Origin of the sequence: Pseudomonas abietaniphila (genome assembly GCF_900100795.1) — a bacterium.
GTDB lineage: Bacteria > Pseudomonadota > Gammaproteobacteria > Pseudomonadales > Pseudomonadaceae > Aquipseudomonas > Aquipseudomonas abietaniphila.
Genome location: NZ_FNCO01000016.1, coordinates 1 through 57,671, shown reverse-complemented (window position 1 = coordinate 57,671; position 57,671 = coordinate 1). Strand labels below are relative to the sequence as shown.

At 59.7% G+C, this 57,671-nt stretch carries 52 protein-coding genes and 2 pseudogenes (1 of these 54 running past the window's edge); 26 read left to right on the top strand and 28 right to left on the bottom strand.

The features are described from left to right. Both BLS87_RS25545 and BLS87_RS25540 read left to right on the top strand, forming a co-directional pair. A protein-coding gene (locus BLS87_RS25545; RefSeq protein ID WP_074756956.1) for a DMT family transporter crosses the window boundary here: on the top strand, positions 1 to 122 show its end. 235 nt of this gene lie to the left of the window's left edge; the window shows 122 of its 357 coding nt (coding positions 236–357); its start codon lies off the left edge, out of view; the stop codon is at positions 120 to 122. Then, positions 122 to 946 carry a glycosyltransferase family 2 protein gene (locus tag BLS87_RS25540; protein ID WP_074756954.1) on the top strand — a complete coding sequence of 275 codons (825 nt, stop codon included), beginning with the start codon at positions 122 to 124 and terminating at the stop codon, positions 944 to 946. The genes BLS87_RS25545 and BLS87_RS25540 overlap by 1 nt, the downstream gene beginning before the upstream one ends. 187 nt (positions 947 to 1,133) lie before the next feature. Here BLS87_RS25540 and BLS87_RS25535 read toward each other — a convergent pair whose 3' ends face one another. The 5 genes from BLS87_RS25535 to BLS87_RS25515 all read right to left on the bottom strand — a co-directional run bounded on the left by BLS87_RS25535 (position 1,134) and on the right by BLS87_RS25515 (position 7,034). Beyond that, complete coding sequence (locus BLS87_RS25535) at positions 1,134 to 2,015, bottom strand: LysR family transcriptional regulator (protein ID WP_074756952.1); 882 nt, start codon at positions 2,013 to 2,015, stop codon at positions 1,134 to 1,136. Between the two features lie 58 nt (positions 2,016 to 2,073). Further along, a complete protein-coding gene (locus tag BLS87_RS25530) occupies positions 2,074 to 2,826 on the bottom strand; it encodes a maleate cis-trans isomerase family protein (protein ID WP_074756950.1) in 753 nt (250 codons plus the stop codon). 22 nt (positions 2,827 to 2,848) lie between these two features. Beyond that, positions 2,849 to 4,168, bottom strand: coding sequence for an MFS transporter (locus BLS87_RS25525; RefSeq protein ID WP_208605199.1), 1,320 nt, complete (start codon positions 4,166 to 4,168; stop codon positions 2,849 to 2,851). A gap of 267 nt (positions 4,169 to 4,435) precedes the next feature. Then, positions 4,436 to 5,821, bottom strand: coding sequence for an MFS transporter (locus tag BLS87_RS25520; RefSeq protein ID WP_074756948.1), 1,386 nt, complete (start codon positions 5,819 to 5,821; stop codon positions 4,436 to 4,438). Positions 5,822 to 6,092: 271 nt separating this feature from the next. Continuing rightward, complete coding sequence (locus BLS87_RS25515; protein ID WP_074756946.1) at positions 6,093 to 7,034, bottom strand: LysR family transcriptional regulator; 942 nt, start codon at positions 7,032 to 7,034, stop codon at positions 6,093 to 6,095. Between the two features lie 122 nt (positions 7,035 to 7,156). Here BLS87_RS25515 and BLS87_RS25510 point away from each other — a divergent pair, with 122 nt between their 5' ends. Both BLS87_RS25510 and BLS87_RS25505 read left to right on the top strand, forming a co-directional pair. After that, a complete protein-coding gene (locus BLS87_RS25510) occupies positions 7,157 to 8,338 on the top strand; it encodes a fumarylacetoacetate hydrolase family protein (RefSeq protein WP_074756944.1) in 1,182 nt (393 codons plus the stop codon). Positions 8,339 to 8,428: 90 nt separating this feature from the next. Beyond that, positions 8,429 to 10,213: an IlvD/Edd family dehydratase gene (locus BLS87_RS25505; protein ID WP_074756942.1), complete on the top strand. Its 1,785-nt coding sequence runs from the start codon at positions 8,429 to 8,431 to the stop codon at positions 10,211 to 10,213. 134 nt (positions 10,214 to 10,347) lie between these two features. On the opposite strand, the gene BLS87_RS25500 is transcribed toward BLS87_RS25505, so the two are convergent. Continuing rightward, on the bottom strand, positions 10,348 to 11,253 hold the full coding sequence (locus tag BLS87_RS25500; RefSeq protein ID WP_074756940.1) for a LysR family transcriptional regulator: 906 nt from the start codon (positions 11,251 to 11,253) through the stop codon (positions 10,348 to 10,350). Between the two features lie 108 nt (positions 11,254 to 11,361). Here BLS87_RS25500 and BLS87_RS25495 point away from each other — a divergent pair, with 108 nt between their 5' ends. The 6 genes from BLS87_RS25495 (at position 11,362) to BLS87_RS25470 (ending at position 19,009) form a co-directional block, all read left to right on the top strand. Continuing rightward, on the top strand, positions 11,362 to 12,369 hold the full coding sequence (locus BLS87_RS25495; protein ID WP_074756938.1) for a zinc-binding alcohol dehydrogenase family protein: 1,008 nt from the start codon (positions 11,362 to 11,364) through the stop codon (positions 12,367 to 12,369). A 106-nt stretch (positions 12,370 to 12,475) separates the two neighbouring features. After that, positions 12,476 to 13,129 (top strand): oxygen-insensitive NAD(P)H nitroreductase, encoded by a 654-nt coding sequence (gene nfsB, locus BLS87_RS25490; protein WP_074756936.1) that lies wholly within the window; start codon positions 12,476 to 12,478, stop codon positions 13,127 to 13,129. 610 nt (positions 13,130 to 13,739) lie between these two features. Further along, entirely contained in the window at positions 13,740 to 13,982 is a 243-nt protein-coding gene (locus tag BLS87_RS25485) for an exodeoxyribonuclease VII small subunit (RefSeq protein WP_062384761.1), read from the top strand. After that, entirely contained in the window at positions 13,979 to 14,866 is an 888-nt protein-coding gene (ispA, locus tag BLS87_RS25480; protein WP_074756934.1) for a (2E,6E)-farnesyl diphosphate synthase, read from the top strand. Before BLS87_RS25485 ends, ispA begins: the two co-directional genes overlap by 4 nt. A gap of 223 nt (positions 14,867 to 15,089) precedes the next feature. Then, entirely contained in the window at positions 15,090 to 16,991 is a 1,902-nt protein-coding gene (gene dxs, locus BLS87_RS25475; RefSeq protein WP_074756932.1) for a 1-deoxy-D-xylulose-5-phosphate synthase, read from the top strand. A gap of 134 nt (positions 16,992 to 17,125) precedes the next feature. Then, positions 17,126 to 19,009 carry a TonB-dependent receptor domain-containing protein gene (locus BLS87_RS25470; RefSeq protein WP_074756930.1) on the top strand — a complete coding sequence of 628 codons (1,884 nt, stop codon included), beginning with the start codon at positions 17,126 to 17,128 and terminating at the stop codon, positions 19,007 to 19,009. A 207-nt stretch (positions 19,010 to 19,216) separates the two neighbouring features. Here BLS87_RS25470 and BLS87_RS25465 read toward each other — a convergent pair whose 3' ends face one another. The 12 genes from BLS87_RS25465 to nrdR form a co-directional block, all read right to left on the bottom strand. Beyond that, entirely contained in the window at positions 19,217 to 20,014 is a 798-nt protein-coding gene (locus BLS87_RS25465) for a cobalamin-binding protein (protein ID WP_074756928.1), read from the bottom strand. Continuing rightward, the gene (locus BLS87_RS25460) at positions 20,014 to 20,439 is read right to left on the bottom strand and encodes an MFS transporter (protein WP_074756926.1); all 426 of its coding nucleotides are present in this window, start codon (positions 20,437 to 20,439) and stop codon (positions 20,014 to 20,016) included. The genes BLS87_RS25465 and BLS87_RS25460 overlap by 1 nt, the downstream gene beginning before the upstream one ends. Then, the gene (gene ribA, locus BLS87_RS25455; protein ID WP_074756924.1) at positions 20,436 to 21,053 is read right to left on the bottom strand and encodes a GTP cyclohydrolase II; all 618 of its coding nucleotides are present in this window, start codon (positions 21,051 to 21,053) and stop codon (positions 20,436 to 20,438) included. Before ribA ends, BLS87_RS25460 begins: the two co-directional genes overlap by 4 nt. Before the next feature lie 111 nt (positions 21,054 to 21,164). Next, entirely contained in the window at positions 21,165 to 21,959 is a 795-nt protein-coding gene (locus BLS87_RS25450; RefSeq protein ID WP_074756922.1) for a type 2 periplasmic-binding domain-containing protein, read from the bottom strand. A 10-nt stretch (positions 21,960 to 21,969) separates the two neighbouring features. Further along, a complete protein-coding gene (locus tag BLS87_RS25445) occupies positions 21,970 to 22,479 on the bottom strand; it encodes a phosphatidylglycerophosphatase A family protein (protein WP_062384742.1) in 510 nt (169 codons plus the stop codon). Beyond that, positions 22,476 to 23,441, bottom strand: coding sequence for a thiamine-phosphate kinase (gene thiL / locus BLS87_RS25440; protein WP_074756920.1), 966 nt, complete (start codon positions 23,439 to 23,441; stop codon positions 22,476 to 22,478). The genes BLS87_RS25445 and thiL overlap by 4 nt, the downstream gene beginning before the upstream one ends. A gap of 40 nt (positions 23,442 to 23,481) precedes the next feature. After that, on the bottom strand, positions 23,482 to 23,982 hold the full coding sequence (gene nusB, locus BLS87_RS25435) for a transcription antitermination factor NusB (RefSeq protein ID WP_074756918.1): 501 nt from the start codon (positions 23,980 to 23,982) through the stop codon (positions 23,482 to 23,484). Continuing rightward, positions 23,979 to 24,455 (bottom strand): 6,7-dimethyl-8-ribityllumazine synthase, encoded by a 477-nt coding sequence (ribH, locus tag BLS87_RS25430; RefSeq protein ID WP_074756916.1) that lies wholly within the window; start codon positions 24,453 to 24,455, stop codon positions 23,979 to 23,981. Before ribH ends, nusB begins: the two co-directional genes overlap by 4 nt. Before the next feature lie 146 nt (positions 24,456 to 24,601). After that, on the bottom strand, positions 24,602 to 25,693 hold the full coding sequence (gene ribBA / locus BLS87_RS25425; RefSeq protein WP_074756914.1) for a bifunctional 3,4-dihydroxy-2-butanone-4-phosphate synthase/GTP cyclohydrolase II: 1,092 nt from the start codon (positions 25,691 to 25,693) through the stop codon (positions 24,602 to 24,604). Between the two features lie 17 nt (positions 25,694 to 25,710). After that, a complete protein-coding gene (locus BLS87_RS25420; protein WP_074756912.1) occupies positions 25,711 to 26,382 on the bottom strand; it encodes a riboflavin synthase in 672 nt (223 codons plus the stop codon). Positions 26,383 to 26,428: 46 nt separating this feature from the next. Further along, on the bottom strand, positions 26,429 to 27,568 hold the full coding sequence (gene ribD / locus BLS87_RS25415) for a bifunctional diaminohydroxyphosphoribosylaminopyrimidine deaminase/5-amino-6-(5-phosphoribosylamino)uracil reductase RibD (RefSeq protein ID WP_074756910.1): 1,140 nt from the start codon (positions 27,566 to 27,568) through the stop codon (positions 26,429 to 26,431). Between the two features lie 2 nt (positions 27,569 to 27,570). Then, positions 27,571 to 28,035 carry a transcriptional regulator NrdR gene (gene nrdR / locus BLS87_RS25410; RefSeq protein ID WP_167362104.1) on the bottom strand — a complete coding sequence of 155 codons (465 nt, stop codon included), beginning with the start codon at positions 28,033 to 28,035 and terminating at the stop codon, positions 27,571 to 27,573. A 173-nt stretch (positions 28,036 to 28,208) separates the two neighbouring features. On the opposite strand from nrdR, the gene BLS87_RS25405 reads away from it, so the two are divergent. The 3 genes from BLS87_RS25405 (at position 28,209) to trxA (ending at position 30,403) form a co-directional block, all read left to right on the top strand. Next, entirely contained in the window at positions 28,209 to 28,661 is a 453-nt protein-coding gene (locus BLS87_RS25405) for a YbaY family lipoprotein (protein WP_074756906.1), read from the top strand. After that, positions 28,658 to 29,311 carry a class I SAM-dependent methyltransferase gene (locus tag BLS87_RS25400; protein ID WP_074756904.1) on the top strand — a complete coding sequence of 218 codons (654 nt, stop codon included), beginning with the start codon at positions 28,658 to 28,660 and terminating at the stop codon, positions 29,309 to 29,311. The genes BLS87_RS25405 and BLS87_RS25400 overlap by 4 nt, the downstream gene beginning before the upstream one ends. Before the next feature lie 219 nt (positions 29,312 to 29,530). Continuing rightward, a complete protein-coding gene (gene trxA / locus BLS87_RS25395) occupies positions 29,531 to 30,403 on the top strand; it encodes a thioredoxin (RefSeq protein ID WP_074756902.1) in 873 nt (290 codons plus the stop codon). Positions 30,404 to 30,458: 55 nt separating this feature from the next. Here the strand turns inward: trxA and BLS87_RS25390 are convergent, their stop codons facing one another. Next, positions 30,459 to 30,812, bottom strand: coding sequence for a hypothetical protein (locus BLS87_RS25390; protein WP_074756900.1), 354 nt, complete (start codon positions 30,810 to 30,812; stop codon positions 30,459 to 30,461). A 336-nt stretch (positions 30,813 to 31,148) separates the two neighbouring features. Between BLS87_RS25390 and BLS87_RS25385 the strand changes: the two genes are divergently transcribed. From BLS87_RS25385 to BLS87_RS25365, 5 genes are all read left to right on the top strand, one after another. Continuing rightward, on the top strand, positions 31,149 to 31,718 hold the full coding sequence (locus BLS87_RS25385) for a DUF2796 domain-containing protein (RefSeq protein ID WP_074756898.1): 570 nt from the start codon (positions 31,149 to 31,151) through the stop codon (positions 31,716 to 31,718). Between the two features lie 64 nt (positions 31,719 to 31,782). Beyond that, positions 31,783 to 32,493: an ABC transporter ATP-binding protein gene (locus BLS87_RS25380; protein ID WP_074756896.1), complete on the top strand. Its 711-nt coding sequence runs from the start codon at positions 31,783 to 31,785 to the stop codon at positions 32,491 to 32,493. A 1-nt stretch (position 32,494) separates the two neighbouring features. Continuing rightward, a complete protein-coding gene (locus tag BLS87_RS25375; protein ID WP_074756894.1) occupies positions 32,495 to 33,760 on the top strand; it encodes an ABC transporter permease in 1,266 nt (421 codons plus the stop codon). A 10-nt stretch (positions 33,761 to 33,770) separates the two neighbouring features. Beyond that, the gene (locus BLS87_RS25370; RefSeq protein ID WP_074756892.1) at positions 33,771 to 34,295 is read left to right on the top strand and encodes a DUF3299 domain-containing protein; all 525 of its coding nucleotides are present in this window, start codon (positions 33,771 to 33,773) and stop codon (positions 34,293 to 34,295) included. Positions 34,296 to 34,535: 240 nt separating this feature from the next. Continuing rightward, positions 34,536 to 35,222, top strand: coding sequence for an OmpW/AlkL family protein (locus tag BLS87_RS25365; protein WP_074756890.1), 687 nt, complete (start codon positions 34,536 to 34,538; stop codon positions 35,220 to 35,222). A gap of 111 nt (positions 35,223 to 35,333) precedes the next feature. Here BLS87_RS25365 and BLS87_RS25360 read toward each other — a convergent pair whose 3' ends face one another. Then, the gene (locus tag BLS87_RS25360; protein ID WP_074756888.1) at positions 35,334 to 36,263 is read right to left on the bottom strand and encodes an NAD-dependent epimerase/dehydratase family protein; all 930 of its coding nucleotides are present in this window, start codon (positions 36,261 to 36,263) and stop codon (positions 35,334 to 35,336) included. Next, positions 36,256 to 37,140 (bottom strand): sugar nucleotide-binding protein, encoded by an 885-nt coding sequence (locus BLS87_RS25355; RefSeq protein ID WP_074756886.1) that lies wholly within the window; start codon positions 37,138 to 37,140, stop codon positions 36,256 to 36,258. The genes BLS87_RS25360 and BLS87_RS25355 overlap by 8 nt, the downstream gene beginning before the upstream one ends. Positions 37,141 to 37,398: 258 nt before the next feature. On the opposite strand from BLS87_RS25355, the gene BLS87_RS25350 reads away from it, so the two are divergent. Next, on the top strand, positions 37,399 to 41,715 hold the full coding sequence (locus BLS87_RS25350) for a DEAD/DEAH box helicase (protein ID WP_074756884.1): 4,317 nt from the start codon (positions 37,399 to 37,401) through the stop codon (positions 41,713 to 41,715). 169 nt (positions 41,716 to 41,884) lie between these two features. Here BLS87_RS25350 and BLS87_RS25345 read toward each other — a convergent pair whose 3' ends face one another. Then, the gene (locus BLS87_RS25345; RefSeq protein ID WP_074757108.1) at positions 41,885 to 44,014 is read right to left on the bottom strand and encodes a mechanosensitive ion channel family protein; all 2,130 of its coding nucleotides are present in this window, start codon (positions 44,012 to 44,014) and stop codon (positions 41,885 to 41,887) included. A gap of 217 nt (positions 44,015 to 44,231) precedes the next feature. Between BLS87_RS25345 and BLS87_RS25340 the strand changes: the two genes are divergently transcribed. From BLS87_RS25340 to BLS87_RS25300, 7 genes and pseudogenes are all read left to right on the top strand, one after another. Next, entirely contained in the window at positions 44,232 to 44,801 is a 570-nt protein-coding gene (locus BLS87_RS25340; protein ID WP_074756882.1) for a TetR/AcrR family transcriptional regulator, read from the top strand. Positions 44,802 to 44,863: 62 nt separating this feature from the next. Next, on the top strand, positions 44,864 to 45,343 hold the full coding sequence (locus BLS87_RS25335; protein WP_074756880.1) for a nuclear transport factor 2 family protein: 480 nt from the start codon (positions 44,864 to 44,866) through the stop codon (positions 45,341 to 45,343). Between the two features lie 572 nt (positions 45,344 to 45,915). Continuing rightward, positions 45,916 to 46,128, top strand: a complete 213-nt coding sequence (locus tag BLS87_RS25330; protein ID WP_062384669.1) for a hypothetical protein — start codon at positions 45,916 to 45,918, stop codon at positions 46,126 to 46,128. 391 nt (positions 46,129 to 46,519) lie between these two features. After that, entirely contained in the window at positions 46,520 to 47,107 is a 588-nt protein-coding gene (locus BLS87_RS25325) for a hypothetical protein (RefSeq protein ID WP_238591778.1), read from the top strand. A 143-nt stretch (positions 47,108 to 47,250) separates the two neighbouring features. Further along, positions 47,251 to 47,897: pseudogene (locus BLS87_RS25320) on the top strand (histidine phosphatase family protein). Between the two features lie 87 nt (positions 47,898 to 47,984). Then, a pseudogene (locus tag BLS87_RS34765) lies at positions 47,985 to 48,462 on the top strand (hypothetical protein). A 1,018-nt stretch (positions 48,463 to 49,480) separates the two neighbouring features. Beyond that, positions 49,481 to 50,353, top strand: a complete 873-nt coding sequence (locus BLS87_RS25300) for a phage integrase family protein (protein ID WP_143024483.1) — start codon at positions 49,481 to 49,483, stop codon at positions 50,351 to 50,353. A gap of 1,150 nt (positions 50,354 to 51,503) precedes the next feature. On the opposite strand, the gene BLS87_RS34760 is transcribed toward BLS87_RS25300, so the two are convergent. From BLS87_RS34760 to BLS87_RS25265, 6 genes are all read right to left on the bottom strand, one after another. Beyond that, positions 51,504 to 51,839, bottom strand: a complete 336-nt coding sequence (locus BLS87_RS34760) for a ubiquitination-like system serine protease family protein (protein WP_074756876.1) — start codon at positions 51,837 to 51,839, stop codon at positions 51,504 to 51,506. Beyond that, entirely contained in the window at positions 51,829 to 53,220 is a 1,392-nt protein-coding gene (locus BLS87_RS25285) for a ThiF family adenylyltransferase (RefSeq protein WP_062384654.1), read from the bottom strand. Before BLS87_RS25285 ends, BLS87_RS34760 begins: the two co-directional genes overlap by 11 nt. Continuing rightward, complete coding sequence (locus BLS87_RS25280; protein ID WP_062384650.1) at positions 53,217 to 54,314, bottom strand: multiubiquitin domain-containing protein; 1,098 nt, start codon at positions 54,312 to 54,314, stop codon at positions 53,217 to 53,219. The genes BLS87_RS25285 and BLS87_RS25280 overlap by 4 nt, the downstream gene beginning before the upstream one ends. 431 nt (positions 54,315 to 54,745) lie before the next feature. Further along, positions 54,746 to 55,306, bottom strand: a complete 561-nt coding sequence (locus BLS87_RS25275; RefSeq protein ID WP_062384647.1) for a winged helix-turn-helix transcriptional regulator — start codon at positions 55,304 to 55,306, stop codon at positions 54,746 to 54,748. Between the two features lie 9 nt (positions 55,307 to 55,315). Next, entirely contained in the window at positions 55,316 to 56,425 is a 1,110-nt protein-coding gene (locus BLS87_RS25270; RefSeq protein WP_062384644.1) for a hypothetical protein, read from the bottom strand. 265 nt (positions 56,426 to 56,690) lie between these two features. After that, positions 56,691 to 57,143, bottom strand: a complete 453-nt coding sequence (locus BLS87_RS25265) for a hypothetical protein (RefSeq protein WP_062384640.1) — start codon at positions 57,141 to 57,143, stop codon at positions 56,691 to 56,693. Between the last annotated feature and the right edge of the window lie 528 nt (positions 57,144 to 57,671).

Here is a 57,671-nt window from a genome sequence, read left to right as displayed (position 1 = left end):
CCGTGGCTGCGGTGGCCTGTTCTTCAATCCTGATTTTTCGTGAAACCTTCTACTGGACGACAGCGGCCGGCATCTTGCTGGTGATCGCGGGCGTCGCCCTGATCACTGCGCGGGTGGCCTGATGACTGACACAACCTTCTCTCCCGGACGACCGACACTGACCAAACTGTCCCGGCAGGTCCCTTACTTCGAGACGCCCTTGTGGCTGGGCCGCACGCACTCCTATTGCGTGGTCATTCCGGTGATCAACGAAGGCGAGCGCATTGTCAGCCTGCTTGCGCGCATGGCTGCGCTGTCGATCTATCAGTTGGCGGACATCATCATCGTCGACGGCGGCAGCTCCGACGGTTCACTCGCCCACGACATGCTCATGGTGACAGGCGTGCGTGGCCTGCTGGTGAAGACGTCGCCGGGCAAACTCAGCGCGCAGCTGCGATGCGCCTATGCCTTCGCCCTCGATCAGGGCTACGAGGGCATCGTCACCATCGACGGCAACGACAAGGACGATCCGAAGGCGATTCCGCACTTCATCGAGGCGCTGCAACAGGGCGTGGATTTTGTTCAGGCCTCGCGTTTTCTCGCGGGTGGCGTGGCGGAAAACACGCCGAAATCCCGCGACATCGCGATCCGGTTCATACACGCCCCGATGCTCAGTCTGGCCTCGGGTTTCGACTGGACCGACACCACACAGGGCTTTCGCGCCTACAGCCGCAAGATGCTGCTCGACCCGCGCATCGCTCTGTTTCGCGATGTGTTCATGACCTATGAACTGCTGGCGTATCTCTCGTACAGGGCGCCAAGGCTGCGTTATCGCTGCCTAGAACTGCCGACGGTCAGGCGGTATCCACAGGGCGACGTGCCGACCAAGATCAGCGGCGTAAAAGGTAATCTGGCGGTGTTGGCGGTGTTGGTGCGGGCGTGCTGCGGCGGGTATGACCCGAAGTGATGGCGAGGCCTGCCCCGCCTTGCAGGAGCCAGCTCGCTGGCGAACGCGATCCGTCAATCACCATTAGTGTGTCTGTTTCACCGTGTTCGCCAGCAAGCCGGCTCCTACAGGAATTGCGGTGTGTCACGACCTATTCGATTCAGACACGCCGCGATCGCGGGCAAGCGCGCTCCGACAATGAGGTGCATCAACCCGCGAGCAGATGGTCCAGAAACAGCTGCGCGGCCGTGGACAAACCCGCCCTGGACCTTACGCAAACGCTGAGTTCGCGACTGGCCCAGTCTTCGTTCAAGGGCACGGCAGTCGCGCCGTCCATTTTGTAAATCTCCACGCTGCCCGCCGGCATGATGCCGATGCCAACGCCCGCCTGAACCATCAGGCACAACGCGTCATAGCTGGAGACTTCCATACGGATTTTCAGCGAGCGGCCCATGTCATTGGCGGCTTTGATCAGCTGAAAATTGAGGTGCGTGCCGCTGCGCAGGGTGACGTATTCGTGGTCGAGCGTTTCGTTGAAGGTGAGCGACGTGCGCCCGGCCAAGGGATGATCGTTGGGCACCAGCAACACCAGTCGGTCGGTGCGAAACGGGAACACTTCGATGTCAGCGCCATGGGGCAGACGCGTAAAGATGCCGATGTCGGCGCGGTTTTCCGCCACGGCCTTGGTGATCGCCAGGCTTTGCTGCTCTTGCAGGCTGACGTTGATCAGCGGGTAGAGCGCCATGAACGACTTGATCAGCCCCGGCATGAACTGCGTGATCGCCGAAATGTTCGCCAGCACGTGCACCGACCCGCGACGCCCGTGGGAGTAATCGCGCATCTGCACGACGATTTCATTGAGGTTGTTCAGCGCGCTGCGAGCCATGAACAGCAACGACAGGCCGGCATCGGTCGGCGTGATGCCTTTGTTGGTGCGGTTGAGCAGTTTTGAATCGAGCAGCTCTTCCAGCTCGCTGAGCCGCTTGCTCACCGCGGCCGCCGCGATGTGTTCACGCTTGGCGGCGGCAGCGATGGTGCCTTCTTCGACAACGCTGACGAAGAGGCGCAACGAGACGGGATCGAGCTTCATGTGAGGTACCGGGCGTGCTGGCCAGAATGGCCGCCATAGTACCCCGTCATTCATCGACTCAGAACTGACCAGACAGCAGATGCCCGGCGTTTGGCACCTGAGCGGTGAGGCCCAGTGTTTTCAGCATCTGGTAAACCGTCGCCACCGACGCCGACAGCACCGGCTTGTCGAGACGATCCTGTACGACCTGGATCGCGGGCAGCGAAGGCATCTGCACGCAGCACGACAGCACCACCCCATCGGCCTGACCGATGTTCAACTTATCGGCGTGGGCCACCAGATTCATCGGGTCCAGACGACCGACTTCGAGGTTGTCGGACACTTCCAGGCTGATGGAGTCGACCACTTCGATACCCGCCGCTTCGATGTAGTCGATGACCTGTTGGGTCAGGGGCTTCATGTACGGGGTGATGATCGAAATTTTCTTGTAGTTGAGCATGTTCAGGCTGTCGATCAACGCACCCGCAGAACTCAGCACTGGAGCGTTCGACTTGTTGGAAACCACGGTCTTGCCCAGACGGTCCTGCGAGACTTTGTGGTAACCCGCGCCCTGGCACATGATCGCCACCAGGCAGGCGTAGGCCATGACGTCCACGCGTGCATCGCTCAGTTCCAGCGCGCAACGGTCGCTGTCGATGTCCATCTTCTTCAGCTCTTCGGGGCTCACGTGCATCATGCGCATGCGCGACGAATGGAACGTGAAGTGCTCTTCCGGAAACAGCGAGTAACGCGAGGTCAGCATCGCCGGAATTTCGGTTTCCATGGTGGTGTTGGAGCTTGGAACGATTTGGCCGATTCGAAAGTTTTTCATGGGGCTGTCCTCTAGATGCAGATCAGTTGCCGCTGGTGAGTTGAACGCCTTTGGTTTCCTGCAGCGTGAACACCATGACGGCGGCAATGGCGTAGGAAACGGAGGCAAGAGAAATCGTGGCGGTGAAGCCGATAAGCGGGATCAGCACGGGGACCAGCTTGATCCCGACAATGGCGCCCACCCGGCCGAAGTTGAAACAGAAGCCCGACGCGGTGGAGCGGATGCTGGTGGGGAACAGTTCCGAATACCACGCGCCGAAGCCGCTGAAGTAACCGGTGAAGAAGCCCAGAAGTGCAGCCAGAGAGCCCAGCATGATGATGTTCTGGGTGGTGAACATCAGCTTGCCGTCTGTCAGCGGCATCAGGGTCGCGGAGTAGGAAAACACCGGCACCATGATCGCCATGCCGCCAAAGAAGATCGCAAATGACAGGCGGCGTCCGACGGCTTCTGCCAGATAGCCGTAGGCCAGATAACCGATGGTGGCACCAATGCCGATCCAGATGACAAACACCGGCGCCTGATCGATGCGCACGTTCAGAATGTTCTGCAGATAGGCCGGCATGAAGGTGGTGATGATCCAGTAGCCGTACATGCCGAGCACCGAAATGCTCAGGCCCAGCAGGGTCACTTTTCGGTACTGCGGGCTGAAGATTTCCATCAGCCGCCCCTTGTCGGTGTTGCGACGCATGAACTCGCGGTTCGCCAGCCAGACAGGCGACTCTTTGACGAACAGCCAGATGAACACGAGGGTGAAGTAGGCCGGGATCGACGCGTAGATGAACAGCGTGCGCCAGGACTCAGGGTTGCTGCTGTCGAGGAAGCTCCAGGCAAAAATCGCGGCGAGCAAACCGCCACCCGACCAGCCGGTTTGCATCACGGCGAAGGCTTTGGCGCGACCGGCAGGCGGCCAGATTTCCGACACCAGCGCAGCCGCGGCAGACCACAGCCCACCGACCGCAATCCCGACGCAGAAACGGAACAGGTTCAGTTGCCACAGGCTGTCGGCAAACCCGCAGAGCAAAGTGCCGGTGCCATAGACGAACACCGACAGCATCATGGTCTTCTTGCGGCCGATCTTGTCGGAGATGTTCCCGAGGAAGAAGCCGCCGATACCGGTTGCCAGCAGAAACCAGGCCACGGTCGATACGACATCGCCCAGGCCGACAGAAAAGGTTTTGGCGATGGCCAGCAGGACGAAGCCGAAGACGGTGGCATCCAGCGCGTCGAACAGCCAAGCGGCCCAAGAGCCGCCCAAAGTAGCGTAACGCTGGCCGGTGCTCAGCTGAGCACTGCCATCCAGAGGCGCAGAAACGGGCGCGGGCCCGGCAGCAAGGGTTTTCATGGGGAAACCTCGTGGGACTCAACTTATTATTTTTGGAAACCCGGTCGACGGCATGACGCGCAGTCGGCGAACGGTTGGTCATTGCGACCGATGTTAGGAGTCAGAGGCGGGGGCGTATATCAGGCATTGGCGAGCTTGCCATCGCGGATGGCGATGGCAGATGTCGAGAAAATGTCGGTGCTTAACGTTCTCGCCAACCGGTGGCAAGTGCTGTGGGAGCGAGCAAGCTCGCTCCCACAGGAGTCTGTGTTGTCCGGCCTTTCCCGGTCAGGCTTGTGAGAGTTGTCCTGCAGGCACTGCCGTGTCGACCTTGTGATTGCCCAGCATCGCTTTGGGAATCGACAGAATCAGCCCCGCGCTGACAAACAGGCACGCCCCCAGCACGTAGGTGCCGTTATTGATGTTGCCAGTCAGGTTCTCGGCCATAGCGGTGATCATCGAGCCGGTGAAACCGGACAAGTTGCCGATGGCGTTGATCATGCCGATGCCCGCCGCTGCCGCAACGCCAGACAACACCGTGCCCGGCAACGTCCAGTAGATCGGCATCAGGCTCAACACGCCCGAGGCGGAAACGCTGAGGAAGATGATCGACAGCACCACGTTGTTGGCGAAATACGCACTGAGGATCAGGCCAATGCCGCCGATGATCGCCGGGATCGCTGCGTGCAGACGACGCTCGCCGGTCTTGTTCGAATGCCGCGCATTGAGGGTCATGGCGATAACCGCAATGCCGTACGGAATGGCGGTCAGCAGACCGATGTCCAGCGGGTTCGAAATACCTGCGCTTTTGATGATCGACGGCATCCAGAACGCCAGGCCATAGAACCCGGTGTTGAACGTCAGCAGGATCAGCACCAACAGCCACACGCGGCCATTGAAGAATACCTCGCGCAGGTTCGACGCCTTGCCTTTGCTGTCGGTCTCCAGATTGGCCTTGAGCATGGCTTTCTCTTCGGGCGACAGCCATTTGGCCGAATCAACGTTGTTGGCCATGAACGCCAGCACCACGAACGCCATGATGACCGAGGGGATGCCTTCGATGATCAGCAACCATTGCCAGCAGGCCATGCCCTGCACGCCTTGCATTCGGGTCATCAGCCAGCCGGAAATCACGCCGCCCAGCGTCAGGCTGATCGGCATCGCCATCAGGAAACCCGACAGGACACGGCTTTGACGGCGGGTCGGAAACCAGTAATTGAGGTAAAGGATCACGCCTGGAAAGAACCCTGCCTCACAGATGCCGAGCAAGAAGCGCAGCACGTAGAACATGGTTTCCGATTCGATGTGAAAGAACTTCGCCAGCGGTACGGTGAACGCCACGGCCATGGAGACGATGGCCCAAGTGAGCATGATCCGGGCAATCCACATACGCGCGCCGAAGCGATGCAGCAACAGATTGCTCGGCACTTCGAAGAGGAAGTAACCCCAGAAGAACATGCTCGCGCCCAAGGCGTAGATGGTGTTGCTGAATTGCAGGTCGTTGAGCATATCCAGCTTGGCGAAGCCGATGTTCACGCGGTCCAGGTACGCGGCCATGTAGCACAGCAGCAGGACAGGGAGGATGCGCAAGATCACTTTGCGGTAGGTGCGGTCTTCAAAACTGGCTTGCCCGGCACCCGAAGGTTCGGGCAGGCGTTGGGAAACGGTTTCCATGGTGGGACCTCCAGGCACGTGGACGGGCCTGTATTGTTGTTATGGAGGGTCGAAGCACGGAACGATGTTACCGATAACAGGTAGGCCTGACTACCGTAAATACGGGGCGGGACAATGACTTGTTCCCATTGATCGATAACGCAGGGTTATCGAAGGTCACCCTGCGGGAGCGAATTCATTCGCGAGAAATCCTTCTCCCAATGCAAATGTGCGCTTGAAACCGCATCGCGAATAAATTCGCTTCCACAGATGATTTCGGCAGTCAGGCACATCAATTGCGCGCCACCTGCGCATTCGCCAGCAGGATCTCGGCAAATTCCGACGCAGCCCCCAGCAACGGCTCGCCGCGACGGGTCAGGATGCCGTAATCCTGCGGTGCGAGTTTCAGCGAGGTGTTGAGCACTTTCAGCAGTCCGGTGTCCAGATGCGGCTGCGCCATGGAGGCCGGCAACATGGCGATCATCGGCCCGGACTGCAGCACCTGGAGGAAGGTCTGCATTGAGATCGTGTCGATGGTGTTCTTCGGCGTTGCGATGCCGGCCTGCGCAAACGCCTGTTCCATCCGCGCGCGAATGGGCGTGCCGACCGGGTAAAGAATCCACGGCCACTTGCCCAGTTCCTGCAACGGTGTTTCCTGCAACTCCGTCAGCGGATGACGGCTGTTGACCACCATGCAGAACGGCTCGGGCGCCAGCGCCTGGAAGTCATACACCTGTTGCTGGTTTTCGTCGGTGTAACGCGCCACGGCCAGGTCGAGCTTCTTGTCGTCGAGCATTTCCATGAGGTGATCGCTGGTCTGCTCGACCACCTCGATGGACAGCAACGGCCAGCGTTTCTTCAGTTGAACGATCGCGTCGGGCAACACCACCGCGGTCGCCGCGAAAATCGCACCCACCTTCAGAAAACCATGTCCGCCTTCACGCAGGCTGCTGATCTGGTCAACAAACTTGTTCGCATCGTTGAGCGCAATCTGCGCATAACGCACCACGTGTTCGCCCAACGCAGTCGGCGGCATGTTGCGCGGAAGGCGTTCAAACAGATCGAAGCCGAGCAGGCGTTCGATCTCGCGCAGCATCTTGCTGACCGCCGGCTGGCTGAGGTTCATGTGCTGGGCAGCGGCGTGCATGTTGCGGGTCCGCGCCAAGGTATCGATCAGCACCAGGTGCTTGAACTTCAGCCAGTTGCAGACCGTGGAAAAGGAAATGTCGGACATGGAAACAGCCTCGATTCGCGATAACCCAGTGTTATCGATAATTGAGCAGATGTCATTGGAGTTTATCGGCCGCGCTGATTAGGGTCGGTACGAAAAGCACAAAAATATCCGAGGACTGCCCCATGCCTATTCAGCTCACCCCAGAAAACACACTGCCTGCCGACGGCCTGACCGGCACTTTGATCGGCCGCGCCTGGGTGCCCGGCAACGTCAGCGGGCCTTCGCCCGTTGTGCTGCGCAGCGACGGGGTGTTCGATCTGTCGGCACAATTCGCCACGTTGAGCGAGTTGCTGGAGTCCGAGTCGCCGCTCAAAGCGGTGCGTGAAACCCAGGGCACCTTGATCGCCAGCGTTGAGGCACTGCTGGCCAACTCGACCTCAAACCCTGACACCAATAAGCCGTTCCTGCTAGCGCCCGCCGACCTGCAGGTCATCAAAGCCGCCGGCGTGACCTTCGCCGCAAGCATGATCGAGCGGGTGATCGAAGAGCAGGCCGCAGGCGATCCGGCCAAGGCAGAGAGCGTGCGGGCCATCGTGCACAACGCCATCGGCGACAACCTGCGCAGCATCAAGCCGGGTTCCGAGCAGGCGAGCAAGCTCAAAGCGCTGCTGATCGAACAGAAAATGTGGTCGCAGTACCTGGAAGTCGGCATCGGCCCGGACGCCGAAATTTTCACCAAGGCGCCTGTGCTCGCCGCTGTCGGCAGCGGCAGCCAGATCGGCATCCACCCGAAATCGGAATGGAACAACCCGGAACCGGAAGTGGTGCTGGCGGTGAACAGCCGTGGGCAGATTCACGGCGCGACGCTGGGCAACGACGTCAACCTGCGTGACTTTGAGGGTCGCAGTGCGCTGCTGCTGAGCAAGGCGAAAGACAACAACGCCTCGTGCGCCATCGGTCCGTTCATCCGCCTGTTCGACGAGACGTTCTCGATGGACGACGTGCGCAACTGCGTGGTCGATCTGCAGGTGAAAGGCAATGACGGCTATGTGATGAAAGGCTCCAGCTCGATGTCGCAGATCAGCCGTGACCCGGAAGACATCGCCGCGCAAACGCTGAACGCCAACCATCAATACCCCGACGGCTTCCTGCTGTACCTGGGCACCCTCTTCGCCCCGACCGAAGACCGCGATCATGTAGGCGGTGGTTTCACGCACAAGCTCGGGGATCAGGTCAGCATCAGCAGCCGTCTGCTCGGCGGGTTGCACAACGAGGTGACCCACAGCAGCCGGGCGACGCCCTGGACGTTTGGGGTGGGCGCGCTGATTCGCAACCTCGCGGCGCGTGATTTGCTGTCGCGCTGAAGCCCTGCCGGTTTACAAAACGGTTTTTCAGGCTCAATGTTACCGATAACAGATTCTGGCAATACCCTAATTCCAAGAGAGACCCGAACCATGTCCGATACGCCCAAACGCCCTCTGCGCAGCCAGCAATGGTTCGACGATCCCGATCACGCCGACATGACCGCGCTCTACGTCGAGCGTTACATGAACTACGGCCTGACCCGTGAAGAGCTGCAATCCGGCCGCCCGATCATCGGCATCGCCCAAACCGGCAGCGATCTTGCGCCGTGCAATCGTCATCACCTGGAACTGGCGCAGCGGGTCAAGGCAGGCATTCGTGATGCGGGCGGGATTCCGATGGAATTTCCGGTGCATCCCATGGCCGAGCAAACCCGTCGTCCTACCGCCGCGTTGGATCGAAACCTCGCTTACTTGGGCCTCGTTGAAATCCTCCACGGCTACCCGCTCGACGGCGTGGTCCTGACCACCGGCTGCGACAAAACCACACCGGCGTGCCTGATGGCTGCCGCGACGACGGACCTGCCCGCCATCGTGTTGTCGGGCGGGCCCATGCTCGACGGTCGCCACAAAGGGGAGCTGATCGGCTCTGGCACCGTGCTCTGGCATGCGCGCAATCTGCTGTCGGCGGGCGAGATCAACTACGAAGGCTTCATGGAAATGACCACCGCGGCCTCACCGTCGGTCGGTCACTGCAACACCATGGGCACGGCGCTTTCGATGAATGCCCTGGCCGAAGCGTTGGGCATGTCGTTACCGGGTTGCGCAAGCATTCCGGCGGCATACCGCGAGCGCGGCCAAATGGCCTACATGACCGGCAAACGCATCTGCGACCTGGTCCGCGAAGACGTACGTCCTTCGCAGATCATGACCCGCGAGGCCTTTGAAAACGCGATTGCCGTGGCGTCGGCGTTGGGCGCGTCCAGCAACTGCCCGCCTCACCTGATTGCCATCGCGCGGCACATGGGCGTCGAACTGAGCCTGGACGACTGGCAGCGCATCGGCGAAGACGTGCCGTTACTGGTCAACTGCATGCCCGCCGGCAAGTACCTGGGCGAAGGCTTCCACCGCGCAGGCGGCGTACCGGCGGTGATGCACGAACTGCAGAAAGCCGGAAAGCTGCATGAAGACTGCGGTTCGGTGTCCGGCAAAACCATCGGCGACATCGTGCGTAATGCGGTCGCTCAGGACGTGGATGTGATTCGCCCTTACGAAGACCCGCTCAAGCACCGCGCGGGCTTCATCGTACTCAGCGGCAACTTCTTCGACAGCGCGATCATGAAGATGTCGGTGGTCGGCGAAGCGTTCCGCAAAACCTACCTGTCCGAGCCGGGCGCCGAGAACAGCTTCGAAGCGCGGGCAATTGTCTTCGAAGGCCCCGAGGACTATCACGCGCGCATCAACGACCCGTCGCTGGACATTGACGAGCGCTGCATTCTGGTGATTCGCGGCGCAGGCACGGTCGGCTATCCGGGCAGCGCAGAAGTGGTGAACATGGCGCCACCGGCCGAGCTGATCAAACGCGGCATCGATTCGTTGCCGTGCCTGGGCGATGGTCGTCAGAGCGGCACGTCTGCGAGCCCGTCGATCCTCAACATGTCGCCGGAAGCGGCGGTCGGCGGTGGTCTCGCACTGCTGAAAACCAACGACCGTCTGCGCGTGGACCTGAACAATCGCAGCGTCAACGTGCTGGTCAGCGATGAGGAAATGGCCGAGCGTCGCGCGCAGTTCGAACCGACAATGCCCGCCTCGCAAACGCCGTGGCAAGAGCTCTATCGCCAACTGGTCGGGCAGTTATCCACAGGCGGCTGCCTGGAACCTGCCACGCTGCATCTGCGCGTGATCGCACGCAGTGGTGAGCCGAGGCATTCGCATTGATCGGCAGTCGTTATCTCTGACGTAAAGCAATTGTAGGCGTGAGCTTGCTCGCGATAGCGGTGTGTCTGGCGGCATCAAGCTGAATGACGTACCTCAATCGCGGGCAAGCGCGCTCCTACAGGTCATCAGGGGGCTCACAAAAGCTTCGGCAAGCCCTTCTCCATGTCGACGAACCGGCTCTTGAGCATCGAATGCAGTTGCTGCACCGCAGGCGAAAACTGTTTGCGGTGCGGATACACCAGATTCAACGGCGCGGGTTCGCCCGGATAATCCGGCAACAGCAACTCCAGCCGCCCTGCCAGCACGTCATCGCGCACGTCCACCCACGATTTATACGCGATGCCCTCGCCCGCCACTGCCCAGCGGCGGACCAGATCGGCATCGTCCGTGAGCAACGGTCCCGACACGGTAAATAGGCGCGCGCCCACCGGCCACTTGTCATAGACGCGGCCGTTGAGGATGTACAGCAGACAGTCGTGACGCAGCAGATCGTCCGCTGTCAGCAGCCGCCCTTTACGGGCCAGATAGTCAGGCGACGCCACCAGTACTCGGCGGTTGTAAGGTGCGAGCGGCAACGCAATGTAGTTCGCGTCTTCGATGACACCACTGCGAATGGCCACGTCCACGGGATCGCGGAACATGTCAGCCACCTGGTCCGAGACGAACAATCGCAGGTTCAGCGCAGGATGCTGTCGGCGGAAGTCGGTCATCCAGCCCAGCAACACATTGCGCCCCAGATCCGACGGCGCGGCCACCTGAAGCGTGCCGCTCAACGCCGCGCTCTCACGCCGCAGTTTTTCACGCCCTTCGCTCAAGGTGTCGAGCACCGCCTGTGCGGTCGGCAAATACTGCTCACCTTCGGCGGTCAGGCGCAGGCTGCGGGTCGAGCGCGCGAAGAGCCGGACATCCAGCTCACGCTCCAGTCGCTTGATCGCTGCGGCCACCTGCCCTGGCAGCAGATCGACCTCACGCGCCGCGTTGGAAAAACTGCCCAGCGCGGCGGTGCGGACGAAGAGCGCCAAGTCATCAATGCGGATCATTTTCACTCCAGCTGTGAAAGTGTTGACGCATTGTGCGGGTTTTTCTTGTCGGTAGAGAAGAACAAGATACGTCCAACTTCATATCCCTTGCCTTCAAGAGAGAACGCCATGAAAGCCATCGCCTTTACCCAGCACGGTCTGCCCATCGAAGATCCGAAATCGCTGATGGACATGGACCTGCCAAAACCCGCGCCCGGCCCACGGGACCTGCTGGTTGAAGTCCGCGCCATTTCGGTGAACCCGGTGGACACCAAGATTCGCGCAGGCTCTGCCGCCACCGAACCGAAAGTCGTGGGCTGGGACGCGGTGGGGATCGTTCGTGAAACCGGGCCGGAGGTCACGCTGTTCAAGGCCGGTGACGAGGTGTTCTACGCCGGCTCCATCGCCCGCCCAGGCAACTACAGCGAATTTCATCTGGTGGACGAGCGCATCGTCGGCCGCAAACCGACGTCCATCGACAACGCCCATGCCGCCGCGCTGCCGCTGACCTCGATCACCGCCTGGGAACTGCTGTTCGACCGTTTGGGCGTGCAGGAAGGTGGGGGTGAAGGCGACAGCCTGTTGATCATCGGCGCAGGCGGTGGCGTGGGTTCGATTCTGGTTCAACTGGCTCGGCAGCTGACGAAGCTGACCGTCATCGGCACCGCGTCTCGCCCGGAAACCCGCGAATGGGTCAAAGACCTCGGTGCGCATCACGTGATTGATCACAGTCAGCCGCTGGTGGAGCAACTGGAAAAAATTGGCGTCGGCCAGGTCAGCCATGTGGCCAGCCTGACCCACACAGACAGTTATTTCCCGCAGCTGATCGAAGCCCTGCGCCCACAAGGTCGGCTGGCGCTGATCGACGACCCGAAAACCCTCGACGTCGTCCCCATGAAACGCAAGGCGCTGTCGCTGCACTGGGAACTGATGTTCACCCGCTCGCTGTACGAGACGCCGGACATGATCGCCCAGCACGAACTGCTCAATCGCGTGTCGGCGCTGATCGACCAGGGCGTGTTGAAGACCACGCTCGGCGAACACTTTGGCGTCATCAACGCTGAGAACCTGCGCCGCGCCCACGCCGTGATCGAGAGCGGCAAGGCCCGCGGCAAGATCGTCCTCGAAGGGTTTTAACCGTTCGCAATGGTTCGACCGGCCCGGCGTGTGTGAAGATCGCGCCGCGCCGGCCTCGACGCCTTTCAACTCCAGGCTGCCCTCTTTTTTTGACTCGGAAGACACCATGCAACTCACCGCACTCGCCAAATCCCGCTACACCACCAAGGCCTACGACAACAGCCGCAAAATCCCGCAGGAAACCGTCGACACCCTGCTCGATCAACTGCGCCACAGCCCGTCTTCGGTGAACTCGCAGCCGTGGCATTTCGTTATCGCGTCTGACGAACAAGGCAAAGCGCGTGTGGCCAAGGGCGCCGAAGGCGGCTTTGCGTACAACGAATCCAAGATCCTCAACGCTTCTCACGTGATCGTGCTGTGCACCCGCACCGAGATGACGGAAGCCCACCTGCAGGCCGTGCTGGGGCAGGAAGAGCTCGACGGTCGTTTCCCGACGGCCGACGCCAAGGCCGGTCAGGACAACAGCCGCCGAGGCTACGTGAATCTGCACAAGCACGACCAAAAAGACCTGCAGCACTGGATGGAAAAGCAGACCTATCTGGCGCTGGGCACGCTGCTGCTAGGTGCCGCATCGCTGGGTCTGGACGCAACGCCGATGGAAGGCTTCGACTTCAAGAAGCTCGACGCCGAACTGGGCCTGCGCGAGAAGGGCTATACCAGTCTGGTCGTCGTTGCGCTGGGTTATCGCAGTGAAACCGACTTCAACGCCAAGCTGCCGAAGTCGCGCCTGCCGGCTGAGACGGTGTTCACGTTCCTGTAATTACCGCCCCTGTAGATCCTTTCTGTAAGAGCGCGCTTGCCCGCGAAAAATGGATCGATCCACAAAGATGTATTGCGCGTACATCACCTTCGCGGGCAAGCGCGCTCCTACACCTGCCTGCACGACACAACCTGCACGACTTGCCAGCGACCGCCTGTAGGAGCGCGCTTGCCCGCGAAAAATACATCTCCCCAAAAAGATGTATCGCCTGAACCTCACCTTCACGGGCAAGCGCGCTCCTACACATGCCTGCCCGAACACAACCTGCACGACTTGCCAGCGACCGCCTGTAGGAGCGCGCTTGCCCGTGAAAAATACATCCGCCCACAAAGATGTATTGCGCGTACATCACCTTCGCGGGCAAGCGCGCTCCTACACATGCCTGCCCGAACACAACCTGCACGACTTGCCAGCGCCCCCCTGTAGGAGCGCGCTTGCCCGCGAAAAATGGATCGGTGCACAAAGATGTATTGTGCGTACGTCACCTTCGCGGGCAAGCGCGCGCCTCGAATACCGACTGGTTATACGCACCAGTCAGCACCTCTCATTTGCCCCAATGCCCTCGCTCTGCTAGTGTCGCGCCGGTTTAACGTCTACCGGGATAGCCGCCATGGCCCGCAAGAAAGCTGCACTGGATTTCGAACAGTCCCTCACGGATTTGCAAACGCTGGTCGAGCGTCTGGAGAACGGCGAGCTGTCGCTGGAAGATTCGTTGACCGCCTTTGAGCAGGGCATCCGCCTGACGCGCGAGTGCCAGAGTGCGCTGGCCCAGGCCGAGCAGAAGGTCCAGGTGTTGCTGGAACGCGATGGCGAACTGGCAGAGGAACCCTTCGACGCGGAACAGCCAGAATGATTGCCGACTATCAGGCCCTGAGCCAGGCTCGCGTCAATGCGGCGCTGGACAGCCTGTTCGACGCCCCGGCTCCAGAATTGACCCGCCTTTACGCCGCCATGCGCTACAGCGTGACCAACGGCGGCAAACGTGTCCGTCCCTTGCTGGTTTACGCGGCCTGTGAAGCTTTGGGGGGCCGTGCTGAAACGGCCAACGGCGCGGCCTGCGCGGTCGAGCTGATTCACGCCTACTCGCTGGTGCATGACGATCTGCCTGCCATGGACGACGACGACCTGCGTCGCGGCCTGCCGACCACCCACAAAGCCTTTGACGAGGCCTGCGCCATCCTCGCCGGTGACGGCCTGCAAAGCCTGGCGTTCAGTGTACTGACCGACAGCAAGCTGACCCCGCAGGACGCCGATACCCGCCTGAAAATGGTCGCCACCCTCGCCCACGCCGCAGGCCCTGCGGGCATGGTCGGTGGACAGGCTATCGATCTGGGCTCGGTCGGCCTGAAGCTTGACCAGAAGGCGCTGGAATTCATGCATCGGCACAAGACCGGCGCGCTGATCGAGGCCAGTGTCAGACTCGGCGCCCTGGCCAGCGGTCATGCCACCCAGGACCAACTGAACGCGCTGCAGATTTACGCCCGCGCCATCGGTCTGGCCTTTCAGGTCCAGGACGACATTCTCGACGTCGAAAGCGATACCGCAACGCTTGGCAAACGCCAGGGTGCGGACATCGCACGTGACAAGCCGACCTACCCTGCACTGCTGGGGCTGGAAGAAGCCAAGCTGTACGCGCTGGAGTTGCGTGATCAGGCGCTGGTCGCGCTGCGACCTTTCGACGCGGCCGCCGAGCCGTTGCGTGCACTGGCGCGTTATATCGTCGAGCGCCGCAACTGATACCTCACCTCTCCTGCGTCGCGTCTGCCGCCAGCAGCACGCGTGCCTGCGATCCATGAACATCCCGCACTTTTTCGGGGCCCGATGGACTTTTCGCGGGCAAGCGCGCTCCTACAACGGTATGCACCATTCGACGTCCTGAGCATCCCGTTGCTGTCTTGCGTGCGCAGCTCGCGATGCATCAGGTAAACTGCCGCCTCTTTTACTTATAACGATTCGCCTGATGCCCACGACGTTCAAAGAGATTCCCCGCGAGCGCCCGTCCACGCCCCTGCTCGACAAGGCAGCGACGCCGGACGGCCTGCGCCGGTTAGGTGAAGCAGAGCTTGAAGCCCTGGCTGATGAACTGCGCCTGGAGCTGCTCTATACCGTTGGCCAGACCGGAGGACATTTCGGTGCCGGCCTTGGCGTCATCGAGCTGACCGTTGCCCTGCATTACGTCTTCGATACCCCCGACGACCGGCTGGTCTGGGACGTCGGTCATCAGGCGTATCCGCACAAGATCCTCACCGGTCGTCGCGAGAAGATGTCGACCCTGCGCCAGAAAGGCGGTGTGGCCGCTTTCCCGCGTCGCAGCGAGAGCGAGTACGACACCTTCGGCGTCGGCCACTCCAGCACCTCCATCAGTGCTGCGCTGGGCATGGCCATCGCCTCCCGCCTGCAGGGCAGCGAGCGCAAGTCCATCGCCGTCATCGGGGATGGCGCGCTGACCGCAGGCATGGCCTTCGAGGCGTTGAACCACGCCCCTGAAGTCAACGCCGACATGCTGGTGATCCTCAACGACAACGACATGTCGATCTCGCGCAACGTCGGCGGGCTGTCGAACTACCTGGCGAAGATTCTTTCCAGCCGCACCTACGCCAGCATGCGCGAAGGCAGCAAGAAAGTGCTGTCGCGCCTGCCCGGTGCCTGGGAAATCGCCCGCCGCACCGAGGAATACGCCAAAGGCATGCTGGTCCCCGGCACGCTGTTCGAAGAGCTGGGCTGGAACTACATCGGTCCTATCGACGGCCATGACCTGCCGACGTTGATCGCGACCCTGCGCAACATGCGCGACCTCAAGGGTCCGCAGTTCCTGCACGTGGTCACCAAAAAGGGCAAAGGCTTCGCCCCGGCAGAAGTCGACCCGATCGGCTATCACGCCATCACCAAGCTCGACCCGCTCAACGCTCCTGCTGCTGTGCCGAAAAAGGCCAGCGGGCCGAAGTACTCCGGTGTGTTCGGTCAGTGGCTGTGCGACATGGCCGACGCCGACGAGCGCCTGGTTGGCATTACGCCAGCCATGAAAGAAGGCTCTGATCTGGTGGCCTTCAGCGAGCGTTACCCTGAGCGCTACTTCGACGTCGCCATCGCCGAACAACACGCGGTGACGCTGGCGGCGGGCATGGCCTGCGAAGGCAGCAAGCCGGTGGTGGCGATTTATTCGACCTTCCTGCAGCGCGGTTACGATCAACTGATTCACGACGTCGCGGTTCAGAACCTCGATGTGCTGTTCGCCATCGACCGCGCAGGTCTGGTGGGTGAAGACGGCCCGACGCATGCCGGCAGTTTCGATCTGTCGTACCTGCGCTGCATCCCGGGCATGCTGGTGATGACACCGAGCGACGAGAACGAACTGCGCAAGATGCTGACCACCGGCCACCTGTTCAACGGTCCGGCTGCCGTGCGTTATCCACGCGGCACGGGGCCGAATGCGGTGATCGAAAGCGCGCTGGAGCCACTGGAAATCGGCAAGGGCATCGTCCGTCGCCAGGGCAGCAAGGTCGCGATGCTGGTGTTCGGCGTGCAACTGGCCGAGGCCATGGTTGTCGCTGAAAAGCTCGACGCGACCCTGGTCGACATGCGTTTCGTCAAACCGCTGGATGAGTCACTGGTGCGCGTCATGGCGGCCAGTCACGACCTGCTGGTGACCGTCGAAGAGAACGCCATCATGGGCGGCGCAGGCGCGGCCGTCAGCGAGTTCCTGGCACGGGAAAACATTCTCAAGTCCGTGCTGCACCTGGGCTTGCCGGACGTTTACGTCGAACACGCCAAACCCGCGCAGATGCTCGCGGAGTGCGGTCTGGATGCGGACGGGATTGAAGCGTCGATCGCCGATCGTTTGCAAAAAATCCACAACGCCTGACAGCCCTCTGATCATTCCCACGCTCTGCGTGGGAATGCATCCCATGACGCTCCGCGTCATTCTGCGCTAGACGCAGAGCGTCCGGAGCAGCGTTACCGCGCAGAGCGTGGGAACGATCACTGAAACGAACGAACATGAACCTGCACCGCCTCGCCTTTACCCTATCGCTGCTTCCCGTTACCCCAGCTTTCGCCGACCTGCCAGACCGCGAAAACGCGTTGAAACTGCCCGATGTCCTGATCAGCGCCAATCGCCAGGTCGAGCAGCGCGACGACAGCACGGCGGCCAACACCGTGTTCACCCGCGAAGACATCGAGCGCCTGCAACCGACCAGCGTCACCGACCTGCTCAGCCGCGTGCCGGGTGTCCAGGTGGCGCCGAGCGGTGGACGCGGCAGTCTGCCGGGCATCTACATCCGCGGCACCAAGGCGGCGCAAAACCTGGTGCTGGTCGATGGCCAGCGCATCGCAAATGCCACCTCTGGCGACAGCGCGCTGCAGTTTCTCGATGTCGAGCAGATCGAACGCGTGGAAGTGCTGCGCGGTTCGCGTTCGGTCATCTACGGGGCCGACGCAATTGGCGGCGTGATCCAGATTTTCACCCGCCGAGGCGCCGAGCAGGGACTGCAAGCGCGGCTGCACACCGGCTTGGGCAACCGCAACACACGCCAGAACAGCCTTGGCCTGTCGGGTGGCGACGAACAGACGCATTTCAATCTCAGCACCAGCCTCGACGAAACGGCAGGGATCGATAGCACGGGCCCGTCGTTTGCCAGTGATGGCGACCACGACGCCTACCGCAACAAGTCCATGAGCCTGAACCTCAGCCATTGGCTGAATGACGACGTGGAAGTGGGCTTCAACGCGCTGGATAACAAGGGCAAAAACGAGTTCGACAACCCGTTCGGCCTGTTCGACCCGGTCACGTTCAACAGCGTGGGTCAGCAGCAATACAGCGACTTCGAGGTCAGCAGTCTGGGCACTTACCTGGACGCCCGAATCAACTCGACCTGGAAAACCCGTCTGGAACTGGGGCACAGCGAGAACCGCGAGAAAACCTTCGACAAGCTCAGCGACGATCGATACGTGTTCAACACCTACCGGGACTCGGTCAACTGGCAGAACGACCTGACCCTTGATGAGCACAACAGCCTGATGCTCGGTGCCGACGGTTACGAGGACCGGGTCGCCAGCAGCACGCCCTTCGACGAAGACAGCCGCTGGAACCGCGCCGCGTTCATCCAGCACCGCTACAAAGGCGACGGATTCTCCACCGAGCTCGGTTTGCGCCATGATCAGAATCAGCAGTTCGGCAGCGAGAATACCTGGAGCGGCACGCTGACCGTGCCCCTCAACGACGCCAACGACGTGCTGCTGTCCTACAGCGAAGGTTTCCGCGCGCCGACGTTCAACGATCTGTATTACCCCGGCTTCAGCAACCCGAATCTCAAGCCCGAGCACTCGAAAAGCTACGAACTGCAATGGCGAAGCCGCCTGAGCGACACCAGCAGGCTGGAAGCCTCGCTGTATCGCACGGACCTGAAGGACGCGATCGCGCTGGACGCAGACTTCAGCCCGCAGAACATCGCTTCGGCCCGGATCAATGGCTTCGAGGCATCGTTCGAGCAGCAACTGTTCGGCTGGACCGGCAAACTGGGCGCGTCGATCATCGACCCTCGAGATCGCGACACGGGGCACACGCTCAATCGCCGCGCGCGCCGAACCGCCAATCTGGACCTGGACCGCCAGTTCAATCGCTTGGGCATCGGCGCCAGCTGGCAGGCGGTCAGCGACAGCTACAACGACGAAGCCAACACCCAGCACATCGGCGGATACGCACTGTTCGGACTGCGCAGCAGCTGGAAAGCGAGCGACGAGGTGAAGCTGGAGTTCAAGCTGGATAACGCCCTGGACAAGCGCTACAGCCGCTCACTGTACAGCTTTGATGGCAGTAACTATGGCTACCGCGAAGAGGGCCGGACCTGGCTGTTTGGCGTGACCTGGACGCCTGATCTATAGGCCGTCATGTGTAGGTATGTAGGCGATTATGTGTAGGAGCGTGGCTTGTCCCGCGATCTGACGCGAAGCGGCAGCAAATCCTGCTCGCTCGTTGTGCCTGATACAACAGAGGCATTCGATTCACTGCCGGTCCCAGGCAGATCGTCCAAATGCGGCCCAGCGACAAGCTGCGCTCCCAAGGCCTCCGACCAGAACCAAAGCCACTATTCAGCGATCCGGCGATAGCCGTTCACACAACTTCTCGACGGCCTCCAGCATCTGTCCGCTGGCGCGCTCCAGGCCTTTGTCCGGCACGGCAAACAGTTGCTGCGTTTTTACCGCTTTGAGCTGTGGCCAGGCATTCCAGCGACTCAACAAGCGAGCATCGCTCGTCAGGATCACTTCCGGGTCACGCTGCAAAACCGCCTCCAGGCTGACCTGCGGCGCGGGCTGTTTGAGGTCTGCGAACACGTTCCGGGCGCCACACACACTCAGCGCATCGCTGATGATCTGCCCACCTCCCACCGTGTACAGCGGCTGGTCCCAGACCTGATAGAACACGCTGACAGGCACTGCGCGGTGAAAGCGCTGACGCAGCGCAGAGAGTCGTCCACGAAACGCGTCCGCGACCTGCCGCCCCCGCTCGGCACGTCCCAGACGCACGCCAACTTGCTCGATCTGATCGGCCAGTTCATCGAGCGTGTGCGGCTCCGCGACGAAGGTCGGGATATTCAGCCGCTGCAGTTGATCGCGCTGAGCAATGCTCACACTGCCCGGCCACAGCAATAACAGGTCGGGGCGCAGCGACAGCAACTGCTCCATCTGCAATTGCCCATAGCGGCCCACCGACGGCAAAGCGGCGACTGGCGCAGGACGTTCGCCACCGTCGAGCACGCCCACCAGCAAATCGGCAGCGTCCAGTTCAATCACGATTTCAGTCAGCGAGGGCGCCAGACTGATAACACGCTCAGCCGCGTTGACGCGCCAGGCCGTCAGCAACAGCAGGCAGACTAAGAGCCGGCGCATCAGGCCAACTGGCGAGGAATGCGATAGAGGTAAAGCAGAATAACGCTGGACAGCGCCAACAGGGCGAGGGGCACAGCCTCAAGATAAGCGAACACCGCCAGCGCGCCGATCCAGGCCGGTAACCCGGCCGCCAGGAATGCCATGCGTCGATCGGCCGCGAGTCGCAGCCAGGCGCCGGGCTCTTGCGGGGTATCCAGTGCTTTCTGCGTCGCAATCAGCGAGCGCTTGTACACACCGAAGGGTTTTAGGCTGACAAACATCGACGCCACGCCTGCGATGAACAACGGCATGGCGAACACCGACGGAGTCACCGGCTCTTCACCTCCGCCGAAAAACACACAGACAACGAGCAGCGGCCCCAGCGTCAAAGCCAGTTGCCGCCACCACGCCAGCGCCAGACGACGGCGCACGTTGCCGCGTGTCACGCCGGATCGACCTCGCTCTGATGCTCATTGCCCATCATGTGACCGAGCTTGCCGGCCTTGGTCGCCAGATACAGCTTGTTGTGCGGGTTCTGACCGGTGTGCAGCGGCACGCGTTCGGCCACTTTGATCCCCATGTCGGTCAGGGCTTTGACCTTGCGTGGGTTGTTCGTCATCAGGCGCAACGACTTAACGCCCAAGTGCTCCAGCATCGGCAGGCAGATGGCGTAATCGCGCTGGTCAGCGGCGAACCCGAGACGCTCGTTGGCTTCGACGGTGTCTGCACCGCCGTCCTGCAATTCGTAAGCACGGATCTTATTCATTAAGCCAATGCCGCGGCCTTCCTGGCGCAGGTACAACAACACGCCACGGCCTTCGGCCGCAATGGCGCGTAAGGCCGCCTCGAGCTGAGAGCCGCAATCGCAACGCTGGCTGAACAGTGCATCGCCGGTCAGGCATTCGGAATGCACTCGACCGAGCACCGGCTCGCCGTCCGATACATCGCCAAGGCTCAGAACAACATGCTCACGACCGTTTTCTTCTTCAAGAAAGCCGTTCATTTTGAAAGTGGCAAAAGGGGTAGGCAGCTTGGAAGCCGCGACAAATACGACGGGCACCGTGTGCTCCTGATCAGTATGGGGGCTGGAAATTCGCAAGGCGGCATTGTAACAGCAGGTTCCAGCAGACGCTTAGGCTGAATTGTCGGCCATTCAGATCAGGAAGTTTGATCATTGCCTCGCCCCGGTCTTGCGAGCAGCATCGTCAGCGTCGAACGGATACGGCTGTTTCCAGCGTGCAAAAATCGGTCGTAGCTTGCCGGAATGCACCAGTTGCGCCATGCGCTGATCGAACACATCGCGCAAGAAGCGTCCTCGTGCATTGTCGGCAAAGCTCAGGAACAACGGTATCGACATCAGGTACGTCGTACGAAAACGCTGCGGCTCGCTGGCCTGTCTGAGGATGAAATCCACCTCAGGCCTGGCATCGATGTACAGGTCCGCGCGCGCGTGATCGAGCATTGGAAGAATGTGATCGCGCCTGGCGACTTCGTTGAAGTGCACGACGTTGGGCAGGTAATGCTGGTATTCGTAACCGCGAACCCACGCCAGCCGGTAACTGCCCAACGTCTTCAGCGCCGGCACCGGGTTGGACGCCAGGCCCAGTGCGTAAATTTCGTCGGTATCGTAGTGCCACTTCGGATAGAGCGTGCCCTCGACCTCATGCTCGTAGGCGCCGACCCACGCATCGGCTTCGCCACGCTGCACAAGGCCTACCGCCCGTGTGTAAGGTTCTGTACGCAAAGCCACCTTGATGCCGGCAGGCTCGAATATCTCCCGCATCAGGTCCCAACCCAACCCACTGCCGTCTGTTTCGGTGTAGCCGTTCCACTGCTCGCTGACCAGCACAATATCCGAAGGTTTTTCGGATGAGGTTCCCGCATAGGCGTCGCTCGCTTGGACCCAGACGCCGGTCATCATCAGCAGCGACAGGCCAAGCAGCCATTTCATCCTTACGCGGCCCATGAGTGGTTTCCTATAACACGCCCCACACCCAGACTAGACCCTGCATCGCCAACCACGCAAAAACCCCGGCCAAAACATCGTCGAGCATGATGCCGACGCCGCCGTGTACGTGTTTGTCGATCCAGTGGATGGGCCACGGTTTGAGAATGTCGAAGAACCGGAATACCAGAAAACCCACCAGCAGCCAGACCCAGCCTTCAGGCACCAGCCACAGGGTTATCCACATGCCGACCATTTCGTCCCAGACGATGCCTTCATGGTCGTGCACACGCAGATCGTCGGCGACCTTGCCGCACAGCCAGAAGCCGAACAGCATGGTCAGCCCCAGCATCAGCCAGTAGCCCCAATCAGGCAGCATCTGCCACAACGGAATGAACGGCACGGCGACCATGGAGCCCCAGGTACCGGGCGCTTTGGGCAACGTGCCGGAGCCGAAGCCGAACGCCAGAAAATGCCAAGGGTTGGTCCATACCGACGGAGGAACGTTTTCCGCCGGGACCTGATTAGGATGGTCTGTCACGGTGTCTCCCGAAAATGTTGGTAGCCCCGCGTCAACGGAGTGATGTCCTGTCCTTGATCATCGATAAGCGCCACGCCCTGCCCTTCGACCACGCGACCCACCACTGAAACCGGCCAGCCCGCCGACACAAGGCTATCGAGCTCCGATGGCGGTAAGGTGAACGCAAGCACGTAGTCATCGCCGCCCGCCAGCGCAGCCTGTCGCGCTTGCTCAAGACCGAAGAACGACAGCAGCGCGCCGGACATCGGCAGGCGCTCGCGCTCCACTTGCAAGCGTACGCCCGATGCGAGCGCGATATGCCCACAATCGGCGAGCAGGCCGTCGGAGATATCCAGCGCCGCCGTAGCCTTCCCGCGCAACGCCCGCCCCAACCCGAGTTGCGGCTGTGGCGACCAGTAACGCGCCAGCAGAACCTGTGTGGTAGACGCCTCGGTGCTGCGCTGGTTCAACACCAGCGGCAGCGCACCGGCGCCGTCGCCCAACGGCCCCCCGACACACAACAGGTCACCAGGCCTCGCGCCACTGCGGGTCAAGGCCTGCCCCGTCGGTACCGAGCCGAACACGGTCACGGTCAGGCTCAATGGCCCTCGCGTGGTGTCGCCACCGATCAACCGCATCGAGCAGCCCTGGGCCATCTCGTTCAAACCACGGGCAAACGCCTCCAGCCAGTCGGCAGAAACGTCCGGCAAGGTCAGGGCAAGGGTAAACGCGAGAGGGCTGGCGCCCATGGCCGCCAGATCACTGGCAGAGACACCGAGGGCACGCTGGCCCAGCAGGAAGGGGTCGCAGACGCCGGGGAAATGCACCCCGGCGACCAGCGTGTCAGTGGAAATCGCCAACTGTTCGCCTGGCGCCACCGACAACAGGGCGCAGTCGTCGCCGATCCCCAACGCAACGCCTTCGCCGGGCTGCGCACAAGGCGCAGCGGCGAAGTAATTACGGATCAGCTCGAACTCGCCCATGGCGTAGAAACACTTGAGAGTCTGGAGAAACCCAGACGCCTCAGCGCTTGTGAGCCTTCACTTCGACTTCGCGCAGACGCGGAGCCAGCTTGTCGAGCACACCGTTGACGAACTTGTGGCCGTCGGTCGAACCGTAAACTTTCGCCAGCTCGATGCCTTCGTTGATGACCACGCGGTATGGCACGTCGATACGCTCAAGCATTTCCCACGTAGACAGGCGCAGAACCGCCAGCTCAACCGGGTCCAGCTCGTCGATGGTGATGTCCAGGCACGGCGTCAGTGCAGCGTCGATCTCGACCTTCTTGGCCGGAACACCGTGCAGGATGTCGCGGAAGTACGCCGCGTCGACATCACTGAAGTCGTTATCGACGCGGAACTGGGCTTCGATCTCGTTCAGCGACTGCTTGGCCATGTGCCACTGGTAGAGCGCCTGCATGGCAAGCGTGCGCGCAGCGCGGCGCTTTTCGCTCTTCGAGGGTTTGCCAGCGTCGGCCGGGCGAGGGTCGCGCGGGTTGAACTGATCGCTTTCGTCGTTAATCACTTGGCCTCCAACTGCGCCAACAGGCTGACCATCTCGATGGCGGACAGGGCAGCTTCGGCACCTTTGTTACCGGCCTTGGTGCCGGAACGTTCGATGGCTTGCTCGATGGAATCAACGGTCAGTACGCCAAAGGCAACCGGCACGCCGAACTCCATGGAGACCTGAGCCAGGCCTTTGGTGCATTCGCCGGCCACGTATTCGAAATGCGGCGTACCGCCACGAATCACGGCGCCCAGCGCGATGATCGCGGAGAACTCGCTGCGCTGAGCGACTTTCTGCACCACCAGCGGGATTTCGAAAGCACCCGGCGCGCGGATGATGGTGATGTCGCTTTCGCTCACGCCATGGCGAACCAGGGCATCAACGGCACCGCTCACCAGGCTTTCCACGACGAAGCTGTTGAAGCGGCCAACCACCAGGGCGTAGCGGCCTTGGGGGGCGATGAAGGTACCTTCGATGGTCTTCAGGGTCATTCGGCTGAGTCTCGTGTTCTCGTATTAAAGAGCAAGCAAGCGCGCATCAGGGGCGCGCTTTCAGGATTTTAGGCCACGAATCGGCGACCGCAGGAACAAAAACCGTGAACGCTTCAAGGCGTTCACGGCCAGTGACCTGCCGGTCTTTATTCGGAGGGCACGTATTCTACAACTTCCAGATCGAAACCGGATATCGCGTTGAACTTCATTGGCGAACTCATCAGGCGCATTTTACGTACGCCCAGGTCGCGAAGGATCTGCGAACCGGCCCCGACCGTGCTGTAAGTGGTCGGCGTTTTGACCGCTGCACCGCCGGCGGTTTCACGCACATGGGCCAGCACAGCATCGCCGTCGAGCGGGTGACCCAGCAACAGCACCACACCGCTGCCGGCCTCTGCAACGGCCGTCATGGCGGCGCGCAGGCTCCAGCGGCCGGGCTGTTTGACCATCAGCAGGTCACGCAGCGGGTCCATGTTGTGCACACGAACCAGCGTCGGCTCTTCAGCGCAGACCTTGCCCAGCGTCAGCGCCAGGTGAACGTCGCCCTCGACCGAATCACGGTAGGTCACCAGGTTGAACTGGCCCAGTTCACTGTCCAGCGGCTGCTCGGCAATCCGCTGAACGGTACGTTCGTGGATCATCCGGTAATGGATCAGGTCGGCGATGGTGCCGATCTTGATGTTGTGCTCAGCGGCAAAGGCTTCGAGTTCGGCACGACGGGACATGGTGCCGTCGTCGTTCATCACTTCGCAGATCACGCCGGTCGGCTCGAAACCGGCCATGCGCGCCAGGTCGCAAGCCGCTTCGGTATGACCGGCGCGGGACAGCACGCCACCGGCCTGAGCCATCAGCGGGAAAATGTGGCCCGGGCTTACGATATCGTCGGCCTTGGCGTCCTTGGCGGAAGCGGCCTGCACGGTACGCGCGCGGTCAGCAGCAGAGATGCCCGTGGTCACGCCTTCGGCGGCCTCAATGGAAACGGTGAACTTGGTGCCGAAGCCCGACCCGTTACGTGGCGCCATCAACGGCAGCTTCAGGGTTTCGCAGCGCTCGCGGGTCATCGGCATGCAGATCAGGCCACGGGCGTAACGCGCCATGAAGTTGATGTGCTCGGCCTTGACGCATTCGGAGGCCATGATCAGATCGCCTTCGTTCTCGCGATCTTCGTCATCCATGAGGATGACCATCTTGCCTTGGCGAATGTCTTCAACCAGCTCTTCGATATTATTGAGCGCCACGCGGCACCCCCTTCAATTCAGGATTTGAGGTAGCCGTTGGCGGCCAGAAAGCTTTCAGTGATGGTGCCGCCCTGGGCGGGCGTCGGGTCGGCGGCCTTGTCACCGAGCAGCAAGCGCTCCAGGTAACGCGCCAGCAGATCGACTTCCAGATTGATCTTACGGCCAGGACGGTAGTCGCCCATGATCGTTTCAGAGAGCGTGTGCGGCACGATGGTCAGCTCGAACTCGGCGCCATTCACCGCGTTTACGGTCAGGCTGGTGCCGTCGACGGTGATGGAGCCCTTGTGCGAGATGTACTTGGCCAGCTCACGGGGCGCGCGCATGCGGAACTGGATCGCACGGGCATTCTCTTCGCGGGACAGCACTTCGCCGACCCCGTCGACGTGGCCGCTGACCAGATGGCCGCCCAGACGCGTGGTCGGGGTCAGGGCCTTTTCAAGGTTGACGCGACTGCCGGTCTTCAAGTCCACGAACGCCGTGACGTCCAGGGTTTCACGACTGACATCGGCCCAGAAGCCGTCGCCTGGCAGTTCTACGGCGGTCAGGCAGACGCCGTTGACGGCGATGCTGTCGCCCAGCTTGACGTCGGAGAGGTCGAGTTTGCCGGTCTCTACATAAACGCGGACGTCGCCGCCTTTAGGAGTAATGGCGCGGATGCTGCCGATGGATTCGATAATGCCGGTAAACATGGGTCCTCCGGGAGAACAGGGCCAGCGTTGATACGATGGCCGAAAATTATACGCTCGCGCTCGGCGTTGGTATTGCGATGACTCGCCAGTCATTGCCCACAGCACGCATTTCGATGATCTTGAGCTCGAGCGCTTCGCTCATCTGCGCCAACGGCAGGTCCAGCAAAGGACGCGCTGACGACCCCATGAACTTGCCGGCGACGAAAATCTGGAATTCGTCGACCAGCCCCAGGCGAGTGAACGCACCGGCCAGCTTGGGACCCGCTTCTACCAGCACGTCGTTGACGCCACGGGACGCGAGTTCTACCAGCAACTTGCGCAGATCGACATGCCCGCCGCTGCTGGGCAATGCCAGCATCTCGTGGCCTTCTTCGTGGTATCGCTCACGCGCCGACGCCGCGGCACAGGTCACCACAAGCGCACTGCCCGCCTTGAAGAACGGCGCATCCAGCGGCACGCGCAAGCGCCCGTCGACCAACACGCGCAGCGGCGGCCGGGTCACGGCAAGCGCCGTCAATTCGGCATTGAGGCCCAGCTCGTCAGGGCGTACGGTGAGGCGCGCGTTGTCGGCCAGCACAGTGTCGGCGCCGGTCAGCACCACACTCGACTGAGCACGCAGACGCTGCACCGCAGAACGAGCCTCAGGCCCGGTGATCCACTGGCTTTCGCCGCTGGCCATCGCGGTACGACCGTCCAGGCTCATCGCCAACTTCACCCGCACATACGGCAGGCCGTGCTCCATGCGCTTGAGAAAACCTTTGTTGAGCCCCCGCGCTTCGCCTTCCAGCACACCGCTCTGAACGGCGATACCGGCGCTCATCAAACGCAGCAAGCCGCGTCCGCCGACGTCGGGATTGGGGTCTTGCATCGCCGCGACCACGCGCGCCACACCGGCATTGACCAGTGCGTCGGCGCAGGGCGGCGTGCGCCCGTGATGGCTGCAAGGCTCGAGGGTGACGTAAGCGGTTGCGCCTTTGGCCTTGTCGCCCGCCTGACGCAGTGCGTGGACTTCGGCGTGGGGCTCGCCTGCACGGACATGCCAGCCCTCGCCGACCACTTCACCATCACGCACGATCACACAACCCACTCGAGGATTAGGGTGCGTCGAGTAGACGCCCTTGCGCGCCAGTTCCAGCGCTCGCGCCATATAAGCGGCGTCGAGCACGCTTTGCTCTGTGGGGGACATGCTCACTCTTTAACCGGCTCGCGGGCCAGTCGGTCGATTTCTTCGCGGAATTCGTTGAGGTCCTGGAACCGCCGGTACACCGAAGCAAAGCGGATATACGCCACTTCGTCGAGTTTCTGCAGTTCGGCCATGACCAGCTCGCCGACGATCAGGGATTTGACCTCGCGCTCACCGGTCGCCCGCAGCTTGCTCTTGATGTGAGCCAGGGCCGCTTCAAGACGCTCGACGCTGACCGGGCGTTTCTCCAGCGCGCGTTGCATGCCGGCGCGCAGCTTTTCTTCATCGAAGGGCTGGCGACTGCCGTCCTGCTTGATCAGCCGAGGCAGGACCAGTTCGGCGGTTTCGAACGTGGTGAAACGTTCGCCGCACGCGACGCATTCACGACGGCGACGAACCTGATCGCCTTCGGCGACAAGGCGCGAGTCAATGACTTTGGTGTCGTTGGCACCGCAAAAGGGACAGTGCATGGTGGCAGGCAACAAAAAAAGGGAGGGCCATGGTAGCGCATCCCACCGGCAAGACAAGTCTCGGGGTTTGAGGTATATAGACGCGCATCCGGTGCAGCGAAAGCTGTCACCCTCGGCGATACTGCGTGAAGTCCCGCGTGTCCCCATCGATTCCGTTTTTGCTGGAGCTGTTCATGACGCTACGTTCGCTCGCTGTAATCAGCCTGCTCGGCCTGCTCGCCGCCTGTAGCACTGCTGAGCCGCCCAAACCCGCTGCGCCCGCCAAGCCGGCGCCGAATGCGATCAAACTGCCGGAAGGCCCCGGCCCGCTTCTGCCGTATCAACGCGAATTGAGCGGCCAGTTGCTGGGCGTACCCGCCGGCGCCGAGGTTGAGCTGGCGTTGCTGGTGATCGATGACCGCAACCGCCCGCAAAAGCTGCTGAGCAGCACCAAGCTCACCGGCAACAACCAGTCGTTGCCGTTTCAGCTGCGCTTCAACCCGGAAGCGTTTCCGCAAGGTGCGCGGGTCGAGTTGCGCGGCCGCGCCAGTCAGTCGGGTCAGTTGATCCTGCACCTGCCGTCGGTGCTGATTGCCAGGCCTGACACTCAAGCGTTGGGCCAGCTGCAATTCGTCACCGCGCCATGACACCGCCGCCGCATCTGCAAGCGGCGCTGAACGAACGACTGGGCGACGCCCGATTGGTCGCTGAGCCGTTGCCCGGCACGAACCTGAAGCTATGGCTGATCGACGCCGACAATATGGACCGTGCGTTCAGCCCTGAAGAGACCCGGCGCATCCTTGAAGAGCCGCCCTACTGGAGCTTCTGCTGGGCCAGCGGTCTGGCGCTGGCGCGTTTCCTGACCGAACACCCGCAGTGGGTCGAGGGCAAGCGGGTACTGGATTTCGGCGCGGGTTCGGGCGTCGCGGGCATCGCCGCCATGAAGGCTGGCGCGCTGGAAGTGGTGGCGTGCGATCTCGATCCCATCGCGCTCGCCTCGTGCAAGGCCAACGCCGACCTTAACGGCGTGACGCTCGGCTACTCCGCAGACTTCTTTGCCGAAGCCGACCGGTTCGATCTGATTCTCGTGGCCGACGTGCTGTACGACCGGGCCAACCTGCCTTTGCTGGATCAGTTTCTCAGCCGGGGCAAAGCCGCACTGGTGGCCGACTCGCGGGTCAGGGATTTTCAGCATCCGCTGTATGAGCGACTGGGGATTCTGGAGGCCCTGACCTTGCCGGATCTGGCCGAGCCGTGGGAGTTTCGCAGGGTGAGTCTGTATCACGCAGCACGATAACGCCCCCCTTGTAGGAGCGTGGCTTGCCCCGCGACCGGCTGCGAAGCAGTCGTAAATCCGGTGTACGCGGTGCAGCAGAAAAACTGCATTGACAGGGTTTACGACGACTCCGTCGCCGGTCGCGGGACAAGCGACGCTCCTACAAGACATCACCGTCCTTTCAACAACACCCGGCCGCCCTTTATAGTTGGCCCCATTAAGCCTTTTTCGAGACTTGCGATGAGCCAGGACACGCCGTACATCTTCGATGCGACCACTGCCACTTTCGATCAGTTGGTCATCGAGAATTCCTTTCACAAACCCGTGCTGGTGGATTTCTGGGCCGAGTGGTGCGCGCCGTGCAAGGTGCTGATGCCGTTGCTGGCGCAGATTGCAGAGAGCTACCAGGGCGAACTGTTGCTGGCGAAAGTCGACTGTGACGCAGAGCAGGACATCGTTGCCCGCTTCGGTATTCGCAGCCTGCCGACCGTCGTACTGTTCAAGGACGGTCAGCCGGTAGACGGTTTCGCCGGCGCCCAGCCTGAATCACAAATCCGCGCGCTGCTCGAACCGCATGTCCAAATGCCGCCTCCGGCCGCGGCTGACCCGCTGCAAACCGCTCAGGAAATGTTCGCCGCGAGCCATTTCGCGGAAGCGGAAGCGGTGCTCCAGACCATCCTCACCGAGGACAACACCAACGCCGCCGCGCTGATTCTGTACGCGCGCTGCCTGGCTGAACGTGGCGAGCTGAGCGAAGCCCGCGCTGTACTGGACGCGGTTAAAGGCGACGATCACAAAGCCGCACTGGCAGGCGCGAAAGCTCAGTTGACCTTCCTCGGGGAAGCCAAGGCACTGCCGGATGCAGCGGACCTGAAGAGCCGTCTGGCGCAAAATCCGCAGGACGATGAAGCCGCGCATCAGCTGGCGATCCATCAGTTGTCCCGCCAGCAGTACGACGCCGCACTGGAAGGCTTGCTCAAACTGTTTATCCGCAACCGCAACTACAACGAAGGCCAACCGCACAAGACCCTGCTGCAGGTGTTCGACCTGCTGGGCAACGACCACCCGCTGGTGACCACCTATCGCCGCAAGTTGTTTGCTGCGCTTTACTGAAGTGACTCCGGCCCTGTAGGGCTTTAGCCAGGATTGCGTCGGGAGATCCCAGGCATCACTCCACCCAGTGATACTCCGGCGCATCGCCATGGCTTTCGACTTTGACGTTGGCACTGTGGCGCATGCGCACCATCAGGCGCTTGCCCGCTGCCGTGCTGCCCGCCAGCCCTTCCAGCTGTCCAAGCAGGTCAGGCCCGCTCATGTGGCCGGCCTTGCGCAGCAGCTCCTGCGCAATCTCCCAGACTGCGTCATTACGGCTGGGCCCCGGTTTGGCCGATGACTCGCTGAGCGGTTTGTTCTCCTGTACCGGCACGCCCAGTTGCGTACCCAGCCGGGCCCAGTCGCTTTCGTCCATCTCCACGGTCAGATCCACCGGCATGTCGCCGACGGTTCCACGGATTCGCAACATGATGTGTGTCCTCTGGTTGACTGAGCGGCATGGTCCCACAGGTACTCCCGAGCTGCACGCGGCCCCCTGATACAACACTACCCCTGTAGGAGCGTGGCTTGTGTCTGGGCCGCATTCGGACGATCTGGCGCGTAGCGGCAGTGAATCCGACGACGGTGCAGTGTCAGTAGAAGACGCGTTGTGGATTTCACGACCGGTTCGCGGCCGATCGTCCGAATGCGGCCCAGATACAAGCCACGCTCCTACAGTTCCTGAACAAAAAAGTTAAGAACGCCCGCAACTTATTGTTATAAGATCACATAACAAATTTCCAATCCCGCCCTGGAGCCTTCTCTTATGCGTCGTCTGTTACTCGCCTTGCCCTTCGCGCTGCTGCCGCTGACCCTCGCCCACGCTGCCGATGAACATGATCACGATCATGAACACGGCAGCCTCGGCGCGCATGTGCACGGTGTGGCGCGACTGGACATGGCGCTGGATGGCCGGACGCTGGAACTGGAGCTGGACACCCCGGCCATGAACATCGTCGGCTTCGAACACGCCGCCACGTCCGCTGCCGACAAAACAACGTTGGCGCTGGCGCGGGAAACCCTGCTCAAACCCCACGGGCTGTTCAGTATTCCGGAAGCAGCAGGCTGCACAGTGACCAAGCAGAAGCTGGAAAGCCCCTTGTTCGGCGACAAGGACGATGACCACGACGACGGGGATGCGGACGAGCACGAACACAGCGAAATCCACGGTCATTACCAGTTCACCTGCAATGTGCCTGCTGTGCTCAACAAGCTGGACCTGACCCAGCTGTTCAAAAGCTTCCCGGCGACCCAAACCATTCAGGTGCAACTGGTGACACCGAAACGCCAGATGGGCGCTGAAGTGCGTCCGAGCAACCCAGTGGTCAAGTTTTAACCCACTTTGCTTCACACACGACCGGGGCCTCCCGGTCGTTCACCTTTGAAATGCGATAGAGGCCATGACTCAAGCACTTATCGAGCTGTCCGGACTTGGCTTTGCCTGGCCGGGACACCCTCCTCTGCTGGACATCCCGGCGTTTCGCCTGGAGCCGGGCGAAACCCTGTTTCTCAAAGGCCCCAGCGGCAGCGGCAAAACCACGTTGCTCGGTCTTCTGGGCGGTGTGCAAAAACCCGATCGGGGCAGCATTCGCCTGCTGGGCCAGGAGCTGACAGAACTGTCCGCCGGCGCCCGCGACCGGTTTCGCGTCGATCACACCGGCTACATCTTCCAGCAGTTCAACCTGCTGCCGTTTCTGTCGGTGCGCGAGAACGTGGAGTTGCCCTGTCATTTCTCCAGACTGCGCGCAGAACGAGCGACACAGCGTCATGGCAGCGTTGATCTAGCTGCGACGGCGCTGCTCGCGCATTTGGGCCTCAAAGATCCACATTTGTTGAGCCGTCGCGCCGACGCGTTGTCCATCGGCCAACAGCAACGGGTCGCCGCCGCTCGCGCATTGATCGGCCAGCCCGAACTGGTGATCGCTGACGAACCCACATCGGCGCTCGATGCCGACGCTCGTGAGGCCTTCATTCAGCTGCTGTTCGCCGAATGCCGCGAGGCCGGTGCCAGCCTGCTGTTTGTCAGTCACGATCAGAGCCTGGCGCCGCTGTTCGACCGCAACCTGTCGCTGGCCGAGCTCAATCGCGCCACCGTCGCCACCGAGGTTTGAGATGTATCTTCTGCGCCTGGCGCTGGCCAGCCTTGCCAACCGCCGCTTTACCGCGTTTCTCACGGCGTTCGCCATTGCCCTGTCGGTCTGCCTGCTACTGGCAGTCGAACGCGTACGCACCGAAGCCCGTGCCAGCTTTGCGAGCACCATCAGCGGCACCGACCTGATCGTCGGCGCACGCTCAGGCTCGGTGAACCTGTTGCTGTATTCGGTTTTCCGCATCGGCAACGCCACCAACAACATTCGCTGGGACAGCTTCGAACACTTCGCCAACAGCAAGCAGGTGAAGTGGGCGATCCCGATTTCATTGGGCGACAGCCATCGCGGCTATCGGGTGATGGGCACCAACGAATCGTATTTCGAGCATTACCAGTACGGCCGCCAGCAGCACCTTGAACTGGCCGAAGGTCGCCCGTTCGCCACCGACCCATTTGAAGTGGTGCTGGGCGCCGAAGTGGCCGACGCCCTGCATTACAAACTGGGCGACAAGCTAGTGCTCGCTCACGGCGTGGCGGTAGTAAGCCTGGTCAAGCACGACGACAAGCCGTTCACCGTGGTCGGCATTCTCAAACGCACCGGCACGCCGGTGGACCGCACGTTGCACATCAGTCTGGGCGGCATGGAAGCGATCCACATTGACTGGCATAACGGCGTGCCGGCCCAGGGCGCCGGGCGTATCACGGCTGATCAGGCGCGCAACATGGACCTGACGCCGACGGCCATCACGGCCTTCATGCTCGGGCTGAACAACAAAATTTCAACCTTTGCCTTGCAGCGGGAGATCAACGAATTCCGGGGCGAACCGATGCTGGCGATCCTGCCGGGCGTTGCATTGCAGGAGCTTTGGAGTCTGATGGGCACGGCAGAGAAAGCGCTGTTCGTGATTTCGTTGTTCGTGGTGCTGACCGGTTTGATCGGCATGTTGACGGCGATTCTCACCAGCCTCAACGAGCGTCGCAGGGAGATGGCGATTTTGCGTTCGGTCGGGGCGCGCCCTTGGCATATCGCCAGCCTGCTGATCCTGGAAGCCTTCGCGCTGGCGCTCGCAGGTGCGATCAGCGGGCTGGCGTTGCTCTACATCGGCATTGCCGCTGCTCAGGGTTACGTGCAGGCGAATTACGGCTTGTACTTGCCACTGTCGCTGCCGAGCGCTTATGAATGGACACTGTTGGGCGGCATTCTCGGTGCCGCGCTGCTGATGGGCGTCGTACCCGCCTGGCGGGCGTATCGTCAATCGCTGGCAGACGGCCTGTCGATCCGGTTATGAGGACGTGTTGATGCGTAGGCTGTGGATGATGATGGTGTCGCTGGTGCTCTCGGCGCCGCTGTGGGCGCAGGATCTGCGCGTGCTGACCTGGCAGGAGATGATTCCGCCCGATGCGCCGCCGGTGAAACTGATCACGGCGCCCATCCACAACCTGTCGCAAATGGCCGACACGCTGTCGGTGGAATCGGCGCCTGCGGCTCATCAGCTGGCGCCCCACGCGCCGGTGGTCAAATCGCTGGATGGGGAAAGGGTGAGATTGCCGGGGTACATCGTGCCTCTGGAAGTCAGCGAAGAAGGCCGGGTGACGGAGTTTCTGCTGGTCCCGTATTTCGGCGCCTGCATCCACGTGCCGCCGCCTCCCCCGAATCAGATCGTCCACGTCACGAGCGAGCTTGGCGTGAAGGTCGATGAGCTGTACCAGCCGTACTGGATCGAAGGGCCGATGCAAGTCAAATCATCGACCAGCGAACTGGCCGACGCCGGGTATCAGATGGAGGCCGACAAGATTCTGGTGTACGAGCTGCCGGACCAGTAGCAATCACCTGGCTAGCGCATTCCGCTGTGGGGCGAATTCATTCGCGATGCGTCTCTACAACCACCAAAAATGTGTGGAATGTGCCGGCCCATCGCGAATGAATTTGCTCCACAAGGACATTCGTCACGCGAGGATCAAGTCCACAGGATTGCGACCGATTTCATTGAGCCAGGTCAAAACCCTCGATCCAGACGCTTCGTAACATAAGGCATCCCTTTTTTATGCCCTTACGGAGCCCCCATGAACACGTCCTTGCTCGGCGCATCGGTCCTCGCGCTCGCACTCGCTGTCCCTCTTGCCGCCCACGCCCACCAAGCCGGCGACATCATCGTTCGCGCCGGTGCTGCCACCACCGCGCCCAATGAAGACAGCGGCAATCTGAAGTTCGACGGCGTGAAGGCACCGGGCACCAAAGCGACGCTGGACAGCGATACCCAACTGGGCCTGACCTTCGCCTACATGTTGACCGATCACGTCGGAGTCGAGTTACTGGCCTCAACGCCTTTCCAGCACACGGTCGCCATCAAGGGCCTTGGCGCGGGTCTGGACGGCAAGCTGGCTGACGTTAAACAGCTTCCGCCAACGCTATCGCTGCAGTACTACCCTATGGAGGCAAATTCGAAGTTCCAGCCCTATGCCGGTCTGGGGGTGAACTACACCTGGTTCTATGACGAGAACCTGAGCAGCGACCGAAAAGGCCAAGGCATGAACGACCTGCACATCGACAACTCGTGGGGTTGGGCCGGGCAAGTGGGCATGGACTACATGCTGACTGACCACGTGATGGTCAACGCCGCTGTCTGGTATGTGGACATCAACACTCAGGCGACTTTGGACGGTCCGTCAGCACTGTCCATGGCGCGCACCAAGGTCAACGTTGACGTCGATCCCTGGGTCTACATGCTCGGGTTCGGTTACAAGTTTTAAGCCCGACACGACTCGCTTGTTCAGGAGCGCGCTTGCCCGCGATTGGAACGACGTGGTGTGACTTAACCACCGCGTTGTCCCGATCGCGGGCAGGCGCGCTCCTGCAGTCGTTTAGTGCCCCATCAAACGCGCCAGCCCGACCTTCAGCGGCGTCGGCGTCGGCACCTTGAAGCGCTGCAGCAGACGCTCATTGTTGGCGCGAGAGTGCTTGATGTCACCCGACCGCGCGGCCAGGTAGGTCACCGTCGGAAGACTGCCCACCACCTGCTCAAACGCCGCCAGCAGCTCGTTCAGCGAGGTGGTCGCATTCAAGCCTACGTTGACCGCGCCCTCTGCCACTTCAGGCAGTTCGAAACCCTGCACCACGAGATCGACCAGGTCTTCGACGTAGAAAAAGTCTCGCGTCTGCTCGCCGTCACCAAACACTGAAATAGGCACGCCTTTCTCGGCCCGCTCAGCGAAGATGCTGATCACGCCCGAGTACGGCGAGGATGGGTCCTGCCGTGGCCCGAAGATATTGAAGAAGCGAAACACGACAGGCTCCAGACCATGCTGACGACGGTAGAAGTCGAGATAGTGTTCGCTGGCCAGCTTGTCTGACGCGTACGGCGTCAGCGGGGCTTTGGGCGTGTCTTCGGTGATGGCTTCACCTTCGCCATTATTGCCGTACACCGCTGCGCTCGAGGCAAACACCACGCGCTTGATACCGGCCTGGCGCATGGCCTCGCAGACGTTCAACGTGCCGATGAAATTGCTCTGATGGGTTCTCACCGGATCGTCCACCGACGCCTGCACAGAGGCCACCGCCGCCAGATGCGCAACGGCCTGACACCCTGCTGCGGCGCGCGCGACCAGTGCAGCATCGGCAACGTCACCTTCGATCAGCTCGACCCGAGGATTGTCCAGCGGCAGATTGCTGCGCTTGCCGGTGGACAGATCGTCGAGCACGCGCACCGCGTACCCCTTGGCGAGCAAGGCGTCGACCAGGTGCGAGCCAATGAAACCGGCGCCGCCGGTGATGAGGACAGGAGCATCAGACATGACGGTAGTAGCGGTCCAATAAGCTGGGCAAACCGGCACGCCATGCGCGAGGCTTGATACCAAAGGTGTGAAGGATTTTCTTGCAGGCCAGCACGGCGTTCTGCGGCTCTTCGGCGACATCCGGGCTCGCGGCGTGGGCCTGAGCGGTCGGTGCCTCGATCGCCAGAGGACGCATCAGGCGTGCCTCGGTGAGGATGGCCTGACCGAGCGCCAGCGGCGTGGTCGCCTCGTGGCCGGCGTAGTGATACGTGCCCCACAGCGGCGCTGCGCAATCCAGCTGCTTGAGCACCGAAATGATCACGCGCGCCGCATCATCCACCGGCGTCGGATTGCCGCGACGGTCATCGGCCAGAAGCAACTCATCGGGCGATTCGGCGCGGGTCAGAAACCGCCCCAGCACACCGTCGGCACTGTCGTCGAGCAACCAGCCGAAGCGCAACAGCACATGTTGCGGGCAGGTCGCACGCACGCTTTGTTCGATACGCCAGAGCGCCTGGCCACGCGACCCCAGCGGCACGGGTTCGTCTTTCTCGCTGTAGGCGGTCGCCCGCGAGCCATCGAACACGCGATAACTGGAAGGTTGAACCAGAACGATGTTGTGGTGCTGGCACAGCTCGGCAAGACGCTCTACGGAGCGTTCCTGGGTGTTCAACCTCTCTGCACTTACGCTCCCCGCCTGAAACCAGTCGAAGTAATAAGCAAGGTTGATCAAGGCATCCGGGCGGGTGTCATCGAGCAGTTGCGTCAGGCTTGCCGCATCCCAACCGTCTTGCGGTGGACGCGGTGCGAGGAATCCAATGTCCTCCTCGGCACCCAGACGAATCAACGCCTGCCCAAGGGCATTCCCGCCGCCCAACAGCATAAGGCGCATTCGCATAGAGTCAGCAGGCTCAGTCTTAGAAAAAATAGGTGAAAAACGCTCGCAAACATAACACGTCGGTGGATAAGTCCCAACAGGTGGCAGTCGATGCCCATTGTAGGAGCGCGCCTGCCCGCGATGAGGAAATGTCAGCCGACATTGAGGCGACTGATCTCGCGCAATCGCGGGCAAGCGCGCTCCTGTAAAAACCGCCCTCGAGCCGTCCCCGATCACCGGCCCTTGCATCCGCCCGCCAGCGCCCGCATAAATTCACCCATGAATGTATCCCATGCTTCTGACCCCGTGCTCGACGCCTTCCACCCTGCCGTCAGTGCCTGGTTTCGCGCCACATTTCCGGCCGTCACGGCGGCCCAGGCCCAAGCGTGGCCGTTGATAAAAAGGCGGCAGTCCACGCTGATCGCAGCGCCCACCGGCTCGGGCAAAACCCTGACGGCGTTCCTGGCAGTGATCGACGATCTGGTTCACCAGGGCCTGGAAGCCGGCGGACAGTTGCCGGACCAAACCTTCGTGGTCTATGTCTCGCCCCTCAAGGCGCTGTCCAACGACATCCAGATCAACCTGCAAAACCCGCTGGCCGGCATCACTGAACAGCTCATGGGTCAGGGCCTTCCCGAGCTGCGCATCAGCACCGCCGTGCGCACCGGCGACACCCAGCAGAAAGAACGCACGGCCATGCGCAAGACCGCGCCGCACATTCTGGTGACCACGCCCGAATCACTGTACGTGCTGCTGGGCTCGGATTCCGGCCGCCGCATGCTGTCGAATACGCAAACCGTGATCATCGACGAGATTCACGCCATCGCGGCCAGCAAGCGCGGCAGCCACCTGGCATTGAGCCTTGAGCGCTTGCAGGCGCTGTGCGAAAAGCCACTGCTGCGCATCGGACTGTCGGCCACCCAGAAACCCATCGAACGCGTCTCACGCTTTCTGGTCGGCAGCGATGCGGTCACACGCCCCTGCGCCATCGTCGACATCGGCCACGCGCGCCCTCGCGATCTGGCCATCGAAGTACCTCCCGTGCCGCTGACCGCCGTGATGGCCAACGATGTCTGGCAGCTGGTTTACGACCGCCTCGCCGACCTGGCGCGCGAGCATCGCACCACATTGATCTTCGTTAATACGCGGCGCCTGGCCGAACGCATGGCCCGCCATTTGAGCGATCGTCTCGGCAAGGAAGCCGTCGCCGCGCACCACGGCAGCCTCGCCAAGGAGCAGCGCCTGGACGTCGAACAACGGCTCAAGCGTGGCGATCTGCAGGTGTTGATTGCGACCGCGTCGCTGGAACTGGGGATCGACATCGGCGACGTCGATCTTGTCTGTCAGATCAGTTCGCCGCGTTCCATCGCTTCATTCCTTCAACGCGTAGGACGTTCCGGGCATCAGGTCGGCGGCACGCCAAAAGGCCGGTTGTTTGCTGTTTCTCGCGATGATCTGATCGAGTGCGCCGCCCTGCTCGATTGTGTGCGACGTGGCGAGCTCGACATCCTGCAGATTCCCAAGGCGCCGCTGGATGTGCTGGCGCAGCAAATCATTGCCGAGGTCAGCTGCCGGGAATGGGAAGAGCAAGCGTTGCTGGAGATGTTCCGCCAGGCATCGCCCTACGCAGAGGTCGACGAAGGCCATTATCAGGCGCTGCTGGGCATGCTCGCCGAAGGCTACAGCGGTCGTCAGGGCGTGCGCGCGGCTTACCTGCATCGCGACGCCGTGACCCGCACGTTGCGAGGGCGACGCGGCAGCAAGCTGACAGCGGTCACCAGCGGCGGGACGATTCCGGACAATGCCGATTACAGCGTGATCCTTGAGCCGCAGGCGCTGAACATCGGCACGGTCAACGAGGACTTCGCCGTCGAAAGCATCGCCGGCGATATCTTTCAGCTCGGCAACACGTCTTATCGGATCCTGCGAATCGAAGCCGGGCGCGTGCGGGTCGAAGACGCCCAAGGTGTGCCGCCCAATATTCCGTTCTGGCTGGGTGAAGCGCCCGGGCGCAGCAATGAGCTTTCTTTTGCCGTCGCGCGCCTGCAGGCCGACATTGATCAGCAGCTCGCGGCGCATCCCGGCAACCTAAGACCGTGCAGCGACTGGTTGATGAGTACGCTCGGGCTGGACGCCGCCAGCGCCGAACAGATCGTCGATTACCTCGCCCGCGCCCACTCGGCGCTCGGCGCCTTGCCGTCCCAGGACACGCTGGTGATGGAGCGCTTCTTCGATGAGTCCGGCGGCACCCAATTGGTCATCCATACGCCCTTCGGCAGCCGGATTAACCGAGCCTGGGGGTTGGCGCTGCGCAAACGCTTCTGTCGCACATTCAATTTCGAATTGCAGGCCGCCGCCAGCGAAGACGCCATCGTGCTGTCGCTTTCCACCACCCACAGCTTTGCGCTGGACGACGTCTGGTGCTACCTCCATTCAAACACCGCCGAGCACCTGTTGATTCAGGCCGTGCTCGAGGCGCCTTTGTTTGGCGTGCGCTGGCGCTGGAACGCCGGAGTCGCGCTGGCCCTGCCTCGTTATGCGGGCGGTCGCAAAGTCGCGCCGCAGCTGCAGCGCATGAAGAGCGAAGACCTGATCGCCACGGTGTTTCCCGATCAGATCGCCTGCCTGGAAAACCTGGTCGGCGAGCGTGAAGTTCCAGAGCATCCGCTGGTTGAGCAAACCCTCGACGACTGCCTGCACGAAGCCATGGACGCTGAGGGCTGGCTGTCTTTGCTGCGCCGCATGGAAAAAGGTGACGTGCGGCTGATCAGTCGTGACCTCCCCGCCCCCTCGCCACTCGCGGCCGAAATTCTCAACGCCAAGCCCTACGCGTTTCTGGACGACGCGCCTCTGGAAGAACGACGCACCCAAGCCGTCCTCAATCGACGCTGGAGCGACCCGGAGTCTGCCGACGATCTGGGCGCGCTCGACGCCGACGCGATTGTCGCGGTCAGCGAAGAAGCCTGGCCGCAGCCCCAGAACCTGGACGAGATGCACGAAGCCTTGATGAGCCTGGGTTGCGTGAGCGGCGCGGAAGCCCGGGATCAGCGTGACTGGATGAAATGGCTGGAAAGCCTGGCCCGCTCTGGTCGCGCGACCCGCCTGCAGGTCACGCCCGATCAGGCGCTGTGGATTGCGCTGGAGCGGCTGACGTGTCTGCAAGCGCTGTACCCCACCGCCGAAATGCACCCGCCGCTGGCGGCGTTGGCAGGATTCGATGAAGCGTGGAACGAGGACGATGCCCGCGTCGAGATGGTTCGCGCGCGCCTGAGCGGGTTCGGGCCGATGGTGTTGTCGGCCATCGCCGAACCGTTGGCCTTGTCGCCGGGCAACGTCACTCAGGCGTTGGCGCAACTGGAAAACGAAGGCTATGTGCTGCGTGGACGCTTCAGCCCCGGCGTCAGCGAGGAACAGTGGTGCGAGCGGCATTTGCTGTCGCGTATTCATCGCTACACGGTCAAACGCCTGAGGCGGGAAATCGAGCCTGTTTCGTTGCAGGACTTCATGCGCTTTTTGTTCGACTGGCAACACCTTTCCATGTCGACCCAGAGCCAGGGCAAAGCAGCGCTGCCCGAAGTGGTCGATCAGCTCGAAGGGTATTCTGCGGCAGCGGGCGCTTGGGACAGCGAGATTCTTCCGGCCCGCTTGAAGGATTATTCCCAGAGCTGGCTGGATGACCTGTGTCGGTCCGGCAAGGTGGTGTGGATGCGTCTGACCAGTCGCAACAAGATCGGCAGCGCTGCATTGCGCAGTACGCCGATTGTGCTGCTGCCGCGCCCACAGGTGCGGTTGTGGAGCGGTCTGACCGAGCAGCCCGCGCCGACCGAACTGTCGTTGCGCGCGCAGAGGGTGTATGAAGTGCTGTCGGACCACGGCGCGATGTTCTTCGACGAACTGACTTCCGAGGCGCATCTGTTGCGCACAGAGCTTGAGAACGCACTGCAGGAATTGGTTGGCGCAGGCTTGGTAAACGCCGACAGTTTCGCCGGACTGCGGGCACTGGTCACGCCCGCCAGCAAGCGCGCGGCGCACACCAGCCGACGCAATCGTGGTGCATTTATCGGCGGAATGGACGATGCCGGACGCTGGGCGTTGCTGCGTCGCGCCCCGGCCAAGGCATCATCTGCACCACAACAACGACTCGACAATGACACGCTTGAGCACATCGCCATGACGCTACTACGCCGCTATGGCGTGGTTTTCTGGCGATTGCTGGAGCGTGAAGCCGACTGGCTCCCCAGTTGGCGTGAGCTGCTCAGGACGTTTCATCGACTGGAAGCACGTGGCGAGATTCGGGGCGGGCGCTTCGTTGCAGGTCTGGCCGGTGAGCAATTTGCGCTGCCCGAGGCGATCCCTGTGCTGCGGGACGTGCGCAAACGCCCGCTGGACGGCAGCCTGATTGGCGTCAGCGGTGTCGACCCGCTGAATCTCGCCGGGACGTTGCTCCCCGGCGCGAAAGTGGCAGCGGTGGTCGGCAACCGACTGGTGTACCGCGACGGCGTCCCTATCGCCGCGATCATCGCAGGCAAACCGCAGTACTGGGGCGAGCTGGATGCCGGAATGATGCTGCAGGTCCGCGACCGGTTGTTCCGATGAGGCCGCTATGCCGCTGACGCGCTCGTGAGATAGATGTGCTTCCTGTAGGAGCAGTCCGAGGTTACGAGGGCCGCGAACGCGGTCTGTCATTCACCGATGATGCTGCTCACCCGCCGCATTCGTCCGAACATGGCCCGCACCAAGCCCGCCACCGCTCACGTTTCTGCCGCTACGCCGGACTTTCCGACCCATCCTTGTTCACCACCGAGGCCTTGCCCGGCAACGGCTGCTGCTCATCGCCCTCCTCCATCGGCAGCATGGGTCCGTTATGCGGGCTCATGATCAGCTGTGGATAAGTTTGCGCGAAACGCACATCCGTCGACTTATCCACAAGGCGCTTGAGTTTGTCGTTGAACGCGCGACTCACCGCATACTGCCCGCCTGACGACGTCCGGAACTGTGCAGTGATCACGATCCCGTTCATGTCCATGCGATCCAGGCCGAACACCTCCAGCGGCCCTTGCAGCTTGCTCGCCAGCAGAAAGTCATCGCTGATCGCCTGCCCCGCCTCGCGAATCAGCGATGTCGCGGAATCGACGTCCGAATCGTACGTGAACTGGAACGAGAAGAACGCGTACGCGAACTGGCGCGACTGATTCGTCACCGCCTTGATCTGGCCAAACGGCACCGGATGCACGAAGCCTTTGCCGTCACGCAGACGCAACGTGCGAATCGTCAGGCTCTCGACCGTACCGGCGTGACCGGAGTCCAGCACCACCCAGTCGCCGATGGAAATGGTGTCCTCGATAATGATGAACAGCCCGGTGATCACGTCCTGAACCAGTTGCTGGGAACCAAAACCAATGGCCAGACCGACCACCCCGGCACCCGCCAGCAAAGGCGCGACATTGATGCCCAGATTGGCCATTGTGGTGATGGTGCAGATCACCACCAGGATAATTTTGATCGCGTTGCGCAGCAGGGGAAGGATGGTTTTCACGCGCGTGCTGGGCTGGCGCGACGAGCGGTTGGTGGTCGGCGGCTTGAGGGCCTCCTGAATCGCGGTGTCCATGACCACCCACAGCAACCACGTGACCAGGAAAATCAGCCCGATGCTGCTGAGAGAGTCGCTGATGACCTTGCCCAACGCATTGCGCTGGGCGAATTCGAACAGCGAAAAACCCCAGATCCTGCCCAGCAATTCGATAAATCCTACCGCCAGCGCGATGCGTAGCACTGCATGCAGCAGACTCAGCAGCCGCTCTTTATAGACGCGTCCGGTGTGAACTTCGGCGGGTTTGAACATGTGCTGAAACAACGTGCTGAGGAACACCGTGCCGATGAGCAAAACGGTGGTCAGCAACGCGCACCGAAGTGCTTCCTGACTGTCCTCGCCTGCGCCGATCAGGTTGACGGCCGAGACCAGAATCATCAGCAGAATCGGCAAATGCCAGAGGCTCGAAAAAATCTTCAGCGTCTGTTGCAACGCCGGCCGTGCCAGACGAGCGCTCAGTGACCGGTTACGAATCAGATGCGCCACAGGCCTGCGCATCCTGATCACCACGATGCAGAACATCACCGAGGCCATCAACCCGGTAAAGGCCGCAACGCTGGTGGTGACGTTACCGCCAAACTGACGGGAAATCTGCGGACTGGTCAGGGCGTCACTCAAGGCGGCGAGGAAGCCGATGACGAACAACGGATGCGGTGCGTAGCCGCGTATGACGCGCACCGCAGTGCGCTTGTGCCCCGAATTGAAAAGCACGATGACGGACATCAATATTGAGCTGGAAAAGATGCCGCTGCTGGTCGAATACGCCAGACATAACGCCAGCGCACGGCCGATCGAGGGTGACATGAAGTGGCTGACATACAGCGTCAGCGGCAGACAGATCACCGCCGGAATCGTGAAAGGCAGAACGTAGCTCAGCACGCCCTTGACCCGCTCCCGCTTGATCAGCAGGCGCCGCCGAGAGACGCGGCCCACAATGAACGTCGCGATGCGATTGAGCAGCAAAAATGCCGCGATCCACACCACTGACAAAATCAGAAAGTCGCTGATGATGCTCCACGGCGAACGCGCCAACGGCTTGTTGACGAGCGTATCGAGCTCATCCGCAGCACGGTCTGCACGCAGGCGCCAGGAGTCTAATAGATTTCCGTCCAGATCCAGCTTGTCCTGCACGCTGTCGATGCTGGAGCTGATTGCACCGAGCAATCCGCCCTTCACCAGAATTTCCGGTTGGGCAGGCTCTGCGGCCGGAGCGGGATCGGCGGGTGCCGAGGACTGTGCAGCGCTTGCGGCAGACGCGTCGGCAGCCATCACGTTGAAACTACCAACGCCAAGCATCAGGCACATCAGCAGGACGGGTTTGAAATTTAACAAAACGCTGGTCACCCCTTGGCGTCATGAGGGACGGCGGAATCAAGGTCCACTGAAACTGATCCACATTCGCCCCCCAAGTTCGGCACCCAGGTAAATCCTTCATCTGCAAACAGCGACACCGACCAACGGAATCAACGATTTTTCAAAAAGTCACTTGACCATGGAGAACGATCGTTCTACCTTGAATCACATGAACGCACCTCTGATCGAAACACGCGAAAAGATTCTCACGACCGCCGAGCAACTGATCTACCAGAACGGCATCCACGCCACCGGCATGGACCTGCTGGTGAAAACGTCTGGCGTCGCGAGAAAAAGTATCTACCGTTACTTCGCAACCAAAGACGAAGTGGCCGCGGCAGCGCTGAATGCGCGCGACGTCCGCTGGATGACGTGGTTCAGGACGGAGTCGGACAAGGCTGAAACCGCCGATGCGCGCATTCTCAACATGTTCGCCGTGCTCAAAGGCTGGTTCGAGTCCGAAGGATTTCACGGCTGTGCCTTTATCAACACTGCCGGCGAGATTGGCGATCCGAACGATCCAATTCGTTTGATCGCCAAACTGCATAAACAGAAGTTGTTCGATTACACGCTTGAGCTGTGCGAGCAGCTGACTATCGAGCAACCGTCAGCGCTGGCCAAACAGTTGCTGATTCTGATGGAAGGCGCCATCACCATGGCCCGCGTCATGGGGGACTTCAGCGCCGCCGACAGCGCAAAGGACGTTGCGCAGCTGTTGCTCAAACAGGCCTCGTCCTAGTGGCCTGAGCTTCAAGAACGCTTCACCCAACGCCGAACTCATCATTGTCTGGAGGCTTCGCTATGTCGTCCACTGCACAAACTCGCCCGCCACTTCCCCCTTTCACCCGCGAATCGGCCATCGAAAAGGTCCGCCTGGCCGAAGATGGCTGGAACAGCCGTGACCCGGAAAAAGTCTCGTTGGCCTACACGCTCGATACCAAATGGCGCAACCGCGCTGAGTTCGCGATCAACCGTGAAGAAGCCAAGGGCTTTCTGACTCGCAAGTGGAAGAAAGAGCTGGATTACCGCTTGATCAAAGAGCTGTGGGCCTTCACCGACAACCGCATTGCCGTCCGTTACGCCTACGAATGGCATGACGACTCAGGCAACTGGTACCGCTCTTACGGCAATGAAAACTGGGAATTCAACGAAGACGGCCTGATGGCCAACCGTTTCGCCTGCATCAATGACATGCCGATCAAGGAATCCGAGCGCAAATTCCACTGGCCGCTGGGCCGTCGTCCTGACGATCATCCTGGCCTGTCGGACCTGGGGCTGTAACAGGCTTCGGGTCTTTACACCTGAAACGCACAGGATTCAGGCCCAACAAAAAGCCCCCGGCAGCTGAGCTGTCCGGGGGCTTTTTTTCAAACTGTTATCGCGCTCGATCCATTTGGATCCTAAAACGGGGGTGCTGATAAAAGTCTGTAACAGACTGATTAATAGATATTTTTAATAGATATCAACGTTTCCAGACCTAATTTTGTAAAGCAAACTCCTTAAAAATCAGTTTGATAGCCATGGTTGAAAATCTGTAAAGCTAGCGGTTCCTGATTCTGTAAAGATCGAAAGAGGAAGCAAGGAGCCAGGAAAAATCGCTTGGAAGTGACGGACAAATCTGGTCTGTAAAGCTTTTCGTAAAGCTAGTAGCACAGCAGGCTGGAGCTAAAATAGAGGGCATTGAGGGCACAACCAGACGGTGTCATCATCTAGCCATCAGTAGGGAGAGGGATTTCCACAATGACGCCATTCGGATTACCGAGCTACCTGGCCATGAAAAGTGGGCGCCTAAATGGCTGTGCAGCAACCCACGTTATATGATTCTCAGTTGTAACCAGGCCACCAGAGCACACATGATTACTGTCCAGCGCCTCATAGCTTGGCTGTTCCCCGACCGCCGCCCCGAGCGTGAAAAAACGCGTGAGCGCGAGTTCATCCGGGCAGCAAACAGCTTCAAAACCCTCAGGGTGACACCAGAAGGAGGGATGTTTATTGATCCCGAAGAGCTCCGCGACCAGATAGTCGCCTCGCGTGAGCAGCTGAAGCATCTTGTCCGCAAACCATGAGCGCCTAGCACACTGAGCTACATCCAAAGCTCAAAGGGCTCAACTGATAATCAGTAACCACTTGGAATGAGAGCCCAACAGTAGAGGTTGTTGGCCTAGGTGAACAATTTTGCGATGGCAAGCTCATCAAGCGCTCGCAGGGAAAATCCATGCAGCCCCTTAACGCCGAGTCCGTTCGGACGCTAAAAGCACAAGGTCTCGACAGAAAACAATCTCGGAAAAGCTCGGGCTTGTCAGAAGTATCGTCCAGAAATATTGGAATACCTGAATCGGGCCCAGCAGGGTCAGCAGACGCTGACGTTCCGAGCTAGCTTTGGCCGAGCTAGATCGCTCGTGCTCTCGTTAAGTGACGGTACAATAGGCCAGTATTCTGTGGTCAGAAGGAGCTCACATGGACGAAACAGCAAGGTTTGCTTTTTACGAGAAAATTTATTTTTACGAGCTAGAGCGCAAAGAAAAGCTCATCTCTAGGCTCAACCTTCCCCTCGCCATTCTGGGCGTACTACTCTCATTTCTATCTTACATGCTGGGCAAAGCACCAAGCTCAGAAGACGGTTTTGCAGGCGTTGCATTTTGGATTTTGTACCTGTGCGCCGTGCTGTGCCTGCTTTGCGGCGCATATTACTTTCGTTCGTCATGGCAATTGCGCGACTTCGATAGAGGCCTGCCCACCTTGGCCGAATTGGAGAGGTACAGAGCAGATGCGACGGCTCATTTCGCAGTTCATGGAGAGAATGACGATGACGCAGAAACCTACTTCAAGACGATCATTTTGAGCTACTACATTGAGGGTGCAACCGTTAACACGGTGAACAACGATAAACGCGGTGCGAAACTCGTTTCGTTAGCGAATTACGTAACCCTCACCATGATTCTCTCGGTGTTGTCATTCGTTCCGTTCTATACCCACCAGCAGGAGCTAAACCATGAGCAATCAAAAGCCGCCGCCACCTCCACCCCCGCCAATGCGCTTCGTTAAAGATCACGGAAAAAACCTTCCGAAATCTCCGCCGCCGCCTCCGCCGCCCAAAAAGTGATTTTTCAGGGCGCAGACATAACGTCTGCAGCCCTGAGCCAAGCCTAGAAAAAAGGAATGTTCGATCCCATGCGAGTCTCCAGTTGGTGAAGCCTGTCAGGCTGATTCGTCATGGTGAAAGCGCGGCCAACGCCGGTGAAGCTAGCTTGGATCACGCGACAATTCCGCTCACCCGGAAGGGGGCTGACCAAGCGAACCTCGTGGCTCGTTCCTTCGCACATGCCCGGATCTGATCGTTGCATCGCCGTTCTCCCGAGCTCAGCTGACTGCGATGGCCACCGCCACCACTTTTCCTGCCGCACCAATTGAAACTTGGCCAATTCAAGAGTTCACGTACCTTGAACCAGCACGATGTGCAAACACGACTGTCGCCCAACGGCGTGAGTGGATCGACGCCTACTGGTCGAGATCAGATCCTGCGTTCTCGAATGGTGACGGTGCAGAGTCGTTCCTAGATTTCATGTCTAGAGCCCAGCTTTGCCTAGCTAGGCTGGCGGATCATCCTGCACAAGACATCGCGGTGTTTTCCCATGGGCAACTCATCAATGCGGTGGCGTGGCTGATCGAGCGCAGGCCGCAGACCATTGATGGTGGAGCTATGGCTGACTGGCGTGATTACGAGATCACTAATCAGGTGCCGAATTGCGGTGGCTACACGCTTACCAAGCGCGCAGACGAGGCTACCTGGCGACTGAGCATCTCTCTCGCTGTTGATGGTTCGGCTGGACCCTGAGCGCGGTGGAAACTTGCTGCATCTCAGTCTTCCGTCTTCAGGGTGTGTCCTGGCGATCAGTAGCGCAGACGCACAGAGGCATGTCACATGGTGCAACCGCTCTTCGATTTTGACCTCAAACGCGTTCCTCGCCGGCACTACATAACTGGCAAGGCCGCAATCAATTTCCCTCACCCAGCGTGCATCACCGGTGGGTGGCACTTCCTGTCGTACTTTGACCGAGGAGGCAGGCGTCGCCAAAGTATCGCTTGCAGGGATTCACTAGCCAGATACCGATGTGTTTTTCGGTGATACGGGCATCATTGATATCACCGAGCAGATGGGAGAGCGTGGCTGGCCCCAAGAGGACAAAAGGCTCTTTATGGCTGATCACTACAGAGCTGCAGCAGACATGGTAGTGAAATGGGCGTTGAGCGATTCAAAGCACTGCGGCGTAGAAGTCGCCGAATGGTTCCCTTCCCCTGAGGCGAGAAGTCGGCTCCTTGGGGTACTGGATCTTGGCAAGCCCAAGCTTTTGGAACTGAACAGGCTGCAGAGAGTGGAAGCTTGGCTAAGCTCGCAATAGGTGAGGAAGACATCCGCCTCACCGATCCTTCCCAGGCTCCTCGTACCAAGGATCCATCTCAACATTCGTGAAGCCCCAGAAACACGCCACATTCTGGGCGTCCTCTGGAGACGTCTCTAGCGCAGTGCGGCCCGCTGGGAAAAGCACTGCGTAAAACGCTATCGCTCGAGCCAACACATGTACGCAAGTTTGCAAAGCGACTAAGCCAAGCATTCGCTGATCCTCGATTGACTGAGCTTGCCCCATTTGCATTGAGCTGATGTAGGACGTGTGCGCGGATCCGCAAAAATGAGAGTACACGTTCTGAAAGTATTTTTTGCTGAAGCCTGCCCTTACCGCTTCATCCGTCCATGACCAGCCAACTCAAGACGATAATCAGCCCTCCAGCGGCAGCAAATTTAAGGCCTGTGGACGACTTCATGTGCGACCAATACGTCCAACTCATCACTTGGCGGAGACGGTGATACTCCATTTCCTGACGCGTGTTTCTGCGGTCTTCAGTAAATGGTCTGTACCTCTCCTGACTGGGATACTCATCGAGGAACCAGAAGAATCGATTGAGTTCCCATCGCCTTTCCCTGCGCCTTCGCTTCCTATACTGACGTTCAGACTTCGTCACGAGCATCAGCGTCTCATTTGAGATGGGGCTATCGCTCTCGGGTAGCGGTTTACTCTGGGATTCGGATATTTTTTTCAGAAGCCACAAGCGATCCTGTAGTTGTTAATGCTGAGAGCCAGCTTACCGGACTTCGATAATCAGCTAGCAATAACAGTACCCGTCCCCACACTGAGAAGATTGAGTGAAGAACACCGATGGGAATCGCCATGCAAGTCTCCCTCTTATCAACCAACCCACTGGACACCTGCTCTAACTGTGCTAGCGTAAGCTGATCGGTGCCCTAATCGAGCGGTCGGTTCGCGAAGGCGGTTAGCCATAGGGTGTTTCACTCCTTCTGCAATGCATGCACCCGACAAATGTCAGGGGGTAGCCGACACCGCTGACGAATTGGAGGATGCCATGCGCGTACCAATTTCTCTCGCTGATCTTCGCGAAAAACGCGGCTTCAACCGAATCGCTAAAAAACTACAGAAGAACTGGCCTGGGCCGGACTCGTTAACCTTATCCCTCGCCCACGAGGTAGCGGCACAGGGCTTGGGCTACCGCGACTACCATGATCTTCAACAATCAGCTGAGAAAAACGAACCCAGTAGCCACGCACCAACCGCTACCGATGTGAGGGCTGGTCTCACCACATCCATCCTCGCGTTCTGCCAGACAGGCAAGGTGACGGGCGTCGGTGAAACCGATTTCGATCTTCTGGCCGCATCACTACCGATCCAAGAGCTGGCCATCTTTCAACACCTCAACACAGGGCCAAGCTCTAAGGTAAGGCGCATCAGCACGGAACAACTGGTTTCTCTTGGGAATCTTGTCCGGCTGCGTGGGGGCCTCCGAGATCAATGTCTATTTGTGATGTTGTTGAGTGGCATCACCGTGGCTCGCATCGAGGCGGTCAAAGCGCAAGACATTTCTGTCTCCGAGTCGATAGTCAGGATCAAGCTAGCTGGCGACGAACTCACTGGGCAACCCAGATATGCGCGCTCGTTTCATCATATCTGGCCAATCGTGACCGATTACATTGACCAAGAAGATCTTTCTCCTGATGACTACCTGTTTCCGTCCCGCCTGGGCAAGACTGTTCCGATGAGCTCCCGTGAGATGAATAAGCTGATTTGCTCGTATCTCAAACAGGCATTGCCCGACCCCGCTTATTGGACTGCCCGTAGGTTTCGGCAGTCCCTGCTCTGGGACTTCATTGAGCCGATGGATCAGCAAGAGCACACAGGATCGTGGTTTGCTCGGCCCCCGGTTGTGCCTGCGTCCATCTAAAGCAATGATGAGGGCTCAGCCGCCATTCAGGTGCGGAGTCTGCCAGCTGCACCGCACACTAACGGGCATCCAATCTTGAAACGGGGCGCCCTTATGCGCGTTTGATCCTGGTGATCGTTTTGGGAACCCTGTGGCGCTGTTCAGCACATGGGAGCTTCAAACGCTGGAGACGATGCTGAAAGCGCTCTGATGGGAAAATGTTGTTCTTGGTGTCCCCTGCCCGTGCCGGCTGTCGTGAACCAAGCCGCCATGCGTCTCGGCCCTCTGGGCTTCCATCCATTACACCTGCGGCCTTCGGCCTGCGCGCTCCGCTTGCCTTTGAGGATACCAAGGTTGCCAGGTCTGGATGCTCCCATGACGACTCTGAGCGCCGGGCTGATCATTCGCCTCCGATGCACAATGAATCATCCCGCGTCGTGCCTCGCTCCCACCCAGGCACGCAAATTCCTGCTCCCGATTGGTCATTATGAATCAGCCCACCACTGCCTTACCCGAGATCACCGTCGAAGAGTTCAGGCAACGATATCCGCTGCTCTTTTCTGATCCCGCCGTTGACGACATCTACTGTAATCCTGGGTGGAGGGGAATCCTGCTGTCTCTTTGCGATACGCTCCAGGCTCGCCTTAAGCGGTACCCGGATGTTGCTCCAGTGACGGTCGGGCAGATAAAATCAAAGTTCGGCGAGCTTCGCTTTTTCTACGAGGGTGGAGACGCATACTGCGAAGGTGCCGTGGATCTGGCGGTGCAGCTTTCGTTGCGAACGTGTGAGCAGTGCGGAGCGCCAGGTACGCAGACGAGAGGAAGCTGGGTCAGTACCTTGTGCTCTAACCATGACGGCAGCAAAAATCAGCCGCTTACCGAAGGATAGAACTGTCTGCCAAACTGTTTGGCCGCCCGGACGGGAGCGGCTCTCGTGAACCATGCCGCCAGCTGTCGCTGGGGTCATGGCCCTATGGGCTTCGATCCTCGGCTCTGTGACCTTTCGGCCTGCGCGCTCCGCTTGCTTTGGCACCAAACATGCCCTCCTGTCTAGAACCAGCCTGACTGTCAGACGCCGTTATCCAGCGGGTCATTCTACTCTCCTTGATCTCGGAGCCAGATCCACTCCTATTGCCAAACACAAGCGTTCCTCGTCAGGCATTGTCGTAAGCTACACCCAGTGGACGCGTCCCTGCCGTAACCAAAAGTGAGATCTGCAACCATTGTTAAGCCAAATCGACGGGTGGAGTGATGGCTTCCCTGCTGAATCCAAGCTGTAACTCCAACGAGGTTTGGCCTCTAGGATTAACATCAGCTCGATAGTTCGACCACATCCGCAAGGGCATCGGAAACCGATGCACCAGTCCTCGTCAGCGTCTCTTGCTAACACCAAAGATCGAAAGGGTATCGTGGATGGCAGAGTGTCCCCTTCTACCACGACCAGGCGCCGAGAAGGGAGCAGTGGTTCGGCGCTGCGAATAAACCAAGCGACAATATCACGCAGCATTGGATTGCCTCCGACCAAGTGAAGGTATACCTAATAGGGGCTCCGAACACCCAGACGCCAGCAGCAGGTTGGCATGAATGGGCCAAAAATCCTCCCGGCAATAATCCTCTTCACAGCCTGACAAGCTGAATCGCGTCCGTGCGTAATTTGAGTTGGGTTCTTCTCTAAACGGAAAGGCCCTGGCTATAAATTCAGAAACGCAAGCAGAGGCTGCGCGCATGTTGAGAGTGATTACAGAGGGAGCCTCATCTTGTATTCCCTTGAAGTAGCCCAAATTGACTTGCTCTTCATGGGCGTCTTTGTTTACGCGAAGCAGATACTCCGCATGGAGGGATTCGGGGCTGTACACCCCACGTTCTTCTAAAGTGGGGCCTCCAGGCCGAACGTAATCGATACGCCCTGCGACGTCGATAATCGCATCATGACCATCGACGGTCTTGTAGGTGGGGATCGTGACACCCACGTCAAAGAGGGGGATCAGAAAAGCTGCCGCCAGACGATCTGCGATCATCCGCGCTTCTTTCGTATCGACACAGCTGAAAATGACATCAGCTTCTGCCGCTGCAAGGACTGCGTGCCTGGTTGCCAAAGAGTCGTTGATCGATACCGCCACATTCTCACCACGCATCCGTGTGATTGCCTGAGCAAACATTTCAGTCTTTGGCGTCGAAGCAATCGCATGCTCAACGGTCGAGTTCAGAATCCGGTTGAGATTCTTCAGCTCAACACAGTCATGATCGATGAGAATTACTCGTCCGAACCCTAGTCGTGCAACCTGTTCCGCGACAATAGACCCTGTACCTGAGACACCTACGACCGCTACCACCAGCCGCCTCAGATATGCCTTCATCTCCGAAGTGAAAGCCATTGGTGGGCACTCCGCCCTTGAATCAGCCCACCAGTAGTGAATGTCATGCCCAACAACTGTGACAAGGTCGATGAATGAGGGCACCATCAAACTGTTGTACAGCCGAGCCCTCATCTCACCGCTATCAATCATGATCGCGGAACCATGGGCTCTGTCTATGGCTTGGCAAAGGGCTCGTACGCTGATCGCGTCGCTATCATCATCAACTTGGGAGAACTCCAAGAAGCCACCAGGATGCGAATGCGTCAGAAGAATTGTCAGGCCCTCTTTCTCTGCTTGGTCTATAGCACGCTCAAGATACTCACCAGGCCACGTGATCGCATCCACCAACCTAACTTTGCAAGCTTCGTAAGGGACAGGTATCCAATCCTTTAGCAACAATTTCGTCCGAGTCCCCTCAAAACGTGAGCACAGCAGCACTGCCGATGCCTCCAGGCCATCGCCCGGGAACAAATGCTCCCGAAGCGCGGCATGATCGGCTTCAGCAAATACCAGTGAGGTATTTGCGATCATTTGCCCACCTCCTTGTGCAAGCAGCCATCGACCATCGACATCTGTGTAGCAATGCTGTCCGAGGCAGGATTCCAAGGACGATGCCGAGACCAGCCTTGGAACGTCTGACCGCCAATGACCGCTGTCACCTGAACGTTAGGGATGGGCATCCCGCTGCACAAGGCGACACTTGGCAGCAGATAAAACATATCGATCTGCGCAATCGGGTAGGCAGCTGGGATGTCCAAGGCCAACTGCACCTTCTCGGAGGTGTAACCTTCAGGAAGAACGTAATCCTGTATTACAAGCCAGCGACGCGGTTCGGATCCTGTTATGGGTTCAAAGCGAGTCTCCCAGCGATGTCCCATCGCATCGAGATAACTTGCGTCTGCTGGCAGAATGTCGAACTGGCGGAGCGGCGTCGATGCTGACTCGCCATTTGAAACATCGGCTGGGGTCAAGCGAAGCTTTTCAATGCCGGGAGTTGTCAGGTCGATCACATCGCTCATTTGCAGCGCGCGCTTCTCTTGGCCTTCAACCTTGAGAAAAATCAGCCAGTTGCCATTCGGATCAAGGCCAGCCAGAACTAAAGCATCCCGAACGGAGATGGATGGAAAATGAATGTCCAGAATCGTGCCTTGGACGTTCAGCTTCCAGATGCCAGGGCGAGTAATAAATCGTTCGGTGCCAGGAGCATCGAGATCAACCACAGCGCCATTTGAGATTTCCAAATCCGCTTCGTCTTCGCGTTCAAGCAGCAGGCGCTTATCCGATGGGACATCGGCCAGCTTGCGGATGATTTCACCGGTAATGGTCGAACGCAGCCATGGCAGGCGGACGCCATCAACCGTAAAGTTGTAGGTGCGATCTGAGCTGGCAACGATGAAGCGTTGACCATCCAGCACCGCGCCAACACCTTCATTCGGGCTTACATCTTCAAGCCCCGCTGGCAGCAGCATGAGGACGATAGCCTCATCGTCCGGCTTGAAACCCGCAGCCAATGCGATTTGCTGACCCGTTGGAGTGTGGTCGTGGATGATTACTTCGCGGTAATTCAGATTCTCATCTCCAATGTGAATGGTGATGGGACGCTGTTGATTTTGTAAGTCCTGCATGGTGTTCTCCTAGTGGCTCGGTATCGAGCAATAATTCGGTTCAAGATGAACCTGTCTTCTAGGAGATGGCTGCAATCATTCCCTTGACTGCCCGCCGAAGCACACGGATACTCACGTCGTTCACACGTGCTCGTGCCTTCAAGCGCAATTGGCGTTGCGCTGCGGTTGCCAAATCTCCGTTTCCTCTCCGAAATCCCTCTCAGCTTGCCTCCTATTTTTAGTGAGCCGCACGCTGATCTCTCGTGCCCCCAACCCCTCTGCTCCACATCTCTCAAGCGCTCCATGCGTTCGAGCTATGCCCTATTGGCGCTGTCCGAAGCCGTCCTTAGGCTTTGGAAGATAATTCTGAGTAAATGAAGCTGTTTACTCTATAGCGCAAAAAAAGGGCATAGACAAAAGCCTACACCCTTTTTCTGGTTAACGGAAGCCCTTTAAGCAGAACCGCCTGCTACCCGGTACACATACTCTCGACCGCCAGTTTCTGCGGTCTCTTCGATACGCATCACGTAGCCTTCTTCATAAAGCCGCTTGAGGCGGGTACTGGCATTCTGCACGCTGATAGCGAGAGCCTCAGCGACTTTCGACGTCGTGGACGAACGCTGGGAAGCGATGAAATCCAGTAGCGTCCGGCTGGATGAGGACTGCTCAGAGCCAAGAAAGCGACATTCGTCATCAGACCAATACGTGACAGGCTGGCCTCCAGAGACCGCTGCCGCTTGAAGATTAGCCACGATGTCTTCGTCTGGGAGGTCAGTTACATAGAACGCAATCTCATTTTTGAAACGCTTGATCGCGTAAACCAAAGCCTCTCGTAGAAAAGATACGTCTGCGCCTTCCAGGCCGCTAAAGGAGACGCCGATTACGCTAACTTTTCCGAGATTTTCTATCTCAGCCAATAATTTAGCGTGCGCAAGCTTGCCACTAGCGCTCCCGTAAGGATTCTTGGCGCTAGCACATTTGCTAAAGTCGATGGTGGGGATTTTCTCATTCATGGAAAGGATTTAAGCAGCGGCTAATTTTGTTGTCAAGAACTCAAAAACAATATGGGTGCCTGCTAGCTTAGGCAAATTCAAAGCCCATGTCGGTTTCTGTAGCTGCCCATTTTTGTACGACAGACAGACCGAAAAGGTCTCTTGCCTGATATTTATCGAAGCGTCTAATAGCTGCGCTTTAGTGAGAGTGGCATGCAGTCCCGCACCACCTTGCCCCGTGCAGCTTAAACCTTGTTCCTGCATCGCTCGCACGATTAGTTTTGGATCGGAAGCGCCGTCATTCGCTGGAAACTGCGCCGCAACCCCAGGCCAGTATTTCGCCAAAGCAGGGCGTAGCGTGGCACATATACCGGCACCGCTATCTGATATAATCGTCAACACTTTTGATTTGTTTTTACCGAAGTTATAGTGCTGCATCGCGGCAACACCAGGCACTTTAGTTTCCGAATGTCTTTGAACGTTGGTCACGGATTCAGCAACTATAGTAAATAACTTGTTCGCATGTAGCTTTCCAAATAAGTGCTCGTAGCTGTGCTTAATCCTTTCTGGAATGTTCTCTTCCGCTAAAGAATCTTTGATTTCCAAAAGCTCAACTAATCCCAAATTATTAGCCAAATACATTTGACCTTCAGACTCATCTGGACGATGCGGCAAAACGCATACTTCTTTATGCAACCGGGAGATAAAAGCTGCCCGGCTCAGATATGATAACGTACTGATATTCCCTGAAAAATCTAGGGACACTGCGCGCTTTTCGAGCGCCAGTTGATTAGCCAACGCAAGAATTTTTGCGATTGCACACAACATCATTGGCTTTCCGTCTCCAATCAGGATCCGAACTTTTCGATAGGGCAGCTCAAGGGGTGAACCAGCCTTCATCAGCTCCCGCTCTACGTCCCCGTCTTTGATCCATGAACCGTGGGTTTGAGAGGAAAAATCGACCACAAACTCCGATTTAAGATTCAGTGACCAGCAGAAGGCATCATCTTGTTGATATAGTGTCCTGCTGTCATTCAAAAAACGATTGACTTCTTTTTTGTCAAGGCCCAGTTTTGAAGCTATTTCACGGCCCTTTAGGCCTGGCTGCTCTTTTAAAAGAAGGGAAATCCGTCTCTGCATGGTAACAAACTCATATAATGCGCTTCGCTCATCCACCTAAGCGAGACAGCTATTTACGGGGGCATTGACAATGCCTAGCCCGATTGATCGGCTGCAGCTTTGTTATGATCAAGGATACACCAACAATGGTCACAGTGTAGTTTTCGTCAATGGCATCTGCACTCCGGATGCGCATGATGCAATTATCCACTCTGACCACACCAGGGTCTGCTAAGGATAGAGGCAAATTGAGGCTTTGCAGGCCTGTAGACATATCGAATCCGCGCTACAGCCCCAGCCCCTTTTTGAGAGCTTCCCAAGCTATTTTCGGCCCCGCTGCTTCAGTTGCCTTAAGCACTTTCCCGAGAAAAGCGAATTCTTCCTCGCGGTATGGCAGACACATTGTTGCACCAGTTTTGTGAATGAAGTGTTTACTAAGGTCGTCCAGGAGGTTGCCGGCATACTCAGCGTCTCGACCTACGCTGTGGAACTGCACGTAGCTCACCAACGCATTGCTGGCCATCAAGTACGCCGGTACCTCACTAGCCCTGCTTGAGTCGCCCTGGCACCACACAATTACGGACGCATCCTCCGGCTCTTGTTCGTCATTTGGCTCGGGCACAATCACGGTGCCGTCCATGAGTGATCGGGCTACGTGCATGCCGAGGATTTCTTCGCCGTGGTAAATCGGCGACAGATTTGCGATGAAGCTGACGACGCATTGCGCAGAGTGGGCCATCTCAAATCTCGCGCATGGAAAAGATATGACAGTATCAGGATTGCTGCCAATGCCTGCCCGATGTGGGGTATTTCCGGGCGTACCTACGGCATAACCAGCCGGCTGCCCTCCAATACGTCGATTCCAAGCTTGCATCCTCGGCGATCCAATGCGAGTCAGAGCTCACCACGGCGTTGCTATACCTTAGCGACAGATGCCCAGTGATGGCCGCATTCCGCCTCCCACTCCAACATTAATCTCTGCCGGTCATGGGTATAGGCACCTTCAGTGGCTCGGCTCTATGCTCGCCCGAAGCAACCACCCCAGCTAAGGCTGGACGACATCTGGCTTTCGTACAATTTGATATCCGGTTTGCCGAGACTCGGCGACTAGAGCCGCTCGAAGTTCGGCCAGTAGCCGCAGTCAGGCCGGAAATCAGTTCGTGTGCCCCCACTGTTGCCGCTGACCGAAAACTGACCCAGTAGAGGCTGTTCTGCCGACTGAAAACTGACCCAGGTGTTCAACTGCTTCTGCTCACTTTTTGAGCAG

Coding starts and splice junctions, on each gene's coding strand:
- BLS87_RS25540 (WP_074756954.1), top strand. CDS start 122: ATGACTGACACAACCTTCTCTCCCGGACGACCGACACTGACCAAACTG.
- BLS87_RS25535 (WP_074756952.1), bottom strand. CDS start 2,015: ATGAAGCTCGATCCCGTCTCGTTGCGCCTCTTCGTCAGCGTTGTCGAA.
- BLS87_RS25530 (WP_074756950.1), bottom strand. CDS start 2,826: ATGAAAAACTTTCGAATCGGCCAAATCGTTCCAAGCTCCAACACCACC.
- BLS87_RS25525 (WP_208605199.1), bottom strand. CDS start 4,168: ATGAAAACCCTTGCTGCCGGGCCCGCGCCCGTTTCTGCGCCTCTGGAT.
- BLS87_RS25520 (WP_074756948.1), bottom strand. CDS start 5,821: ATGGAAACCGTTTCCCAACGCCTGCCCGAACCTTCGGGTGCCGGGCAA.
- BLS87_RS25515 (WP_074756946.1), bottom strand. CDS start 7,034: ATGTCCGACATTTCCTTTTCCACGGTCTGCAACTGGCTGAAGTTCAAG.
- BLS87_RS25510 (WP_074756944.1), top strand. CDS start 7,157: ATGCCTATTCAGCTCACCCCAGAAAACACACTGCCTGCCGACGGCCTG.
- BLS87_RS25505 (WP_074756942.1), top strand. CDS start 8,429: ATGTCCGATACGCCCAAACGCCCTCTGCGCAGCCAGCAATGGTTCGAC.
- BLS87_RS25500 (WP_074756940.1), bottom strand. CDS start 11,253: ATGATCCGCATTGATGACTTGGCGCTCTTCGTCCGCACCGCCGCGCTG.
- BLS87_RS25495 (WP_074756938.1), top strand. CDS start 11,362: ATGAAAGCCATCGCCTTTACCCAGCACGGTCTGCCCATCGAAGATCCG.
- nfsB (WP_074756936.1), top strand. CDS start 12,476: ATGCAACTCACCGCACTCGCCAAATCCCGCTACACCACCAAGGCCTAC.
- BLS87_RS25485 (WP_062384761.1), top strand. CDS start 13,740: ATGGCCCGCAAGAAAGCTGCACTGGATTTCGAACAGTCCCTCACGGAT.
- ispA (WP_074756934.1), top strand. CDS start 13,979: ATGATTGCCGACTATCAGGCCCTGAGCCAGGCTCGCGTCAATGCGGCG.
- dxs (WP_074756932.1), top strand. CDS start 15,090: ATGCCCACGACGTTCAAAGAGATTCCCCGCGAGCGCCCGTCCACGCCC.
- BLS87_RS25470 (WP_074756930.1), top strand. CDS start 17,126: ATGAACCTGCACCGCCTCGCCTTTACCCTATCGCTGCTTCCCGTTACC.
- BLS87_RS25465 (WP_074756928.1), bottom strand. CDS start 20,014: ATGCGCCGGCTCTTAGTCTGCCTGCTGTTGCTGACGGCCTGGCGCGTC.
- BLS87_RS25450 (WP_074756922.1), bottom strand. CDS start 21,959: ATGGGCCGCGTAAGGATGAAATGGCTGCTTGGCCTGTCGCTGCTGATG.
- thiL (WP_074756920.1), bottom strand. CDS start 23,441: ATGGGCGAGTTCGAGCTGATCCGTAATTACTTCGCCGCTGCGCCTTGT.
- ribH (WP_074756916.1), bottom strand. CDS start 24,455: ATGACCCTGAAGACCATCGAAGGTACCTTCATCGCCCCCCAAGGCCGC.
- BLS87_RS25420 (WP_074756912.1), bottom strand. CDS start 26,382: ATGTTTACCGGCATTATCGAATCCATCGGCAGCATCCGCGCCATTACT.
- ribD (WP_074756910.1), bottom strand. CDS start 27,568: ATGTCCCCCACAGAGCAAAGCGTGCTCGACGCCGCTTATATGGCGCGA.
- nrdR (WP_167362104.1), bottom strand. CDS start 28,035: ATGCACTGTCCCTTTTGCGGTGCCAACGACACCAAAGTCATTGACTCG.
- BLS87_RS25405 (WP_074756906.1), top strand. CDS start 28,209: ATGACGCTACGTTCGCTCGCTGTAATCAGCCTGCTCGGCCTGCTCGCC.
- BLS87_RS25400 (WP_074756904.1), top strand. CDS start 28,658: ATGACACCGCCGCCGCATCTGCAAGCGGCGCTGAACGAACGACTGGGC.
- trxA (WP_074756902.1), top strand. CDS start 29,531: ATGAGCCAGGACACGCCGTACATCTTCGATGCGACCACTGCCACTTTC.
- BLS87_RS25390 (WP_074756900.1), bottom strand. CDS start 30,812: ATGTTGCGAATCCGTGGAACCGTCGGCGACATGCCGGTGGATCTGACC.
- BLS87_RS25385 (WP_074756898.1), top strand. CDS start 31,149: ATGCGTCGTCTGTTACTCGCCTTGCCCTTCGCGCTGCTGCCGCTGACC.
- BLS87_RS25380 (WP_074756896.1), top strand. CDS start 31,783: ATGACTCAAGCACTTATCGAGCTGTCCGGACTTGGCTTTGCCTGGCCG.
- BLS87_RS25375 (WP_074756894.1), top strand. CDS start 32,495: ATGTATCTTCTGCGCCTGGCGCTGGCCAGCCTTGCCAACCGCCGCTTT.
- BLS87_RS25370 (WP_074756892.1), top strand. CDS start 33,771: ATGCGTAGGCTGTGGATGATGATGGTGTCGCTGGTGCTCTCGGCGCCG.
- BLS87_RS25365 (WP_074756890.1), top strand. CDS start 34,536: ATGAACACGTCCTTGCTCGGCGCATCGGTCCTCGCGCTCGCACTCGCT.
- BLS87_RS25360 (WP_074756888.1), bottom strand. CDS start 36,263: ATGTCTGATGCTCCTGTCCTCATCACCGGCGGCGCCGGTTTCATTGGC.
- BLS87_RS25355 (WP_074756886.1), bottom strand. CDS start 37,140: ATGCGAATGCGCCTTATGCTGTTGGGCGGCGGGAATGCCCTTGGGCAG.
- BLS87_RS25350 (WP_074756884.1), top strand. CDS start 37,399: ATGAATGTATCCCATGCTTCTGACCCCGTGCTCGACGCCTTCCACCCT.
- BLS87_RS25345 (WP_074757108.1), bottom strand. CDS start 44,014: ATGTGCCTGATGCTTGGCGTTGGTAGTTTCAACGTGATGGCTGCCGAC.
- BLS87_RS25340 (WP_074756882.1), top strand. CDS start 44,232: ATGAACGCACCTCTGATCGAAACACGCGAAAAGATTCTCACGACCGCC.
- BLS87_RS25335 (WP_074756880.1), top strand. CDS start 44,864: ATGTCGTCCACTGCACAAACTCGCCCGCCACTTCCCCCTTTCACCCGC.
- BLS87_RS25330 (WP_062384669.1), top strand. CDS start 45,916: ATGATTACTGTCCAGCGCCTCATAGCTTGGCTGTTCCCCGACCGCCGC.
- BLS87_RS25325 (WP_238591778.1), top strand. CDS start 46,520: ATGGACGAAACAGCAAGGTTTGCTTTTTACGAGAAAATTTATTTTTAC.
- BLS87_RS25300 (WP_143024483.1), top strand. CDS start 49,481: ATGCGCGTACCAATTTCTCTCGCTGATCTTCGCGAAAAACGCGGCTTC.
- BLS87_RS34760 (WP_074756876.1), bottom strand. CDS start 51,839: ATGCTGCGTGATATTGTCGCTTGGTTTATTCGCAGCGCCGAACCACTG.
- BLS87_RS25285 (WP_062384654.1), bottom strand. CDS start 53,220: ATGATCGCAAATACCTCACTGGTATTTGCTGAAGCCGATCATGCCGCG.
- BLS87_RS25280 (WP_062384650.1), bottom strand. CDS start 54,314: ATGCAGGACTTACAAAATCAACAGCGTCCCATCACCATTCACATTGGA.
- BLS87_RS25275 (WP_062384647.1), bottom strand. CDS start 55,306: ATGAATGAGAAAATCCCCACCATCGACTTTAGCAAATGTGCTAGCGCC.
- BLS87_RS25270 (WP_062384644.1), bottom strand. CDS start 56,425: ATGCAGAGACGGATTTCCCTTCTTTTAAAAGAGCAGCCAGGCCTAAAG.
- BLS87_RS25265 (WP_062384640.1), bottom strand. CDS start 57,143: ATGGCCCACTCTGCGCAATGCGTCGTCAGCTTCATCGCAAATCTGTCG.